53 protein-coding genes and 2 pseudogenes (1 of these 55 cut by a window edge) are annotated in these 56365 nt (G+C 71.3%); 27 read left to right on the top strand and 28 right to left on the bottom strand.

What is annotated here, in order from left to right; translation table 11 throughout:
- Positions 1-193: the 5' portion of a MerR family transcriptional regulator gene (locus tag AB0L75_RS23625; RefSeq protein WP_365183986.1), read on the bottom strand. It extends 209 nt beyond the left edge of the window; 193 of the gene's 402 nt are visible here — the first part of the coding sequence; it begins with the start codon at positions 191-193; its stop codon lies beyond the left edge, outside the window.
- Between the two features lie 148 nt (positions 194-341).
- On the opposite strand from AB0L75_RS23625, the gene AB0L75_RS23620 reads away from it, so the two are divergent.
- From AB0L75_RS23620 to AB0L75_RS23610, 3 genes and pseudogenes are all read left to right on the top strand, one after another.
- Complete coding sequence (locus AB0L75_RS23620; protein ID WP_365183983.1) at positions 342-1151, top strand: TatD family hydrolase; 810 nt, start codon at positions 342-344, stop codon at positions 1149-1151.
- A 72-nt stretch (positions 1152-1223) separates the two neighbouring features.
- On the top strand, positions 1224-2246 hold the full coding sequence (locus AB0L75_RS23615) for an iron-siderophore ABC transporter substrate-binding protein (RefSeq protein ID WP_365183981.1): 1023 nt from the start codon (positions 1224-1226) through the stop codon (positions 2244-2246).
- Positions 2247-3142, top strand: a pseudogene (locus AB0L75_RS23610) (iron ABC transporter permease).
- 1 nt (position 3143) lies between these two features.
- On the opposite strand, the gene AB0L75_RS23605 reads toward AB0L75_RS23610, so the two are convergent.
- Positions 3144-4190: an NAD(P)-dependent alcohol dehydrogenase gene (locus AB0L75_RS23605; RefSeq protein WP_365183980.1), complete on the bottom strand. Its 1047-nt coding sequence runs from the start codon at positions 4188-4190 to the stop codon at positions 3144-3146.
- Between the two features lie 169 nt (positions 4191-4359).
- On the opposite strand from AB0L75_RS23605, the gene AB0L75_RS23600 reads away from it, so the two are divergent.
- Positions 4360-5256, top strand: a complete 897-nt coding sequence (locus AB0L75_RS23600; protein ID WP_365183977.1) for a helix-turn-helix transcriptional regulator — start codon at positions 4360-4362, stop codon at positions 5254-5256.
- A 71-nt stretch (positions 5257-5327) separates the two neighbouring features.
- On the opposite strand, the gene AB0L75_RS23595 is transcribed toward AB0L75_RS23600, so the two are convergent.
- The 4 genes and pseudogenes from AB0L75_RS23595 to AB0L75_RS23580 form a co-directional block, all read right to left on the bottom strand.
- The gene (locus AB0L75_RS23595) at positions 5328-8639 is read right to left on the bottom strand and encodes a S8 family peptidase (RefSeq protein ID WP_365183975.1); all 3312 of its coding nucleotides are present in this window, start codon (positions 8637-8639) and stop codon (positions 5328-5330) included.
- Between the two features lie 253 nt (positions 8640-8892).
- Positions 8893-9075, bottom strand: a pseudogene (locus tag AB0L75_RS23590) (ABC transporter ATP-binding protein); the annotation flags it as partial.
- Between the two features lie 58 nt (positions 9076-9133).
- On the bottom strand, positions 9134-10384 hold the full coding sequence (locus AB0L75_RS23585) for an Ig-like domain-containing protein (protein WP_365183972.1): 1251 nt from the start codon (positions 10382-10384) through the stop codon (positions 9134-9136).
- A gap of 222 nt (positions 10385-10606) precedes the next feature.
- Positions 10607-10954 carry a hypothetical protein gene (locus AB0L75_RS23580; protein WP_365183971.1) on the bottom strand — a complete coding sequence of 116 codons (348 nt, stop codon included), beginning with the start codon at positions 10952-10954 and terminating at the stop codon, positions 10607-10609.
- A 109-nt stretch (positions 10955-11063) separates the two neighbouring features.
- On the opposite strand from AB0L75_RS23580, the gene AB0L75_RS23575 reads away from it, so the two are divergent.
- The gene (locus tag AB0L75_RS23575; RefSeq protein WP_365183969.1) at positions 11064-11366 is read left to right on the top strand and encodes a hypothetical protein; all 303 of its coding nucleotides are present in this window, start codon (positions 11064-11066) and stop codon (positions 11364-11366) included.
- 42 nt (positions 11367-11408) lie between these two features.
- A complete protein-coding gene (locus AB0L75_RS23570; RefSeq protein WP_365183967.1) occupies positions 11409-12173 on the top strand; it encodes a hypothetical protein in 765 nt (254 codons plus the stop codon).
- A gap of 57 nt (positions 12174-12230) precedes the next feature.
- Here the strand turns inward: AB0L75_RS23570 and hutH are convergent, their stop codons facing one another.
- From hutH to AB0L75_RS23555, 3 genes are all read right to left on the bottom strand, one after another.
- Complete coding sequence (gene hutH / locus AB0L75_RS23565) at positions 12231-13769, bottom strand: histidine ammonia-lyase (RefSeq protein ID WP_365184276.1); 1539 nt, start codon at positions 13767-13769, stop codon at positions 12231-12233.
- Positions 13770-13857: 88 nt separating this feature from the next.
- On the bottom strand, positions 13858-15003 hold the full coding sequence (locus AB0L75_RS23560; protein ID WP_365183964.1) for a GGDEF domain-containing protein: 1146 nt from the start codon (positions 15001-15003) through the stop codon (positions 13858-13860).
- A gap of 81 nt (positions 15004-15084) precedes the next feature.
- Positions 15085-15879 (bottom strand): enoyl-CoA hydratase-related protein, encoded by a 795-nt coding sequence (locus AB0L75_RS23555; RefSeq protein WP_365183961.1) that lies wholly within the window; start codon positions 15877-15879, stop codon positions 15085-15087.
- Between the two features lie 199 nt (positions 15880-16078).
- Here AB0L75_RS23555 and AB0L75_RS23550 point away from each other — a divergent pair, with 199 nt between their 5' ends.
- On the top strand, positions 16079-16666 hold the full coding sequence (locus AB0L75_RS23550; RefSeq protein ID WP_365183958.1) for a hypothetical protein: 588 nt from the start codon (positions 16079-16081) through the stop codon (positions 16664-16666).
- An 8-nt stretch (positions 16667-16674) separates the two neighbouring features.
- Here AB0L75_RS23550 and AB0L75_RS23545 read toward each other — a convergent pair whose 3' ends face one another.
- Both AB0L75_RS23545 and AB0L75_RS23540 read right to left on the bottom strand, forming a co-directional pair.
- Positions 16675-17784: an adenylate/guanylate cyclase domain-containing protein gene (locus AB0L75_RS23545; protein ID WP_365183957.1), complete on the bottom strand. Its 1110-nt coding sequence runs from the start codon at positions 17782-17784 to the stop codon at positions 16675-16677.
- A gap of 299 nt (positions 17785-18083) precedes the next feature.
- The gene (locus AB0L75_RS23540) at positions 18084-18944 is read right to left on the bottom strand and encodes a biotin--[acetyl-CoA-carboxylase] ligase (protein WP_365183954.1); all 861 of its coding nucleotides are present in this window, start codon (positions 18942-18944) and stop codon (positions 18084-18086) included.
- 110 nt (positions 18945-19054) lie between these two features.
- Here AB0L75_RS23540 and AB0L75_RS23535 point away from each other — a divergent pair, with 110 nt between their 5' ends.
- The 4 genes from AB0L75_RS23535 (at position 19055) to AB0L75_RS23520 (ending at position 21777) form a co-directional block, all read left to right on the top strand.
- On the top strand, positions 19055-20647 hold the full coding sequence (locus tag AB0L75_RS23535) for an acyl-CoA carboxylase subunit beta (RefSeq protein WP_365183952.1): 1593 nt from the start codon (positions 19055-19057) through the stop codon (positions 20645-20647).
- Between the two features lie 10 nt (positions 20648-20657).
- Positions 20658-20867: an acyl-CoA carboxylase epsilon subunit gene (locus AB0L75_RS23530; protein WP_365183949.1), complete on the top strand. Its 210-nt coding sequence runs from the start codon at positions 20658-20660 to the stop codon at positions 20865-20867.
- A gap of 112 nt (positions 20868-20979) precedes the next feature.
- Positions 20980-21108 carry a hypothetical protein gene (locus AB0L75_RS23525; RefSeq protein WP_365183948.1) on the top strand — a complete coding sequence of 43 codons (129 nt, stop codon included), beginning with the start codon at positions 20980-20982 and terminating at the stop codon, positions 21106-21108.
- A 51-nt stretch (positions 21109-21159) separates the two neighbouring features.
- On the top strand, positions 21160-21777 hold the full coding sequence (locus tag AB0L75_RS23520; RefSeq protein WP_365183945.1) for a nucleoside triphosphate pyrophosphatase: 618 nt from the start codon (positions 21160-21162) through the stop codon (positions 21775-21777).
- Here AB0L75_RS23520 and AB0L75_RS23515 read toward each other — a convergent pair.
- The gene (locus AB0L75_RS23515) at positions 21749-22339 is read right to left on the bottom strand and encodes a hypothetical protein (protein ID WP_365183943.1); all 591 of its coding nucleotides are present in this window, start codon (positions 22337-22339) and stop codon (positions 21749-21751) included. The two genes, AB0L75_RS23520 and AB0L75_RS23515, sit on opposite strands and share 29 nt — an antisense overlap.
- Positions 22340-22702: 363 nt before the next feature.
- On the opposite strand from AB0L75_RS23515, the gene AB0L75_RS23510 reads away from it, so the two are divergent.
- Positions 22703-24475 carry a biotin carboxylase N-terminal domain-containing protein gene (locus AB0L75_RS23510; protein WP_365183940.1) on the top strand — a complete coding sequence of 591 codons (1773 nt, stop codon included), beginning with the start codon at positions 22703-22705 and terminating at the stop codon, positions 24473-24475.
- Between the two features lie 483 nt (positions 24476-24958).
- On the opposite strand, the gene AB0L75_RS23505 is transcribed toward AB0L75_RS23510, so the two are convergent.
- Both AB0L75_RS23505 and AB0L75_RS23500 read right to left on the bottom strand, forming a co-directional pair.
- Complete coding sequence (locus AB0L75_RS23505) at positions 24959-25885, bottom strand: DeoR/GlpR family DNA-binding transcription regulator (RefSeq protein ID WP_365183938.1); 927 nt, start codon at positions 25883-25885, stop codon at positions 24959-24961.
- A gap of 166 nt (positions 25886-26051) precedes the next feature.
- Positions 26052-27500 carry an NAD(P)H-quinone dehydrogenase gene (locus tag AB0L75_RS23500; RefSeq protein ID WP_365183935.1) on the bottom strand — a complete coding sequence of 483 codons (1449 nt, stop codon included), beginning with the start codon at positions 27498-27500 and terminating at the stop codon, positions 26052-26054.
- A gap of 95 nt (positions 27501-27595) precedes the next feature.
- Here AB0L75_RS23500 and AB0L75_RS23495 point away from each other — a divergent pair, with 95 nt between their 5' ends.
- The 3 genes from AB0L75_RS23495 to AB0L75_RS23485 all read left to right on the top strand — a co-directional run bounded on the left by AB0L75_RS23495 (position 27596) and on the right by AB0L75_RS23485 (position 31292).
- Positions 27596-28033, top strand: coding sequence for a gamma-glutamylcyclotransferase family protein (locus tag AB0L75_RS23495; RefSeq protein WP_365183933.1), 438 nt, complete (start codon positions 27596-27598; stop codon positions 28031-28033).
- A 132-nt stretch (positions 28034-28165) separates the two neighbouring features.
- On the top strand, positions 28166-28990 hold the full coding sequence (locus AB0L75_RS23490) for a purine-nucleoside phosphorylase (protein ID WP_365183930.1): 825 nt from the start codon (positions 28166-28168) through the stop codon (positions 28988-28990).
- 670 nt (positions 28991-29660) lie between these two features.
- Positions 29661-31292: a phospho-sugar mutase gene (locus tag AB0L75_RS23485; protein ID WP_365183928.1), complete on the top strand. Its 1632-nt coding sequence runs from the start codon at positions 29661-29663 to the stop codon at positions 31290-31292.
- Positions 31293-31439: 147 nt separating this feature from the next.
- Here the strand turns inward: AB0L75_RS23485 and AB0L75_RS23480 are convergent, their stop codons facing one another.
- Positions 31440-32129, bottom strand: coding sequence for a PH domain-containing protein (locus AB0L75_RS23480; protein ID WP_365183926.1), 690 nt, complete (start codon positions 32127-32129; stop codon positions 31440-31442).
- Positions 32130-32276: 147 nt separating this feature from the next.
- Between AB0L75_RS23480 and deoC the strand changes: the two genes are divergently transcribed.
- Genes deoC through AB0L75_RS23465 form a run of 3 tightly spaced genes read left to right on the top strand, consistent with a single transcriptional unit; the run spans position 32277 to position 35555 of the window.
- On the top strand, positions 32277-33236 hold the full coding sequence (gene deoC / locus AB0L75_RS23475) for a deoxyribose-phosphate aldolase (RefSeq protein ID WP_365184273.1): 960 nt from the start codon (positions 32277-32279) through the stop codon (positions 33234-33236).
- Between the two features lie 5 nt (positions 33237-33241).
- Entirely contained in the window at positions 33242-34678 is a 1437-nt protein-coding gene (locus AB0L75_RS23470) for an aldehyde dehydrogenase family protein (protein ID WP_365183923.1), read from the top strand.
- Positions 34671-35555 carry an aldehyde dehydrogenase family protein gene (locus AB0L75_RS23465; protein ID WP_365183921.1) on the top strand — a complete coding sequence of 295 codons (885 nt, stop codon included), beginning with the start codon at positions 34671-34673 and terminating at the stop codon, positions 35553-35555. The genes AB0L75_RS23470 and AB0L75_RS23465 overlap by 8 nt, the downstream gene beginning before the upstream one ends.
- Before the next feature lie 111 nt (positions 35556-35666).
- On the opposite strand, the gene AB0L75_RS23460 is transcribed toward AB0L75_RS23465, so the two are convergent.
- Positions 35667-36050: a hypothetical protein gene (locus AB0L75_RS23460; protein WP_365183918.1), complete on the bottom strand. Its 384-nt coding sequence runs from the start codon at positions 36048-36050 to the stop codon at positions 35667-35669.
- 158 nt (positions 36051-36208) lie between these two features.
- Here AB0L75_RS23460 and AB0L75_RS23455 point away from each other — a divergent pair, with 158 nt between their 5' ends.
- Positions 36209-36811, top strand: a complete 603-nt coding sequence (locus AB0L75_RS23455) for a uridine kinase (RefSeq protein WP_365184272.1) — start codon at positions 36209-36211, stop codon at positions 36809-36811.
- A gap of 152 nt (positions 36812-36963) precedes the next feature.
- On the opposite strand, the gene AB0L75_RS23450 is transcribed toward AB0L75_RS23455, so the two are convergent.
- Positions 36964-37704, bottom strand: coding sequence for a SigE family RNA polymerase sigma factor (locus tag AB0L75_RS23450; protein ID WP_365183915.1), 741 nt, complete (start codon positions 37702-37704; stop codon positions 36964-36966).
- Positions 37705-37944: 240 nt separating this feature from the next.
- Between AB0L75_RS23450 and afsQ1 the strand changes: the two genes are divergently transcribed.
- The 5 genes from afsQ1 (at position 37945) to AB0L75_RS23425 (ending at position 41790) form a co-directional block, all read left to right on the top strand.
- Positions 37945-38622: a two-component system response regulator AfsQ1 gene (gene afsQ1 / locus AB0L75_RS23445; RefSeq protein WP_184965132.1), complete on the top strand. Its 678-nt coding sequence runs from the start codon at positions 37945-37947 to the stop codon at positions 38620-38622.
- Entirely contained in the window at positions 38619-40235 is a 1617-nt protein-coding gene (locus AB0L75_RS23440; protein ID WP_365183912.1) for a HAMP domain-containing sensor histidine kinase, read from the top strand. The genes afsQ1 and AB0L75_RS23440 overlap by 4 nt, the downstream gene beginning before the upstream one ends.
- Positions 40232-40834 (top strand): hypothetical protein, encoded by a 603-nt coding sequence (locus AB0L75_RS23435; RefSeq protein ID WP_365183909.1) that lies wholly within the window; start codon positions 40232-40234, stop codon positions 40832-40834. Before AB0L75_RS23440 ends, AB0L75_RS23435 begins: the two co-directional genes overlap by 4 nt.
- Positions 40835-40935: 101 nt before the next feature.
- A complete protein-coding gene (locus AB0L75_RS23430; RefSeq protein ID WP_365183906.1) occupies positions 40936-41496 on the top strand; it encodes a VanZ family protein in 561 nt (186 codons plus the stop codon).
- 93 nt (positions 41497-41589) lie between these two features.
- Positions 41590-41790, top strand: a complete 201-nt coding sequence (locus AB0L75_RS23425) for a PspC domain-containing protein (RefSeq protein ID WP_365183903.1) — start codon at positions 41590-41592, stop codon at positions 41788-41790.
- 105 nt (positions 41791-41895) lie between these two features.
- On the opposite strand, the gene AB0L75_RS23420 is transcribed toward AB0L75_RS23425, so the two are convergent.
- The gene (locus AB0L75_RS23420) at positions 41896-42300 is read right to left on the bottom strand and encodes an ATP-binding protein (RefSeq protein WP_365183901.1); all 405 of its coding nucleotides are present in this window, start codon (positions 42298-42300) and stop codon (positions 41896-41898) included.
- 188 nt (positions 42301-42488) lie between these two features.
- Positions 42489-43637 carry an adenosine deaminase gene (locus AB0L75_RS23415; protein WP_365183899.1) on the bottom strand — a complete coding sequence of 383 codons (1149 nt, stop codon included), beginning with the start codon at positions 43635-43637 and terminating at the stop codon, positions 42489-42491.
- A gap of 134 nt (positions 43638-43771) precedes the next feature.
- On the opposite strand from AB0L75_RS23415, the gene AB0L75_RS23410 reads away from it, so the two are divergent.
- Positions 43772-44533 (top strand): alpha/beta hydrolase, encoded by a 762-nt coding sequence (locus AB0L75_RS23410; protein WP_365183898.1) that lies wholly within the window; start codon positions 43772-43774, stop codon positions 44531-44533.
- 187 nt (positions 44534-44720) lie between these two features.
- On the opposite strand, the gene AB0L75_RS23405 is transcribed toward AB0L75_RS23410, so the two are convergent.
- A complete protein-coding gene (locus tag AB0L75_RS23405) occupies positions 44721-45683 on the bottom strand; it encodes a LysR substrate-binding domain-containing protein (protein WP_365183896.1) in 963 nt (320 codons plus the stop codon).
- Positions 45684-45745: 62 nt separating this feature from the next.
- Between AB0L75_RS23405 and AB0L75_RS23400 the strand changes: the two genes are divergently transcribed.
- Positions 45746-47029: an MFS transporter gene (locus tag AB0L75_RS23400; protein ID WP_365183895.1), complete on the top strand. Its 1284-nt coding sequence runs from the start codon at positions 45746-45748 to the stop codon at positions 47027-47029.
- Positions 47030-47154: 125 nt separating this feature from the next.
- On the top strand, positions 47155-48168 hold the full coding sequence (locus AB0L75_RS23395) for a sigma-70 family RNA polymerase sigma factor (RefSeq protein WP_365183892.1): 1014 nt from the start codon (positions 47155-47157) through the stop codon (positions 48166-48168).
- Here AB0L75_RS23395 and AB0L75_RS23390 read toward each other — a convergent pair.
- From AB0L75_RS23390 to AB0L75_RS23355, 8 genes are all read right to left on the bottom strand, one after another.
- Positions 48052-48438 (bottom strand): STAS domain-containing protein, encoded by a 387-nt coding sequence (locus AB0L75_RS23390; protein WP_365183890.1) that lies wholly within the window; start codon positions 48436-48438, stop codon positions 48052-48054. The genes AB0L75_RS23395 and AB0L75_RS23390 overlap by 117 nt on opposite strands.
- A 26-nt stretch (positions 48439-48464) precedes the next feature.
- Positions 48465-49052, bottom strand: a complete 588-nt coding sequence (locus AB0L75_RS23385) for a Uma2 family endonuclease (protein WP_365183889.1) — start codon at positions 49050-49052, stop codon at positions 48465-48467.
- Positions 49053-49126: 74 nt separating this feature from the next.
- Positions 49127-50404, bottom strand: a complete 1278-nt coding sequence (locus AB0L75_RS23380; RefSeq protein WP_365184270.1) for a thymidine phosphorylase — start codon at positions 50402-50404, stop codon at positions 49127-49129.
- A 78-nt stretch (positions 50405-50482) separates the two neighbouring features.
- Complete coding sequence (locus AB0L75_RS23375) at positions 50483-50887, bottom strand: cytidine deaminase (RefSeq protein WP_365183886.1); 405 nt, start codon at positions 50885-50887, stop codon at positions 50483-50485.
- Entirely contained in the window at positions 50884-52170 is a 1287-nt protein-coding gene (locus tag AB0L75_RS23370; protein WP_365183884.1) for an ABC transporter permease, read from the bottom strand. The genes AB0L75_RS23375 and AB0L75_RS23370 overlap by 4 nt, the downstream gene beginning before the upstream one ends.
- Positions 52170-53297: an ABC transporter permease gene (locus AB0L75_RS23365; protein WP_365183881.1), complete on the bottom strand. Its 1128-nt coding sequence runs from the start codon at positions 53295-53297 to the stop codon at positions 52170-52172. The genes AB0L75_RS23370 and AB0L75_RS23365 overlap by 1 nt, the downstream gene beginning before the upstream one ends.
- Positions 53294-54820, bottom strand: a complete 1527-nt coding sequence (locus AB0L75_RS23360; protein ID WP_365184267.1) for an ABC transporter ATP-binding protein — start codon at positions 54818-54820, stop codon at positions 53294-53296. Before AB0L75_RS23360 ends, AB0L75_RS23365 begins: the two co-directional genes overlap by 4 nt.
- A 222-nt stretch (positions 54821-55042) precedes the next feature.
- Entirely contained in the window at positions 55043-56098 is a 1056-nt protein-coding gene (locus tag AB0L75_RS23355) for a BMP family ABC transporter substrate-binding protein (protein WP_365183879.1), read from the bottom strand.
- Positions 56099-56365: the final 267 nt, after the last annotated feature.

Here is a 56365-nt window from a genome sequence, read left to right as displayed (position 1 = left end):
GGGCGGCGACCACGCGGGTCGGCAGGCCCGCCGCGAGGAGGGTGCGGATGCGCTGGACGCGGGTGACGTCCGCCTCCGTGTAGGCGCGGTAGCCGTTGGGGCGGCGGTGCGGCGTGAGAAGGCCGGTGCCTTCGTAGTGGCGCAGGAGGCGGGGGCTGGTGCCGGTGCGGGCGGACAGTTCCCCGATCAGCACGGCGCCGCCCAGGTCAGAACTTCCGTGCTCCCGCCGCTGTCCCTCAGCACGCGCCCGTCCCCTTCCGGTGTCCGCTACTTGACCTTGTCACTGTGTCAGGCTGCAACTCTCGCTCGGAGAGCGCTGTTCCCTGTCTCCGAGGAGAGTAATGATCATCGATGCCCACGCCCATGTGCACGACCCCGTCCGTCTTCATCTCGCCGCTCTGGACGCCGCCGGTGTCGACAAGGCGGTGCTGTTCCCGACCCGGCCCCATCCCGAGCGTGCCGCCGATCTCGCCGGGCTGCGCCGGGAGTTCGCCGTGCTGGACACCGCGCTCGGCGGGACGGGCGCCTCGCGTGAGGCGTTCGCCGGCGCGCTGGACGAGGTGAGCGCGGCCGTCGCCGCTCATCCGGAGCGGTTCATCGGGTTCGGGTCCGTGCCGCTGCAGTTGCCGGACGCGGAGGTGGAACGGGCCGTCGCCGAGGACGTGGTGGGGCGGGGCCTGTGCGGGATCGGGGAGTTGACGCCCGCGCCGGGGCGGGCGGACCGGCTGGAGCCGGTGCTGCGGGCGGCCGCCGACCACGGCGGGCTGCCGGTCGTCGTGCACGGGTTCGCGCCCACCACCGCCGAGGACCTGCGCACCCTCGCCGCGCTCTCGCGCCGCCACCCTCGCGTCCCGCTCGTCGTCAGCCAGCTGGGCGGTCTGCACTGGATGGAGGCCGTCGAACTGGTGCGGGACACGCCCGGCATGTACCTGGAGCTGTCCACGGCGTTCCTGGTCATCGCGGTACGGCTGGCCGTCCGCGAACTCCCCGAGCGCACCCTCTTCGGCTCCGACGCGCCCTACGGCGACCCGGTCGTGGCCCGCACGATGGTGGAGCGGGCGACGGAGTCCGCGGAGGTCCGCGAGCGTGTCCTGGGCGGCAACGCGGCCGAACTGCTGGGGGCCGTCGTCGCACCGACCCCATCAAGGTAAGGTTAGCCTCGCCTAAGTTTCCGATCGAAAGTGCGAGTCGTGCGTGCGTTGAGGTTGCGGACCGTCCTGGCCGTGTCCGTCGCGGGAGGCCTGCTGGCCGGCTGCGGCTCGACCGCCGGGGAAGGCCCCGGAGGGGGTTCCGGCAGGACCGGCACCGGCGGACGCCACGGCGTCATCGGCTCCTCCGCGGGCCCCTCCGCCGCGCCCGGCACGCTCGCCTCCGGCATGGGCTCGGACACCGGCACCGACGGCGTCTTCCCGCGCACGGTCACCCACTTCGAGGGCCGTACGACGATCGAGGCGGCGTCGCGGCGGATCGCCGTGCTCAGCACCGGCCAGCTGGACGACCTGCTCTCCCTCGGCGTCGTGCCGACCGCCGCGACCCGCGCGGCAGGCGCCGGACTCGTCCCGGACTACCTCGCCGACGCCTTCCCCCAGGACAAGCGGAAGGTCGCCGCGATGACCGACGCCGGGACCCGAACGGCACCCAACCTGGAGTCCCTGGCCGCCGCCAGGCCCGAGCTGATCCTGGTCAACGGCTCCCTCGGCGACCTCTACCCCAAGCTCTCGAAGATCGCGCCGACCGTCGTCACCGCGGGCAACGGCATCAACTGGAAGCGGGACCTGCTGCTCGTCGGCGACGCCGTCGGCAAGGGGCGGCAGGCGCGGCGGATGCTCGACGGCATCACGGCGGACGCACGGCAGAGCGGCAAGGCACTCGACGGCGCCGCCACCATCTCCATGCTGCGCTTCACACCGGGGCGCACGCGCGTGTTCGGCGTCTCGTCCTTCACCGGGTCCGTCGCCGTCGACATGGGGCTAGCCCGCCCCAAGTCCCAGCAGTTCAGGGCGATTTCGCAGGACACCAGCGCCGAACGGATCGATTCGGCCGACGGTGACCGGATCTTCTACTCCGTGCAGGGCGACCCGGCGAAGACGGATGCCGGCGGCGTCCTGGCCGGGCCGCTGTGGAAGTCCATGAAGGCGGTGCGGACCGGGCACGCGGTGCGGGTGGACGACGACCCGTGGTACCTCAACGCCGGTCCCACGGCCGCCCGTCTGGTCGTACGACAGCTCGCCGAGCACCTGCGATAAGTGCGCCGTCGTCTGCTCGCCTGGCCGGCGGCCGCCGCCCTGCTGGCCCTCGCCGTACTGCTCAGCCTCGCCATCGGCACCCGCCCGGTGGCACCGGACGCCGTGCTCGACGCCCTGCTGCACGGCGGTGGTTCACCCGACGCGCTCGTCGTGCGGTCCCTGCGGATGCCGCGCACCGCGGTCGGGCTCACGGCGGGAGCCGCGCTCTCTCTCGCCGGGGCGGCGCTCCAGACCGTCACCCGCAACCCGCTCGCCGACCCCGGGGTGCTCGGACTGGGCCAGGGCGCGGCGGCGGGAGTCGTCCTCGCGCTCGCCCTCGGCGCCGGATACGGCTTCTCGGGAACCGTCTGGTACGCCTTCGCCGGGGCCGTCGTCGCCGCGTGCCTGGTGTACGGGATCGCCTCGCGCGGGCGGGACGGGGCCACACCGGTGAAGCTGGCGCTCGCCGGGACGGCCCTGTCGGCCATGGCCGACAGGGCGACGACCGTGGTGCTGACGTCGAGTTCGGCGACGCTGGACCAGTTCCGCTTCTGGCAGGTGGGTACGCTCGGCGGGCGGGCCTCGGGGACGAGACCGCGGCCGGGCTCGGCGTGCGGGTGGGCCGGACCCGGCTCGCGCTGACCGTGCTCGGTGTCGTACTCGCCGCCACCGCGACCGGCGCGGCCGGTCCGATCGGGTTCGTCGCGCTCACCGCGCCCCAGCTGGCCCGCCGCCTCACCCGCACCCCGCACCTGCCGCTGCTGTGCTCGGCGCTGACGGGCGCGGTGGTGCTGGTGGCGGCCGACCTCGCGGCGCGCACGCTGCTGCCACCGCTGGAGATCCCGGTCGGCGCCCTGACCGCGCTGGTCGGCGGGCCGTATCCGCTGTGGCTGCTGGGCCGCGGGCAGAACCGGTGACTCAGATCGTCGCCGTGTCGATCACGAAGCGGTAGCGGACGTCGCTGTTCACGACCCGTTCGTACGCCTCGTTGATCTGGTCGGCGCGGATCAGTTCGATCTCGGCGCCCAGGTGGTGCTCGGCGCAGAAGTCGAGCATCTCCTGGGTCTCCGGGATGCCGCCGATGCCGGAGCTGCTCAGGCTGCGGCGGTGGCCGAACACGGAGGAGAGGAGGATCCGGACCGGCTCCTCGGGGATGCCGACGTTGACCATCGCGCCGTCCGTGCGCAGCAGGGACAGGTACGCGTCGAAGTCGAGCGGCGCGGAGACGGTGTTGAGGATGATGTCGAACGTGCCCTTGAGGTCCTCGAAGGTCTTCGGGTCGCTGGTGGCGTAGTAGTGCGTGGCGCCCAGCTTCAGGCCGTCGTCCTTCTTGCGGAGGGACTGGGACAGGACGGTGACCTCCGCGCCGAGGGCGGCGGCGATCTTCACTCCCATGTGCCCGAGGCCGCCCAGTCCGACGACCGCGACCTTCTTGCCCGGACCGGCGTTCCAGTGCTTCAGAGGCGAGTACGTGGTGATGCCGGCGCACAGCAGCGGGGCGGCCACGTCGAGGGAGAGGCCGTCGGGGATGCGGACGACGTAGTTCTCGTCGACGACGATCTTCTGCGCGTAGCCGCCGTGGGTGGGCCGGCCGTCCTTGCCGACGGAGTTGTACGTCCAGGTCGGGCCGCCGCCGGTGCAGTACTGCTGCAGACCGGCCTTGCAGTTGTCGCACTCGCGGCAGGAGTCGACCATGCAGCCGACGCCCACCCGGTCGCCGACGGCGTAGCGGGTGACACCGGGGCCGACTTCGGAGACGACGCCCGCGATCTCGTGACCGGGCACCATCGGGAAGATCGCCGTGCCCCAGCCCTCCCGGGCCTGGTGGATGTCGGAGTGGCAGATACCGGCGAACTCGATGTCGATCAGGACGTCGAACTCACCGACCGCGCGCCGCTCGATCGTGCTCCGCTCCAGCGGGGCCTTCGCGGCGGGCGCGGCGTAGGCAGCAACAGTGGTGGTCATGCCGGTGTTCTCCTAGCGATGTCAGCGCGCCCGGCTGCCTTCCCACCGGGCACGCCATCAGCCTCTCCCACGCCGCGACGACCACCCAGACCACGCTTCTGCGTACGTCCGCCGTGCCTACCACTGGCGGGGTCAGGTTCCTGTGCGTACGTCCGTGAATACTGGATGTATGGAGAACCAGCCCCTGCCCGCGTCCCCGCCCCTGGACCGGCGGGCCGAACTGAGCGAGTTCCTGCGCAGCCGGCGGGCCCGGCTGAAGCCGGAGGACGTGGGGCTGCCCGAGTTCGGCCGGCACCGGCGGGTGCCGGGGCTGCGCCGCGAGGAGCTGGCACAGCTGGCCGGCGTGTCGGTGGCGTACTACACCCGGCTGGAACAGGGCAACGGGCGGAATGTCTCCGCGGAGGTCCTGGACGCGATCGCCCGGGCGCTCAGGCTGACGGACGCCGAGCACGCGCACCTCACGCATCTGGCGAAGCCGAAGTCGCACAAGAAGAAGCCGGCGGCGCGGCAGCAGCAGGTCCGCCTCCCGCTGCGGCAGCTGCTGGACACGATGGAGGGCGTACCGGCGTATGTCGTCGGGCGCCGCTCGGAGATCCTCGCCTGGAACCGGATGGCGGCGGCCCTCTTCGGCGACTGGGCGGAGCTGCCGCCGGGCGAGCGCAACTGGGCGCGGCTGGTGTTCCTGCGCCCGGACTACCGCGATCTGTTCGTCGACTGGGAGCAGAAGGCGATCGACATCGTCTGTGCCCTGCGGATGGACGCGGGGTGCTATCCGGACGACCCGCGGCTGTCGGCGCTGGTGGGCGAACTCTCCGTGAAGAGCGAGGAGTTCCGCCGGCTGTGGGCGACGCACGACGTCAAGGAGAAGAACCATGGCGTCAAGCGGCTGCACCACCCGCTGGTCGGGGACCTCGCCCTGAACTTCGAGTCCTTCCGCCTGACGGACGGCTCGGACCAGTCGCTGATCACGTACCACGCCGACCCGGGCTCCCGGTCCGCCGACTCCCTGCGCCTGCTGGCCAGCTGGGGCACGGACGCGCCCCGGACGGTGCCGTCCACCCCGTAGCGCCTCCTACGACGAGGGGCACCCGGAGACTGTGTCCGGGTGCCCCTCGTCTCGTCAGCGGGCGCTACCGCTCACTTGCCGAAGTACGCGTCGTAGATCGTGATCTCCGACGTGTTGCCCTTCTTGTCGGTGATCTCGGCGCGGAGGGAGAGGGACTTGCCCTTCGCCGGGTTCTTCACCGTGATCCTGCCGCCGCGGACGTCGGCCTTCTGGAAGGTCCTGCCGTCGTAGGAGACGTACACGGCCAGCGACTTCAGGTTGCCGCCCGCCGCCGCGCCCTCGACGGTGACCGGGAAGGTGACGGTACGGCCGGCCGCGACCGTGCTGTCCAGGCCGGTCGTGATGCCGTAGTGCAGGACGGAGGCGGGCAGCCGGACGGCGGTGCCGGAGACCTTCCTGGAGCGGAAGGTCCAGGCCGCGTCGATCCGGGAGGAGGCCCGGGCGACCTCCGCCGAGCGCCTGACCGAGGTGGTCAGCCGGTACGCGGCGTCACCGGCCGGGACCTCGAAGGTCTTGTCGCCGAAGAGCGGGTCGTCGTTGGAGCCGACCTTGGCGCCGTCGCGGTACAGCGTCGTGTCCACCGAGGTGAACGCCGAGGACCCGGCGTGCTCGGCGGAGTCGGCGAACAGCGGCAGCGAACCGGAGATCTCGTTGCCGGAGCGGAAGAGGCCGAAGTCCTTGCCGAGGTGCGGGCCGAAGACCGCGGTGTTGACCGTCTTCGTGTAGCTGCGGCCGGCCTTGAAGGAGGACTCGCCGAGCGTGTACCCGCAGTCGGCGACCGGGAAGCCGTCCTGGTCGACCCCGCCGTACTGGGTGAAGCCCAGGTCCCACAGGACCCCGCCGGTCGCGGACAGATGCAGGGTGCGGGTGCCGGGCAGCTTCTGCTGGAGGTCGACGGAGGAGGCGCCCGAGCTGCCCGGCAGCCAGCCGGTGGCGCTGATCGAGCCGGTCCTGCCGCTGGTCGCCGCGCCGAGGCGGGCCTTGACGGTGGACAGCTCACTCGCCTTGTAGTGCTTGGTGTAGCCGGTGCCGAGCTGCCTGACCGGGCCGCCGGAGGTGACGTCGTACTCCTCGCTCGTGCCCTTGGCCCAGTGGCCGTCCCACTGCTGGAACAGCTGGCCGGCGGGCAGCCGCGGGCCCAGATGGGCGGTGCGGAAGTTCTTGTACGAGTCCAGGAACCAGCTGTAGCCGTACTCGTTCTGGCCGAGCGTGAGGGAGAACCCGGGCGCGGCGAACTTGGACGTCGTGCCCGAGGCGGGGACGGTGACGTCCACCGGCCTGGCCTTGCGGGCGTCGACGGTGACCGTCTGCTTCCCGGACACGGTCAGCTTCGGCTGGGCGATCCAGTCGATGCCCTTGCCGCTGTCGTTCGGGTCCACGAAGACGGAGGAGTTGAGGAGGTACGTGCCCTTGGGCGCGCGCACCTTCACCGTGCCGGACGGGTCGTACGGGCTCAGCTCGGTGCCGCCCGCCAGCCCGGACAGCCCGCTGAGGCCGGCGTTGTAGTACTTGGCCGGCTTGCCGTCGCGGCCGATGAACTTCAGCGTGACGTCGTACGACTCCACCTCGCGCTGCACCGCGGCGGCCGTGCGGACGCTCTGGCCGGCACCGGTCGCGGTGACATACGCGGAGTAGGCGCCGTCGAGGGTGCCGCCCAGCCTGGTGTCGGCGGTGAGCCCGACGGAGGCCTTGCCGTGCGCCGGGACCGTCAGCTCGCTCGCGCCGAGCCTGAAGAAGCCCGCCGGGGCCGCGTGGCCCTTGGGGTCGAGGCCGCTGCTGCTCAGGGTGAGCGTGACGTCCTTGTCGCCGAGGTTGCGGTACGTCACCTTCTTGGTGACCGGCTTGTCGTCGGTGTGCGGCCATGCCTGCGTCCCGAAGTTCACCGACACCGGGTCGGCGACCACGGACTCCCGGATGGCCCTGTCCACCGCGATACGGCCCGAACCCTGCTGATACGGCGTGTAGTTGCCGCCCTTTGCGGAGCCGGTCAGCGCGCCCTTCAGCTCGGCGTAGCCCCAGTCGGGGTGCTCCTGCTTGAGGATCGCGGCGGCGCCCGCGACATGCGGGGTGGCCATCGAGGTGCCGGAGATGGTCAGGTAGCCCTCGGGCTTCTCGCCGACCTCCTGGTCGATGACGCTGCCCTTGGCCGCGGCGGCGGTGATGTCCACGCCGGGCGCGGTGACGTCCGGCTTGATGGCGCCGTCGCCGGCGCGCGGGCCGGTGGAGGAGAAGTCGGCGAGCCTGTCCAACTTGTCGACGGCGCCGACGGTGATCGCGGCGTCCGCGCTGCCCGGCGAGCCGATCGAGTCGGGGCCGTCGTTGCCCGCGGCGATCGCGAACAGGATGCCCTTGGTGGCGGAGAGCTTGTCGACCTCGGCTTCCAGGGGGTCGACACCGGGGCTGTCGGGGCCGCCGAGGCTGAGGTTGACGACGCCGGCGCCCTGCGCGGCCGCCCACTCCATGCCGGCGAGGATGCCGGAGTCGTCACCGGAGCCGGTGTCGTCCAGGACCTTGCCGTTGAGGATCTTCGCGTCCGGGGCGACTCCCTTGTACGTGCCGCCCGACTTGGCGCCGGTGCCCGCCACGATGGAGGCGACGTGGGTGCCGTGCCCGTAGTGGTCGGTGGCGTCGGCGGCGCCGGAGAAGTTCTTCGACGCGATCACCTGGTCCTTGAGGTCCGGGTGGCCGGTGTCCACGCCGGTGTCCAGGACGGCGACCTTCACTCCCTTGCCGGTGTAGCCCGCCTTCCAGGCGACCGGGGCACCGATCTGCGGCACGGACTTGTCGAGCGAGGCCTTGCGGACGCCGTCGAGCCAGACGTGCGCGATACCGGAGGCGGCCTTGCCGTCGTCGGTGACGGCGTGCCAGAGCGCGGCGGTGTCCTGGACCGGCGCCTGCACGGCGTCGGCGTCCAGGGCGGTCAGGCTGCGGCGCAGCTTGCCCGCGCCCCGCACGTCCGCCCTGGCGGCCCGGGTGACCCTGGCGGAGCCGGTGTAGCCGACGATGACCTTCAGGCCGTTCTTCTGGGCCTGGCGGGTGGCGGCCTTGGTCAGCTCGGTGATGTCGAACAGCCTCTGGTCCAGCTTGCCGGAGGCCACCAGGCGGGCCGCGTCGACCGGGACGACCAGCGTGTGGCCGTCGGTCCTGCGGACCTGGAAGGGTATGTGCTCACGGCCCTTGGCCCGCTCCAGGCCGACGACCCGGCCCTTGGCGTCGAGGGCGACCCGGTCACCGGTGATCAGGGTGACATGGGTCCTCGCGGTGAGCGCGGAGGCGGTGGTCGGGACGCGCTCCGCGGGCTGCGCCGACGCCGGGCTGGTCATACCCACGGCGAGGGCGACGGCTGCGGCCGTGGCGACGCCGGCCGCAGCAGCTCTTTTCACTTGTCTGCGCAAGTTCTCCCCCAGGAGATGGAGTACCGGGCGAATTCCCCGTTCACCCGGCCGGAGGCGATCCCGTACGCACGTACGTCGCCTCCCGGGATCACGCAGTATGCCGGGGGGCCGTCGGACGGCTCAATAGACGAGAGGAGGGTAAGAAAGAGCGAAGGAAAACTGTTACTCCATGGGCGGGCGACCGTTACAGAACCGCGAAGTTGCCACTGTGCAAGCGGTGTTGTGCGCGCCCCGGGGTGCGTCAGGCGCCGGCGTTCTCCCTCACCGAGATCTTTCCTTTGCGGATGGTCACCAGCCGCGGGGCCTTCTTCGCGATCGAGGAGTCGTGGGTGACCATGACGAAGGTCAGCCCGTGCTCCTTCCACAGGCGTTCGCCCAGACCCACGGACTCCAGTGCCTCGGCGGCGAGTTCGCGGCGTTCCCGAAGAAACACCGATGCCGCCCCGAGGGGCGGCACCGGAGAGACAGGGAGTGAAGGGCCGTCAGACGGCCGAACCGGCCTTCCACTGGGCCCAGTCCATGTTCCAGCCGTTGAGGCCGTTGTCCGGCGCGACCGTCTTGTCGCCGGTGTTCTGGACGACCACCACGTCACCGATCAGGGTGTTGCCGTAGAACCAGGCGGCCGGGGTGTTCGGGTCGTTCGCGCCCTTGGCGTCCTGCAGGCCGACGCAGCCGTGGCTGGTGTTGGTGCTGCCGAACACGGACGGCGCGCCCCAGTAGTTGCCGTGGATGAAGGTGCCGGAGGTGGTCAGGCGCATGGCGTGCGGCACGTCCTTGATGTCGTACTCGCCCTTGCCGTCGGAGTCCTTGAAGCCGACCGTGGCGCCGTTCATCCGGGTCTGCTTGAACTTCTCCGAGATCACCATCTGGCCCTGGTAGGTCTTCTTGTCCGGGGCGCCGGCGGAGATCGGGATGGTCTTGATGACCTTGCCGTCCTGCGTGACCTTCATCTGGTGGGTCTGCGCGTCGACGTAGGAGACCTGGTTGCGGCCGATGTGGAAGGTGACCGTCTTCTGCTGGATGCCGTGGATGCCGGGCGCGCCCTCGACGCCGTCCAGCGCCAGCTTCAGCGTGACGGTGGAGCCTTCCTTCCAGTACTGCTCCGGGCGGCAGTCCATGCGGTTGGCGTCGAACCAGTGGCAGGCGACCTCCTGGCCGCTGCTGGAGCTGACCGTGACGCCCTTCTGCACGGCCGCCTTGTTGGTGATCGCCTTGTCGAAGTTGATCGAGACCGGCATGCCGACACCGACCGTGGAGCCGTCGTCCGGGGTGTAGGTGCCGATGAAGCTGTTGGCCGGGGAGACCGTGGTGAAGGAGGCGTTCTCGTGGGCTATGCGGCCCTGGGAGTCCTTGGCCTCCGCGGCGACCTTGTAGGTCGTGGAGCGGTCCAGCTGGGCGGTGGGCTTCCAGCTCAGCTTGTCGGCGGAGAGCTGGCCGGCGACGGCCTTGCCGTCCTGCGTGGTCATCGTGACGCCGGTGAGCGTGCCCTTGCTCACCGTGACGGTGGCGGAGTTGTTGATCGACGCGTTGTCGGAGCCGTCCTTCGGCGTGATCGTGATCTGCGCCTGCGAGGACTTCTTCGCCGCCGCCGCGTCGGCCTGGGCCTGTGAGGAGTCGCCGCTGCCGCTGCCGGAGGACTTGTGGCCGCCGCCGGAACACGCGGTGAGCACCAGCACACCGCCGAGCAGAGCGGACGCGGCCGTCAGGCCCTTGCGCCGCATACCGTCCGTCATCACACGCTTCTCCATCGTTGCCGAGTCGCCGAAAACCCCGAGAGTCCCCGTCAGAACCATCAACGCTACGGCCGTGCCGTCCCGTTCCACATCCACCGGATCTGTGGGGCACACCACGTCCGCGCTGCGCGGGCGGTGCGGGAGTCGGTCCGTGCGTCCCCTCAAGACGACGAAACCCCGGACGGCGGTTGCCGTCCGGGGTTCAGGAGTACCCCGGGACGCTCAGCCGATGCCGCCCTCTTCCTCGTCGTCGTCCTCCTCATCATCCTCGTCCAGGTCCCAGTCCGGCGAGTCCGGGTCGTAGTCGATCCGCTCGCTCGACCAGGACGCCTGCTGCAGCTCCACCCCGGGCACCTCGCTGACCAGGTCGAACGGGTCCACGAGATAGGCGAGGGCCTCCGCGGTGTCCTCCGTCACAGCCCCCTCGGCCTGGCCCCGCTCGGACTGCGGCAGCTCCCGGTCGGCGGCGAGCCGGCGCAGCGCGGCCTTGGTCACCTCGCCCTCGTCCTGCACCTCAAGGACCAGCTCCACACGAAGCCGTACAAAACATGATGTCTCTTCAGCACTCATGGCGCGAGGGTACGACCGAAACCTGCTGTGACTTTCCTGTGACCCGCGATTTTCACTAACATCGCTCCACACGGCCAATTCGCCAGCGTCACAAGGGGATCGATATTCCGTGTCATCCGCTCGCCGTCCGCTGCTGACCGCCACCGCCGCGGCCACCCTGCTGTGCGCCCTGTGGTTCGTCCCGTCCGCGAACGCCTCGCAGGACTCGTCCAGAGCGGACACGGAAGCCTCCGCCGCGCATATGACCCAGCAGGCCAGGGCGGTGTCGTCGGAGGCCGTCGGGGAGAGCACCGAACTCGCCGACACGGGAAGCCCCGACACCACGCCGTATGTCGTCGGCGGCACCCTCTTCCTCGGTGTGGGCGCCGGTTTCGTGCTGTATTCGGTACGCCGCGAGCGCATGGGGTTTTAATTTCCCTTGACGATCCTTTGACGGCCCGCACATAGTTCGCCCATGAAGAGATCATCGGGCGTGCGGCTGTGCGCCACCGCGGTCGCGGGTGCGCTGTCGTTCGCCCTTGTCACGGGCTGTTCCGACGGGGATGCGAAGCATTCCGCTCCGGCCGCGAAAGCGCTGAGCGCCGCGGAGTTGAAGAAACTGGTCATCGCCGGCGGCGAGGTGCCCGGGTACGAGGTGGGGCCGGTGCCCGCCACCCGTGCCAAGCCGATCACGACCGACAGCGCGCGGTGCCGCCCGCTGGCCCGGGTGATGAGCGGGCTCCCGCCCCTGGACGCGGCGGCGAAGACGGACCGGCTGGCCACGGAGAACCCGAAGACGTCCCCCAGCGACAAGCCGACCTCCCTGGACGACCTCGCCAAGGGGAAGTTCGAGAAGGCGATACACAAGTCCCTGGACCGGGACGTCACCACGGTCACCCTGGCCTCGTACGACGGGAACGGCACCGAGAAGGCCCTCGCGTCGGTCTCCACGGCTGTCAAGGCCTGCGCCGGCGGCTTCCCCGCCCAGCAAGCGGGGACGAAGATGAGGTTCACCGGGATCGCCGAGGAGAAGGCGACGGGCACCGGGGACGGGGCGGTGGCGTTCAGCGCGACCATGGACTCGGGCGAGGGGGACGCGGCGCCCGTCCACACCGAGGTCGTCCGGCAGGGCGGCACCCTGTCGGTCTACTTCACGACGAACCTGGGCGCGATGATGGACAAGAAGGCGTACACGGTGTCGCCGGAGGTCGTCAAAGCCCAGCAGGCCAAGCTGAAGTGACGTGACAGCAGCAGGGGCCCGGTCCGGCGGACAGGGCCCCTTTTCCCTCTGCGGGGGTTACTGCAGCGGGCCGGTGACCGACTCCGCCGCGGCGACGAGGTGGCCGCCGCGCACGAACGCGTCGGCCGCGGCCAGGTCGGGCGCGAGGAACCGGTCCGGGCCGGGGCCCTGCACACCGGCGGCGCGCGCGGCCTCGATGACGGCCCGGGAGGCGGGCGCCGGGGTGAGGCCCTCGCGCAGCTCGATGGCGCGGGTGGCCGCGTACAGCTCGACGGCGACGATCCGGGTGAGGTTGCCGACGGCGGTGCGCAGCTTGCGCGCGGCCGACCAGCCCATGGACACATGGTCCTCCTGCATGGCGGAGGACGGGATGGAGTCCGCGGAGGCGGGCACGGCGAGCCGCTTCATCTCACTCACCAGCGCGGCCTGCGTGTACTGGGCGATCATGAGCCCGGAGTCGACACCCGCGTCGTCGGCGAGGAACGGCGGCAGGCCGTGGCTGCGGTTCTTGTCCAGCAGCCGGTCGGTGCGGCGCTCGGCGATGGAGCCGAGGTCGGCGGCGGCGATGGCGAGGAAGTCCAGGACGTAGGCCACGGGCGCGCCGTGGAAGTTGCCGTTGGACTCCACGCGGCCGTCGGGCAGCACGACGGGGTTGTCGACGGCGGAGGCGAGTTCCCGCTCGGCGACCAGCCGGGCGTACGCCACGGTGTCCCGCCCGGCGCCGGCGACCTGCGGGGCGCAGCGCACCGAGTAGGCGTCCTGGACGCGGGGGGCGTCGTCCTGGTGGTGTCCGGTGAGGCCGGAACCCTTCAGCACGGCGAGCATGTTGGCGGCGGAGGCGCCCTGGCCCGGGTGCGGGCGGATCGCGTGCAGCTCGGGCGCCAGCACCCGGTCGGTGCCGAGCAGCCCCTCCAGGCTCAACGCGGCCGTCACATCGGCGGACTTGTAGAGCATGTCGAGGTCGGCGAGGGCCATGATCAGCATGCCGAGCATGCCGTCGGTGCCGTTGAGGAGGGCGAGGCCCTCCTTCTCGCGCAGCTCGACCGGCTCGATCCCGTGCGCGGCGAGCAGCTCGCCGGCGGGCCGCACGACCCCGTCGGGTCCCTCGGCGTCGCCCTCGCCCATCAGCGTGAGGGCGCAGTGGGACAGCGGGGCCAGGTCGCCGGAGCAGCCGAGGGAGCCGTACTCGTGCACGACCGGGGTGATCCCGGCGTTGAGCACATCCGCCATGGTCTGCGCGACCTCGGGCCGCACGCCGGTGTGCCCGGAGCAGACGGTCTTCAGCCGCAGGAACATCAGGGCCCGTACGACTTCCCGCTCCACCCGCGGGCCCATGCCGGCGGCGTGCGAGCGGACGATGTTGCGCTGCAGCTGGGCACGGAGTTCCTGGCTGATGTGCCGGGTCGCCAGCGCTCCGAAGCCGGTGGAGACGCCGTAGACCGGGTCCGGCTTGGCCGCCAGCGCGTCCACGATCTCCCGGGCCGCCGCGAGGGCCGCCACCGCCTCCGCCGACAGCTCGATGCGGGCACCGCCGCGCGCCACGGCGAGAACGTCGGACGCCGTGACACCGGACGTCCCCACCACCACAGTGTGCATATCCATATTCAGGAGCGTACGCATTGAATGCGGAGATGTCACTAGTGGGGAACGGGGGCGACCCTTACCGATCGATGTGGGCTTCGCCTCACGGCCGGCGCCCGCGGAACCGGCGCCGTTCGGCGGGCGCCAGATGCGGCGGCTCGTCGGCCAGCCGTACGACCGGATCCTCCGGCCCCTCCCGGCCCGCGACCACCGGCCGGCCGGCGCGCAGGGCCTTGGCCCGGTACTGGGCGGCGTCGGCGAGCCGGAACAGCCGCCGGGCGTCCCGCACCTCCCCGATCGGATCCTCGGTCGAGGCGACCCCGCACGCCACGCCCTCCCCCAGCTCCAACTCGGCCGCCCGGCGGCACAGTTCATCGGCGGCCTTGACGACGTCATCGGCGGGCGGCCCGACCGCCAGCAGACAGAACTCGTCCCCGCCGAGCCGCGCCGCCAGCGCACCCGGCACCATCGCCCCGCACAGCGAGAGCACTGAGCCGAAACGTTCCAGCAGCCGATCGCCGACGGCGTGCCCCAGGGTGTCGTTGACCCGCTTCAGCCCGTTCAGATCACAGACGACAAGGCTGACGACCACAGCCTCGGTCCGGTGCCGCTCGACGGCCTCCTCCAGGCACACGTCCACGGCGCGGCGGTTGGCGAGCCCGGTGAGCGCGTCGGTGTACGCGAGCCTGCGGGCCTCCTCCAGCCGCTCGGCCTGCGCGAGCCCGGCGGCCACGACGGCGGCCAGCACGGTGGCGAAGTCGGCGGCGGACCGGTCGAACACGGGGGCCCTGACGGCACGGGCGACATACAACTCACCCCAGGCCCTGCCGTGCAGCACCACCGGCGCGACCACACAGCACCCCCGCCCCCGGCGGCGCAGCGCGGCGACCCGGTGATGGAAATAGCCCGGGGTGCCGGCGGCGGTCCCCTCGGCCGTCTCCACCCACGCGTTGGGACCGCCCCCGCCGGCCCACCGCTCGTGCAGGAACTCGGTGATCTCCGGGAACTGGTGCACCGGGTAGGCCTCGGCCGCCGGGAACTCCTCCTCGTCCGGACGCCGATCCCCCACGTTCACGAGGACCCGCAGCCGGCCCAGCTCCCGCTCCCACACCGACAGCGCGGCGAAGCTGCCGTCCAGCGCCCGGCAGGCACCGAGCGCGGCGGCCTGCCACGAGTCCCTCGGGGTGCGTGCCGCCGCCATCCCCTGGGCCAGCGCCACAACGGCGGCGAGCCGCTTGTCCTCAGCCATTACTCCAGGTTATGGAGGATTTGGCGCATTAGGGACATTGGTGCGGCGAACAGGTGGGATGCGCCGCGCGCCGCAGCCCTTCTACTCTCCCGGCCACTCCGGCTTGCGCTTCTCGTTGAACGCGGCGACCCCCTCGGCACGGTCCCCGGAGAACGCCACCGACCGCCAGGCCGCGTCCTCGACCTCCAGCCCCGCCCGCAGATCCAGCCCCTGCCCCAGCCGCAGCGCCCGCTTGGCGGCCCGCAGCCCGACCGGCGAGTTCCCGGCGATCCGGGCGGCCAGCTCCAGCGCCTCCTCCCGGTCGCGCCCCTCGTCCACGACCTGGTCGACCAGCCCCAGCCCGGCCGCCTCCGCCGCCGCCACCCGCCGCGCCGAGAAGATCAGCTCGGCCGCGCGCGCCGCCCCGACCCGCCGCGGCAGCAGCTGGGTGCCGCCACCCCCGGGGATCACGCCGACGGACACCTCCGGCAACCCCACCACCGCCGTACGGTCGGCCACGATCAGGTCGCAGGACAGGGCCAGTTCGAAGCCGCCGCCCAGCGCGAACCCGTGCACCGCCGCGATCGTCGGCATGGGCAGCTCCAGCACCGCGGTGTACGCGCCGCGCGTCACGGGCCGCTGCCGCAGCAGATCCGCGTCACTGAAGGAGTTCCGCTCCTTCAGGTCCGCTCCCACACAGAACGCCCGTTCGTGCGACGAGGTCAGCACCACCACCCGCGCCTCCGGGTCACCGGCGAGCGCCGCGCACGCCCCCGCGACGGAGCGGGCCATCTCCGTCGAGACGGCGTTCATGGCCTTGGGCCGGTCCAGCACCAGCTCCGCGACCCGCCCGTGCCGCCGCACCAGCACGAACTCCCCGAACCGCTCCTCGCTCATGACACCCTCCGGCTCACGTGTTAACGCGGGTTAACGCACTGTCGGCCCGATCATCGCAGCCCCACCCGATCTCCGGAAACCCCGGGAGGCTACGCCCGTTCGAGTGACATCCCGCCCGTCTCACCCCACATCACCCACAGGACCGCATAGCGTGCGTCCGCCACGGCGCACCCCAGGGCACGCGGCGGGGAGGGGAACCATGTCACCGATACCTGCACAGTCCCGTACGGGAGAGGAGCCGGAAGAGCGCGACGCGACCGGCGTACGGCGCGGGCGGCACCGCAAGCCGCGCCCGCGCAAGATGCTGTTCGCCGTCGGCGGTCTCGCCCTGGCCGCGGGTGCGCTCAGCCTGGTCCGGGTCACACCGGATCCGGGAGCCGGCACCCCCGGCACAGCGGAGGCGGAGCCCCGCCTCGGCACGAACGACGGCGCCACCAACACCGCCGCCACGGTCACCACCACCCCCACCGCACTACCGTCGGCGACCTCCGCCATGGGCGGCAGAAGCCCCGCACCGACGACCACCACCCCCGCGGGACCCACCACGGCCCCGGCCGCACCTACCACCCCGCCCGGCGGAACCGCCCTCCCGACCGCTCCGGCCTCCACACCCTCGCACCCCTCGACGACGGCAGCCACCCCGGCCCCCGCCCCGACAACCGCACACCCCGCGCCGACCACTCCGGCCCCCGGCCACAGCGAGGCGCCCTCCGGCCCGGGCGGTGTGTGCGTGCCGGTCCTCGGCGTGTGCGTACACCTGCTGGGCGCCCCGAGCCACCACCGGTGACCAGGGCGCTACGGCTGCTGCCCGTCCCGGCGGGCCAGCAGCCAGGGCTCGACCACGCCGAGCCCGCGCACCGGGCGCTGCCACATCGGCTGGAGCGCGAAGCGGTACACCGGAGGCTCCTCGCCCTCCTTCTCGGCGGCCGCCGCGGCCTCGGCCGCATCCGCCTCGGAGACGGGCGCCTCACCGGTGCGGATCAGCTCCTCGGCGAAGGCGCTGTCCACCAGCACGGCGTCCCGCGGCGCTATGGACGTCAGCCGGGAGGCCAGGTTCACCGTCGTACCGAACACATCACCCATACGAGTGGTGACCGTGCCGAACGCCATGCCGACCCGCAGCTCCGGCATCGTCTCGTCGTTCGACAGCGTCTCCACCAGCCGCAGCGCGATGTCCGCGGCCGTACCCGCGTCGTCCGCCGCGTACAGCACCTCGTCACCGAGCGTCTTGATGAGCCGGCCACCGCGCGCGGCCACCAGGTCGGCAGCCGTCGTCTCGAAGGCTTCGACCAGCTCACCCAGCTCCTCTTCCTCCATCCGGCGGGTGAGCCGGGTGAACCCCACCAGGTCGGCGAAGCCGACGGCGAGCCGCCGGTCGACCATCTCCTCGTCGTCCGCCGACTGCACGACCCGCCCGGCCGAGGCGGCGAGCTGGCGGCGCCACACATAGACCAGGAACTCCTCCAGCTCGGGCAGGAGCAGCTCGACGATCGGGTACGTCACCTCGGTGCGGGTCATTCCGGGCTCGGGCGGCTCGGTCAGGCCCTCCAGGAAGGAATCCATCTGCCACTCGGCCAACCGGGCGGTGGTCTGCCCGGTGGACCGGGCCACCTGTACCGCCATCGCCTCGCTCAACAGCCCCGCCTCGACCAGACCGGCAAGGCGGCGCAGAGCCAGCACATCGGCCTCCGTCAACGCCTTGGCCTGCCCGATGTCGGCGAACCCCATGGCCCGCCAGAACCGCGACGCCAGCTCCATGGAGACCCCGGCACTGCGGGCCGCCTGGAACGGGGTGTAGCGGCGCTCGGCGCCCAGGATGAGCTGTTCGAGGCGCAGGGCCAGCGGGTCCTCGCCGGGGTCGGCGGCGTCCGCGCCCTCGCCGGAGCCCGTGTCGTCGACGGTCACGCCTGCTGCCCTTCCGATCTCCCGCGGTCAGGTACCGACCGGCCTCAACTCTACGGCAGGTGTGCGCCAGCTCACTCCGTTGGGTTTGGCCGACGGTTCACGTCCCGGTACCGGTTGCGCTGACCGGTGTTGTTGCCGGCCACCCCGGGGGCTGCGCCCCGGACCCCGCATCGGGGCATGTCCGGGGACTCCTCCGCCATTGCCGGGGTGCCGGTGCGTTGTGGCTGGTCGCGCAGTTCCCCGCGCCCCTCACGGGGCGCTGCAGTACCAGCGCCTCCAGAGCACCGGCGCCGTGCCTCCTACGCGGGCCGCAGATGCACGATGTCCCCGGCCCCCACGGGCTCCTGCACACCCGCCTCCGTGGCGATGACAAGGCGCCCGTCCCCGTCGACCGCCACCGCCTCGCCCACGATCGAACGCTCGCCCGGCAGCTCGGCCCGCACGGCGCGCCCCAGCGTCGCGCACCCCGCCGCATACGTCTCCTGCAGCCCGCTCGCCGCCGGATCGCCCTGCGCCGCCCGCCACCGCCCGTACCAGTCCTCCAGCGACCGCAGCACCGCCCGCAGCAGCGGATCACGGTCCGTGCCGACCGCCCCGGCCAGCGCCAGCGACCCCGCCTGCGGCACCGGCAGCTCATCGGCCCGCAGCGTGACGTTGATCCCGACGCCGATGACCACGCCCTCGTCCCCGGCCCGCTCCGCGAGGATCCCGCCCGCCTTGCGCTCCTCGCCACCCACGGTCACCAGCAGGTCGTTCGGCCACTTCAGGGCCATGTCCACGCCCGCCGCCCGGGACAGCCCGGTCGCCACGGCGACCCCCGTGAGCAGCGGCAGCCAGCCCCACCGGGCCACCGGAACCCCGGCGGGCCGCAGCAGCACGGAGAAGAACAGACCCGAGCGCGGCGGCGCCGTCCACCGCCGGTCCAGGCGCCCCTTGCCCTCCGTCTGCTCCTCCGCCACCAGCACGGTCCCCTCACGGGCCGTCCCGGCGACAGCCCGTGCGACGAGGTCGGAGTTGGTGGAGCCGGTGCGCTGCACCACGTCCACCTCGCGGTACAGGCTTTCCTCCCGGACCAGCGCGTGCCGCAGTGCCGCGGCGTTCAGGGGCGGGCGGTCCAGGTCGGACCAGCGGCTGTCATCTGATGCATTGTGCGGCGTCATGCAAGTCACCCTAGGTGTGGGAAACGCCGCACTGCCGACCCACAGGCCCGCCACTACTCTACGGATGAGTAACCGTCCCCCCTTTTGAGCAGGCAGGGAGCCGCATCCCGATGTCGGAGCCGGAAGAGATCGACATTCACACGACCGCGGGGAAGCTCGCGGATCTGCAGCGCCGTATCCACGAAGCGACGCACGCCGGCTCGGAACGCGCCGTCGAAAAGCAGCACGCCAAGGGCAAGCTGACGGCCCGTGAGCGCATCGAGCTGCTGCTCGACGAGGGCTCCTTCGTCGAGCTGGACGAGTTCGCCCGGCACCGGTCCACGAACTTCGGGCTGGAGAAGAACCGGCCGTACGGAGACGGCGTGGTCACCGGCTACGGCACCGTCGACGGCCGCCCCGTCGCCGTCTTCTCCCAGGACTTCACCGTCTTCGGCGGCGCCCTCGGCGAGGTCTACGGCCAGAAGATCGTCAAGGTGATGGACTTCGCGCTGAAGACCGGCTGCCCGGTCATCGGCATCAACGACTCCGGCGGCGCCCGCATCCAGGAGGGCGTCGCCTCCCTCGGCGCGTACGGCGAGATCTTCCGCCGCAACACCCACGCCTCGGGTGTGATCCCGCAGATCAGCCTGGTCGTCGGCCCGTGCGCGGGCGGCGCGGTCTACTCCCCCGCGATCACCGACTTCACGGTCATGGTCGACCAGACCTCGCACATGTTCATCACCGGCCCGGACGTCATCAAGACCGTCACCGGCGAGGACGTCGGCTTCGAGGAACTGGGCGGCGCCCGCACGCACAACGCGACCTCCGGTGTCGCCCACCACATGGCGGGGGACGAGAAGGACGCCATCGAGTACGTCAAGCAGCTGCTGTCGTACCTGCCGTCCAACAACCTCTCCGAGGCCCCGGTCTTCCCCGAGGAGGCGGACCTCGCCGTCAGCGACGAGGACCGCGAGCTGGACACCCTCGTCCCGGACAGCGCGAACCAGCCGTACGACATCCGCACGGTGCTCGAACACGTCCTGGACGACGCCGAGTTCTTCGAGACGCAGGCCCTGTTCGCGCCGAACATCGTCACCGGCTTCGGCCGGGTCGAGGGCCATCCGGTCGGCATCGTCGCCAACCAGCCGATGCAGTTCGCGGGCTGCCTGGACATCGACGCGTCCGAGAAGGGCGCCCGCTTCGTGCGCACCTGCGACGCCTTCAACATCCCGGTGCTGACCTTCGTGGACGTGCCGGGCTTCCTGCCGGGCGTCGACCAGGAGCACACCGGCATCATCCGCCGCGGCGCGAAGCTGATCTACGCCTACGCCGAGGCCACCGTCCCGCTCATCACGGTCATCACCCGCAAGGCCTTCGGCGGCGCCTACGACGTCATGGGCTCCAAGCACCTGGGCGCCGACCTGAACCTGGCCTGGCCGACCGCCCAGATCGCCGTCATGGGCGCCCAGGGCGCGGTCAACATCCTGCACCGCCGCACGATCAGCGAGGCGGAGTCCACCGGAGACGGCGAGGCCACCCGGGCCCGGCTGATCCAGGAGTACGAGGACGCCCTCCTCAACCCCTACGTCGCGGCCGAGCGCGGCTACATCGACGCGGTGATCATGCCGTCGGACACCCGCGCGCACATCGTCCGCGGCCTGCGTCAGCTGCGTACGAAGCGGGAATCCCTGCCTCCGAAGAAGCACGGCAACATCCCCCTCTAAGGAGCCCGCTGTGACGATCAGAGTCGTACGGGGCAACCCCACCCCGGAGGAGCTGGCCGCCGCCCTGGCGGTGGTCCGCGCACGCGCCGCGGCGGCAGCAGCCCAGCCGCCCGGCGCGGAGGGCCCGCGGGACGCGTGGTCCGACCCGGGCAGGATCGCCTCGGCCCACCTGCCCAAGCCGGGCCGGGCCTCCTGGACCCGCACCTATTGGCCGAGCTGAGGGAAACCAACCTCAGGGGCGCGGGGAACCGCGCACGGGAGAACAACACCGGGCGCCGTTTTGAGTACGACTACTCAGGCGCCCTCACCCGGCCTGGCCCCACGCTGGTGGCATGCTGTGGTCAGACCCCGAAGACGAGCCGCCGAAGGAACTGCGCGACGCGCAGGACATGCTTCGGCGGCTCGGCTTCTTCATGGCCGTGGCCATGATCCTGGCGATGCTGGTCATCGGCATGAGGTGAGCGAGAAGCACCTGAGGTGAGCGAGAAGCACCCCGCGACTAACCTGACCGCATGACCGCTAAGCGCCGCAGGCGACTCGTGCTCGCCTCCCAGTCCCCCGCCCGGCTCGGCCTCCTCCGCCAGGCCGGTCTCGCCCCCGAGGTGATCGTGAGCGGGGTCGACGAGGACGCCGTCACCGCGCCCACCCCGGCGGAGCTGGCGCTCGCGCTCGCCGAGGCGAAGGCCTCGGTCGTGGCGGCTAAGCCGGAGGTGCAGGGTGCCCTGGTGATCGGCTGCGACTCGGTGCTGGAGCTGGACGGGCAGGCCCTCGGCAAGCCCGCTGACGCCGAGGAGGCGACCGCCCGCTGGAAGGCCATGCGCGGGCGGGCCGGCACCCTGCAGACGGGGCACTGCATCTGGGACACGGAGGCCAAGCGGTACGTGTCCGGCACGGCCTCCACCGTCGTCCGTTTCGGTGAGCCGAGCGACGAGGAGATCGCGGCGTACGTGGCCTCCGGCGAACCGCTCTACGTCGCCGGGGCCTTCACCCTGGACGGCCGTTCGGCGCCGTTCATCGAGGGCATCGACGGGGACCACGGCAATGTGATCGGCATCAGCCTGCCCCTGATCCGCAAGCTGCTGGCCGAACTGGGCATCAGTATCACGGAGTTGTGGGCGCCGGCCGAGTGACGGACCGGGCGGACACGGAGGCCCGCAGCTCCGTGTCCCCGCTCCGCGGCTCGTCCGCACGGGGCGCCGGCACGACGGCCGTCGCCCCCGGGGCCGCCACCGGTCCGGGTTCCGCCTCGCCCTTCGGGTCGCCACCCTGCCCCGCCCCGCCGCCGGCGGCCTGCGGGCCGCCCTCGCTGTCGTACGTCATCAGGAGCAGGACGACGAGGCCGAGCACCACCATCAGGAACAGGAACGACGTCCAGCCGACCATGCTCCAGGCGAACGCGCCGAGCAGGCCGTGGACGACCGCCACGCTGATCAGCAGGACACGGCCGAAGCCCGCGGGGGCGCGGTTGCGTATCGCGACCAGGACGGCCACCAGGGCGCACAGCACGAAGTAGAGGCCGAAGACGATGCCGCCGATCTTCGACGACGTCGCCATCACGGACGGGTCGAGGCCGGCCAGGGACATCTTCTGCCGGTCCACGACCATGCCGAGGAACCAGTTCAGCGCGGCGATGAAGACCGCCTCCGCGAGGAGGACGACCGCCACGACCCATGCCACCGGTCTGCGCACCACCGGTCCCCACCCACTCTCAAGCCAGCGTCGTGTTACTCCAGGTACGTTCGAGTCATCGTGAACGCTACTAACGGGTAAACCCGGGGACAAGGGTTCGCGCACCAGCAAAGAATCATTGGGCCATTCGTAGGGACTCGACAAAGAAACCGAGTGGGCCGCAGCACGCTCTCACAGAGACCTTGGCCACATGACAGGGCTAGGGTTTCCGGGAGGAGCCCTGCGCACCGCGGTGCGACAAGGCTTTTCGCGGGCGAGCGAGCCTCGAATCACGCTCCGTGTGGGCAAGCTCACCATTGGGGACGGGTCGAAGTGCCGTGTCGGCAGTCCCTAAACTCGGCTTGTTTCAAGGAGGGAGCCTCAATCGTGCGCAAGGTGCTCATCGCCAACCGTGGCGAAATCGCTGTCCGCGTGGCCCGGGCCTGCCGGGACTCCGGGATCGCGAGCGTGGCCGTCTACGCGGACCCGGACCGGGACGCTCTGCATGTCCGCGCCGCTGATGAGGCGTTCGCCCTGGGCGGTGACACCCCGGCCACCAGCTACCTGGACATCGAGAAGGTCCTGAACGCCGCCCGCGAGTCGGGCGCGGACGCCATCCACCCCGGCTACGGCTTCCTTTCCGAGAACGCCGACTTCGCCCAGGCCGTCCTCGACGCGGGCCTGATCTGGATCGGCCCGCCCCCGCAGGCCATCCGCGACCTCGGCGACAAGGTCGCCGCCCGGCACATCGCCCAGCGCGCCGGCGCCCCCCTGGTCGCCGGCACCCCTGACCCGGTCTCCGGCGCCGAAGAGGTCGTCGCCTTCGCCGAGCAGCACGGTCTGCCCATCGCCATCAAGGCCGCCTTCGGTGGCGGCGGCCGCGGCCTCAAGGTCGCCCGCACCCTCGAAGAGGTCCCCGAGCTGTACGAGTCGGCGGTCCGCGAGGCCGTCGCCGCCTTCGGCCGCGGCGAGTGCTTCGTCGAGCGCTACCTCGACCGCCCCCGCCACGTCGAGACCCAGTGCCTGGCCGACCGGCACGGCAACGTCGTCGTCGTGTCGACGCGTGACTGCTCGCTGCAGCGCCGCCACCAGAAGCTGGTCGAGGAGGCCCCCGCGCCCTTCCTCTCCGACGCACAGGTCGCCGAGCTGTACCGCGCCTCCAAGGCCATCCTCAAGGAGGCCGGCTACGTCGGCGCGGGCACCTGCGAGTTCCTGGTCGGCCAGGACGGCACGATCTCCTTCCTGGAGGTCAACACCCGCCTCCAGGTGGAGCACCCGGTGACCGAGGAGGTCGCCGGCATCGACCTGGTACGCGAGATGTTCCGCATCGCCGACGGCGAGGAACTGGGCTACGACGACCCGCAGCTGCGCGGCCACTCCTTCGAGTTCCGCATCAACGGCGAGGACCCCGGCCGCAACTTCCTCCCCGCCCCCGGCACCGTCACCAGGTTCGACGCGCCGGCCGGCCCCGGTGTCCGGCTCGACGCCGGCGTCGAGTCCGGCAGCGTCATCGGCCCGGCCTGGGACTCCCTGCTCGCCAAGCTGATCGTCACCGGCCGCACCCGCAAGGAGGCCCTGGAGCGGGCCTCACGCGCCCTGGACGAGTTCCAGGTCGAGGGCATGGCCACCGCGATCCCCTTCCACCGCGCGGTGGTCAAGGACCCGGCCTTCGCCCCCGAACTCACCGGCAGCGAGGACCCGTTCACGGTCCACACCCGCTGGATCGAGACCGAGTTCGTCAACGAGATCAAGCCCTTCGCCGCGCCGGCCGACGCCGAGGCGGAGGAGGAGACGGGCCGTGAGACCGTCGTCGTCGAGGTCGGCGGCAAGCGTCTGGAGGTCTCCCTCCCCTCCTCCCTCGGTATGTCCCTGGCCCGCACCGGTCTCGCGGCCGGCGCCAAGCCGAAGCGCCGCGCGGCCAAGAAGTCCGGCCCCGTCGCCTCCGGCGACACCCTCGCCTCCCCGATGCAGGGCACGATCGTCAAGGTCGCCGTCGAGGAAGGCCAGGAGGTCAAGGAGGGCGACCTGGTCGTCGTCCTGGAGGCCATGAAGATGGAACAGCCCCTGAACGCCCACAAGGCGGGCACCATCAAGGGCCTGAACGCCGAGGTCGGCGCCTCCATCACCTCGGGCGCGGCGATCTGCGAGATCAAGGACTGACCGCAGAAGCCAGAGAGACGCCCGGCAGACCGCTACGGTCTGCCGGGCGTTCCGTTTTCGGTACGGGCGAGTGCGACAACGCGGCTGGGGCCCCCACGCCCTTGAGGCAGCGGGGGAGTGCGTACCAGACGCCGCGGGGCTGGGGGCACCTCCCACGCCCTTAAGGCAGTGGGGGAGGGAATGTGACGACGGGGCCCAGGTCCTGTCGTCAAACTCCCGTCGTCCGCCCGGAGGGCGGGCTCGGCGGCGTTTGGTGCGTGCGATCGCAAGGCGCCGGAGCGCCCTCGTGGCGGCGCCACGTGGGCGGTTCGGCAACGCGGCGTGGGGGTCCCCCCCGCGCGAGCGAAGCCGAGCGTGGGGGAGTGCGTACCAGACGCCGCGGGGCTGGGGGCATCTCCCACGCCCTTAAGGCAGTGGGGGAGGGAGTTTGACGACAGGGCCTAGGGGCGCCGGGCGGTATCCGGCGTGCGGCTCCGCCCGCTCTCAGCGCCGCCGTAGATCAGCGACGCGCCCCCGCTCCACTCCTGTCGGCTCCATCCCCGCCCCCGAGCGGAGCGACATGCCCCGCCTAGGCCCCGGCAGGGACGCACGCCGCGCCGGGGCCTGCTCACCCCCCGAAGGGGCCCCGTTCGCCCCGGCCACGGCGATCTGCACGCCCTGGTCGGCGAGGGCCTGCAACTCGGTGGCGGCGCGGTCGTCGTGGCCCGGGGGCTCGTCGGTGACCAGGCGGGTGATGACGTCCGTCGGCACGGTCTGGAACATCGTGTCCGTGCCGAGCTTGGTGTGGTCGGCGAGGACGACGACCTCGGCGGCGGCCTGGACGAGGGCCCGGTCGACGGAGGCCGAGAGCATGTTGGACGTGGACAGCCCGCGCTCGGCGGTGAGCCCACTCCCGGACAGGAAGGCCTTGGACACCCGCAGCCCCTGCAGGGACTGCTCCGCGCCGGAGCCGACGAGGGCGTAGTTGGAGCCGCGCAGGGTGCCGCCGGTCATCACGACCTCCACCCGGTTGGCATGGGCCAACGCCTGGGCGACCAGGAGGGAGTTGGTGACGACGGTCAGGCCGGGCACCCGCGCGAGCCGGCGGGCCAGCTCCTGCGTGGTGGTACCCGCGCCGACCACGATGGCCTCGCCCTCTTCGACGAGACCCGCGGCGAGATCGGCGATGGCCGTCTTCTCGGCGGTCGCGAGATGGGACTTCTGCGGGAAGCCCGACTCGCGCGTGAAACCGCCCGGCAGTACGGCACCGCCGTGACGGCGGTCGAGGAGTCCTTCTGCCTCCAGTGCCCGCACGTCCCGCCGTACGGTCACTTCGGAGGTCTGGACGACGCGGGCGAGTTCACGGAGCGACACGGCACCGTTCGCTCGCACCATTTCGAGGATCAATTGGCGACGTTCAGCAGCGAACACGAAACTGACAGTAACCCCAGCGACCGTCTGCTTTCAGCAGTTTGCGCCGAATAACAGAAGTTGTTCGCATGGCGGGGCGGGAAGTGGTATAGGGCTTACCCGCCCCGACTATGCCGTGTGCACACGCCGGAATCCCCCATGACCAGCGGGAAGTCGGAACCGGCCGTCAGACCTCGACGCCCGCCTTGCGGGTGTGCAGCTGCCGGGCCACCTCGGCGATCGACCCCGAAAGGGAGGGGTACACCGTGAACGCGTTCGCGATCTGTTCGACCGTCAGATTGTTGTCGACGGCGATCGAGATGGGGTGGATCAGTTCCGAGGCGCGCGGCGCCACGACCACACCGCCGACGACGATGCCCGTACCCGGCCGGCAGAAGATCTTGACGAAGCCGTCGCGGATGCCCTGCATCTTGGCGCGCGGGTTGCGGAGCAGGGGGAGCTTGACGACCCTCGCGTCGATCTTGCCCGCGTCGACGTCGGCCTGCGTGTAGCCGACCGTCGCGATCTCGGGGTCGGTGAAGACGTTCGAGGAGACCGTCTTCAGGTTCAGCGGGGCCACCGCGTCGCCGAGGAAGTGGTACATGGCGATACGTCCCTGCATGGCGGCGACGGAGGCCAGCGCGAAGACGCCGGTCACGTCACCGGCCGCGTACACGCCCGGAGCGGTCGTACGCGAGACCTTGTCGGTCCAGATGTGACCCGAGTCGCGCAGCTTGACGCCGGCCTCCTCCAGGCCGAGCCCCGCGCTGTTCGGGATGGCGCCGACGGCCATGAGGCAGTGCGAGCCGGTGATGACCCGGCCGTCGGCCAGCGTCACCTCGACCCGGTCGCCGACGCGCTTGGCGGACTGCGCACGGGAGCGGGCCATGACGTTCATGCCGCGGCGCCGGAAGACGTCCTCCAGGACGGCGGCGGCGTCGGGGTCCTCGCCCGGCAGCACGCGGTCCCGCGACGACACGAGCGTGACCTTGGACCCCAGCGCCTGATAGGCACCGGCGAACTCGGCACCGGTCACACCGGAGCCGACCACGATCAGCTCTTCCGGTAGCTCGGTGAGGTCGTAGACCTGGGTCCAGTTGAGGATGCGCTCGCCGTCGGGCTGGGCGTCCGGCAGCTCACGCGGGTGACCACCGGTCGCGATGAGGACGGCGTCGGCGGTGAGGGTCTCCTCGGTGCCGTCGGCGGCGGTGACGACGACCTTCCGGGACCCGTCGAGGCCCTGCATGCCCTCCAGCCGGCCGCGGCCGCGCATGACCCGGGCGCCGGCACGCGTGACGGAGGCGGTGATGTCGTGCGACTGGGCGAGCGCGAGCCGCTTCACACGGCGGTTCACCTTCCCCAGATCCACGCCGACCACCCGGGCGGCCTGCTCCAGCGGCGGGGTGTCGTCGGCCACGATGATGCCCAGCTCCTCGTAGGAGGAGTCGAAGGTGGTCATCACCTCGGCCGTGGCGATCAGGGTCTTCGACGGCACGCAGTCGGTCAGCACCGACGCTCCGCCCAGACCGTCGCAGTCGACGACGGTCACCTCCGCCCCGAGCTGGGCGGCCACCAGGGCCGCTTCATATCCGCCGGGTCCGCCACCGATGATCACGATCCGAGTCACGTACTCCATTGTCCCGCACGCTTCAAGGTGCTACTGCCCGGGGGCGCGCGCGAGTGTCTGCGGGGGCGCGAGTGACGGGACTTTCCCTGCCGTACCCTCTGTGCATGTCGCTCTATGCCGCGTACGCCGGGAATCTCGACGCGCGCCTGATGTCCCACCGCGCCCCGCACTCCCCGCTGCGCGCAACGGGCTGGCTGAACGGCTGGCGGCTGACGTTCGGCGGTGAGCAGCTGGGCTGGGAGGGCGCGCTGGCGACCATCGTCGAGGATCCGCTCGCGCAGGTCTTCGTCGGCCTGTACGACATCGCACCGATGGACGAGGAGTCCCTCGACCGGTGGGAGGGCGTGGGCCTGGATGTCTACCGCCGGGTACGCGTGCGCGTGCACACCCTCGACGGCGAGGAGGCGGCATGGACGTACGCGCTCAACGGCTATGAGGGCGGTCTGCCCTCGGCGCGCTATCTGGGCGAGATCGCCGACGCGGCGGAGTCCGCCGGAGCGCCCCACGACTATGTGATGGAACTCCGCAAGCGCCCCTGCTGAGCACAGCCGATCGACAGGAGACGCAAAGACCTCCTGCGTCACGGGTTTCGTCGGAAACAACAAGACAACGAAAGCGATCCCGTGACGTCTGTCATCTACGCGCGTAGGCGAAGACGAGCTACTCTCGTCGACGTGAACGCATCTCTCCTTCCGGACGACATCCAGGGCGACCCGTACGCCGCCGCCGACGCCGCCGCCGCGCGCCTGCGCGAACTCACCGGCGCCGAGACCCACGACGTCGCCCTCGTGATGGGCTCCGGCTGGGCTCCGGCCGTCGACGCCCTGGGCGCACCCGACGCCGAGTTCCAGGTCACCGAGCTGCCCGGCTTCCCGCCGCCGGCCGTCGCGGGGCACGGCGGCAAGATCCGCTCGTACTCCTTCGGTGACAAGCGCGCCCTGGTCTTCCTGGGCCGCACGCACTACTACGAGGGCCGTGGCGTCGCCGCCGTCGCGCACGGCGTCCGTACGGCCGTGGCCGCCGGCTGCAAGACCATCGTGCTCACCAACGGCTGCGGCGGTCTGCGCGAGGGCATGCGCCCCGGCCAGCCGGTCCTGATCAGCGACCACATCAACCTCACCGCCACCTCCCCGATCGTCGGCGCCAACTTCGTCGACCTGACGGACCTCTACTCCCCCCGCCTGCGCGCCCTGTGCAAGGACATCGACCCCTCCCTGGAGGAGGGTGTCTACGCGCAGTTCCCCGGCCCGCACTACGAGACCCCGGCCGAGATCCGCATGGCCCGTGTCATCGGCGCGGACCTGGTCGGCATGTCCACGGTCCTGGAGGCCATCGCCGCGCGTGAGGCGGGCGCCGAGGTGCTGGGCATCTCCCTGGTCACCAACCTGGCGGCCGGCATGACCGGCGAGCCCCTCAACCACGAGGAGGTCCTCCAGGCCGGCCGCGACTCCGCCTCCCGAATGGGCCAGCTGCTGACCCAGGTACTGGGCAAGCTGTAGAAGAACAACAGCCACCACACACCGACCACGACCGAACCGCCGGACACGCCGGAAACACCGGCGGACGCAAGTGGACCGCTGGGTACGGGGGCCGCGAGCAGGCCACCGGGAACGGGGGTGTCGCGAGCGGGCCACCGGGAACCGGGGTAACGCGAGCGGGCCACCGGGTACATCGGCGGCGCAGCGGAGCGCCGGTCATGGCGGTGGACGCAGGCGGACGCCGGGAACGGGCCCGCGAGCAGGCCACCGGGAACGAGGTCGCGAGCAGGCCACCGGGAACGAGGGTCGTCGGCAGGCCGTCGCATACGGCGGTGGACGCAAGCGGGCCACCGAACATGGGGACCGCAAGCAGGCCGCCAGGTACACCAGTGGACGCAAGCGGACCTCCGGGTACAAAGGCAGACGCGAGCAAGCCACCGGGAACGGGGGCCGCGCGCAAGCCGCCGGGTACGGCGGTGGACACGAGCAAGCCACCGGGTACGGCGGTGGCGCGGGTGGGCTGCCAGGTACAGCGGTGGCGCGGGCGGGCCGCCGGTGTTGCGGTGGTGGTGGTGCGAACCTGCTCGCCCGCTTCTCAGCCGACCGAGTCGGTTGGGCGGGTGGGCAAAACGGGGGTCTGGGGGCGGAGCCCCCAGTGGCCAAGGCAAACACAGGAGAGGTTGATCCCAAGGTGCACGACGATCTCATCGCCCGGGCCAAGGCATGGCTCGCCGAGGACCCCGACGCGGAGACCCGTGACGAACTCGCCGAGCTGATCGACGCCGGCGACACGCAGGAGCTGTCGGCCCGCTTCAGCGGCACGCTCCAGTTCGGCACCGCCGGCCTGCGAGGCGAACTCGGCGCCGGCCCCATGCGCATGAACCGCAGCGTCGTCATCCGCGCCGCCGCCGGCCTCGCCGCGTACCTGAAGAAGAACGGCCAGAGGGGCGGACTCGTCGTCGTCGGCTACGACGCCCGCCACAAGTCCGCCGACTTCGCCCGCGACACCGCCGCCGTGATGACCGGCGCCGGCCTGCGTGCCGCCGTACTCCCCCGCCCGCTGCCCACCCCGGTCCTGGCGTACGCCATACGGCACCTCGGCGCGGTCGCGGGCGTGGAGGTCACCGCCAGCCACAACCCGCCCCGGGACAACGGCTACAAGGTCTACCTCGGCGACGGCTCCCAGATCGTGCCGCCCGCCGACGCGGAGATCGCCGCCGAGATCGACGCGATCGCCTCCCTGAACGACGTACCCCGCCCGGACGCCGGCTGGGAGACCCTGGACGACCGCGTCCTGGACGCCTACCTCGCCCGTACGGACGCCGTACTGGCCCCCGGCTCCCCCCGCACCGCCCGCACGGTCTACACGGCGATGCACGGCGTCGGCAAGGACGTCCTCCTCGCCGCGTTCGCCCGCGCCGGCTTCCCCGAGCCGGTGCTGGTCGCCGAGCAGGCCGAACCGGACCCGGACTTCCCGACGGTCGCCTTCCCCAACCCGGAGGAGCCGGGCGCGATGGACCTCGCCTTCGCCCAGGCCCACGCGACCGACCCCGACCTGGTGATCGCCAACGACCCGGACGCCGACCGCTGCGCGGTGGCCGTGCGCGACGGCGGGGCCTGGCGCATGCTGCGCGGCGACGAGGTGGGCGCCCTGCTCGCCGCCCACCTGGTCCGCCGGGGCGCGACCGGTGTGTTCGCCGAGTCGATCGTCTCCTCCTCCCTCCTCGGCCGTATCGCCGAGAAGGCGGGCCTGCCGTACGAGGAGACCCTCACCGGCTTCAAGTGGATCGCCCGCGTGGAGGGCCTGCGCTACGGCTACGAGGAGGCCCTCGGCTACTGCGTGGACCCCGAGGGCGTGCGCGACAAGGACGGCATCACCGCCGCGCTCCTGATCACCGAGCTGGCCTCCCAGCTCAAGGAGGAGGGCCGTACCCTCCTGGACCTCCTCGACGACCTCGCCGTGGAGCACGGCCTGCACGCCACCGACCAGCTGTCGGTCCGCGTCCAGGACCTGTCCGTCATCACGGACGCGATGCGCCGCCTGCGCGAGCAGCCGCCGACCGAGCTGGCCGGCCTCGCCGTCACCAAGGCCGAGGACCTCACCCGGGGCACGGACAGGCTGCCGCCCACCGACGGCCTGCGCTACACCCTCGACGGCGCCCGGGTGATCGTCCGCCCGAGCGGCACCGAGCCGAAGCTGAAGTGCTACCTGGAGGTCGTCGTACCGGTCGCGGCCCACGCCAAGCTGCCGGCCGCCCACGCGCACGCGGCGAAGCTGCTGAGCGCGCTGAAGCGCGACCTGTCGGCGGCCGCGGGCCTCTGAGCCGTACGCATGTCGAAGGGGTGCCCTCGCCGGGGCACCCCTTCGTGCTCACGTACGCCCCGACGGCGCCCCGCCGCCACCAGACCCGGCGGCGGACGGCTGTGTCATCGAAGTCATCGAAGCATGCGGCCCGCAGTAACGGTTCGCTCAGCCGGTCGCCAGCAGGATCGCGAGAAGCACCGCACCGGCCGCCGCGGGCGCGATCACCTCGTACGCCCAGCGCACGGTGACCTCCCCCTGCGCCGACTCCGCCGTGCCGCGCCGCTCCAGCGTCTCCCGCAGTTCGTCCATGACCTGGTCGGTGTCTGCGCGGGTCGGTCCGCTCTGGACGGCGGAGCCGGCGGCGCTGCCGAAGCTGCCCAGGCCGCCGAGCCCCCTGGGCGCGGCCCCGCCGCGCGCCGCATCGGCCGCCGCCCGCGACTTGCGGACCTCCGCCCGCTTGCGGGCCCGCAGCGAGACCGGAATGGACCACAGCTGGTACTTGCGGCCGGACTTGGCGACGACCTCGTTGGAGTAGCCGGAGCGCAGCGAGGCGACCTCGCCCCAGGGCAGGCCGATGACCCGGAACGGGTTGCGGACGCGCAGCCGGTCCTCGCCGGCGAAGACCGCCGGGCGGAGCGTGAAGGCGATCACCAGCGGCACGACCATGATCATCCCGGCGAGCGCCAGCCAGGGGGCGCGGCCATGGCCCTGGAACAGCGCGTCGAAGCCGAGCCAGCCGACGACGAGCAGCAACAGCACGCCGCCCGCGAGCGCCAGGGGCGAGCGGTAGATCCGGTCCTTGGCGTCGGGCACCGGGGGCTGTGACGCGGGTGACTGGTGGTCCGGGGTCGTCATGCTGCCGATTCTCCATGACACCGGCGCGAATGCTCCACGTACCCCGGCACCGCCGCTCATCCGTGACCCCCGGATGTGAGATGAGCAGCCGGAGGCGTCCCGGGGCTATACATCCGCTACGCGCGTAGATATGCTCGTCTGGTGACCATGCCCATCACCGCACCCCCAGCACCGGCTCTCGCCGACGTCACCGCGTCCGACAGCACGCTGCGCCGCTTCCTGTACGGGCTGCCCGGCGTCGACGCGGTCGGCCTGGAGGCGCGCGCCGCGTCTCTCGGCACCCGTTCCATCAAGACCACCGCGAAGGCGTACGCCATCGACCTCGCCATCTCGATGGTCGACCTGACGACGCTGGAAGGCGCGGACACCCCGGGCAAGGTCCGGGCGCTCGGCGCCAAGGCGGTCCACCCGGACTCGACGGACCGGACGACCCCGACCACGGCGGCCGTCTGCGTCTACCCCGACATGGTGGCCGCCGCCAAGGAGGCCGTCGCCGGCTCCGGCGTCAAGGTCGCCTCGGTCGCCACCGCCTTCCCGGCCGGCCGCGCCGCCCTCGACGTGAAACTGGCCGACGTCCGTGACGCCGTCGCCGCGGGCGCCGACGAGATCGACATGGTCATCGACCGGGGCGCGTTCCTCGCCGGCAAGTACCTGAAGGTGTACGACGAGATCGTCGCCGTGAAGCAGGCCTGCGGCGACAGCGCCCGACTGAAGGTCATCTTCGAGACCGGCGAGCTGTCGACGTACGACAACATCCGCCGCGCCTCCTGGCTCGGCATGCTCGCCGGCGCCGACTTCATCAAGACCTCGACCGGCAAGGTGGCGGTGAACGCGACCCCCGCCAACACCCTCCTCATGCTGGAGGCCGTGCGGGACTTCCGCGCCCAGACCGGCATCCAGGTCGGCGTGAAGCCGGCCGGCGGCATCCGCACCACCAAGGACGCCATCAAGTTCCTGGTCCTGGTCAACGAGACCGCGGGCGAGGACTGGCTGGACAACCACTGGTTCCGCTTCGGCGCCTCCTCGCTGCTGAACGATCTGCTGATGCAGCGTCAGAGGCTGGCCACCGGCCGCTACTCCGGCCCCGACTACGTGACGGTGGACTGATCACCATGGCATCCGCATTCGAGTACGCCCCGGCGCCCGAGTCCCGCTCGGTCGTCGACATCGCCCCCTCCTACGGCCTCTTCATCGACGGCGAGTTCGTGGACGCGGCCGACGGCAAGGTCTTCAAGACCGTCAGCCCGAGCACGGAAGAAGTGCTCTCCGAGGTCGCCCAGGCCGGTGCCGAGGACGTCGAGCGTGCCGTCAGGGCCGCCCGCAAGGCCTTCGAGAAGTGGTCGGCGCTGCCCGGCTCCGAGCGCGCCAAGTACCTGTTCCGCATCGCCCGGATCATCCAGGAGCGCAGCCGCGAGCTGGCCGTCCTGGAGACGCTGGACAACGGCAAGCCGATCAAGGAGACCCGCGACGCGGACCTCCCGCTGGTCGCCGCGCACTTCTTCTACTACGCGGGCTGGGCCGACAAGCTCGACCACGCCGGCTTCGGCGCCGGCCCGCGCCCGCTGGGCGTGGCGGGCCAGGTCATCCCCTGGAACTTCCCGCTGCTGATGCTGGCGTGGAAGATCGCACCGGCCCTCGCGACCGGCAACACGGTCGTGCTCAAGCCCGCCGAGACGACCCCCCTCTCCGCGCTCTTCTTCGCGGACATCTGCCGCCAGGCCGGCCTGCCGAAGGGTGTCGTCAACATCCTTCCGGGCTACGGCGACGCGGGCGCCGCGCTCGTGGCCCACCCGGACGTCGACAAGGTCGCCTTCACCGGCTCCACGGCCGTGGGCAAGGAGATCGCCCGCACCGTCGCGGGCACGAAGAAGAAGCTCACCCTCGAACTGGGCGGCAAGGGCGCCAACATCGTCTTCGACGACGCCCCGATCGACCAGGCCGTCGAGGGCATCGTCACCGGCATCTTCTTCAACCAGGGCCAGGTCTGCTGCGCGGGCAGCCGTCTGCTGGTCCAGGAGTCGATCCAGGACGAGCTGCTGGAGTCGCTGAAGCGCCGTCTGTCGACGCTCCGCCTCGGTGACCCGCTGGACAAGAACACCGACATCGGCGCGATCAACTCCGCCGAGCAGCTGGCCCGGATCACCGCGCTGACCGAGCAGGGCGAGGCGGAGGGCGCCGAGCGCTGGTCCCCGGCCTGCGAGCTGCCGGCCTCCGGCTACTGGTTCGCGCCGACGCTGTTCACGAACGTCACCCAGGCGCACACCATCGCCCGCGACGAGATCTTCGGCCCGGTGCTGTCGGTCCTCACCTTCCGCACGCCGGACGAGGCGGTCGCCAAGGCGAACAACACGCAGTACGGCCTGTCGGCGGGCATCTGGACCGAGAAGGGCTCGCGGATCCTGGCGGTGGCGAGCAAGCTCCGCGCGGGCGTGATCTGGTCCAACACGTTCAACAAGTTCGACCCGACCTCGCCGTTCGGCGGCTACAAGGAGTCGGGCTTCGGCCGCGAGGGCGGCCGCCACGGCCTGGAGGCGTACCTCGATGTCTGACCGTTTGAACGTCTTCAAGACCTACAAGCTGTACGTCGGCGGGAAGTTCCCGCGTTCCGAGAGCGGCCGGGTGTACGAGGTGACGGACTCGAAGGGCAAGTGGCTGGCCAACGCTCCCCTCTCCTCCCGCAAGGACGCCCGGGACGCGGTCGTGGCCGCGCGCAAGGCGTTCGGCGGCTGGTCCGGCGCGACGGCGTACAACCGCGGCCAGGTCCTCTACCGCGTCGCGGAGATGCTGGAGGGCCGCCGCGAGCAGTTCGTGCGCGAAGTGGCCGACGCGGAGGGCCTGTCCAAGGCGAAGGCGGCCGCGATCGTGGACGCCGCGATCGACCGCTGGGTCTGGTACGCGGGCTGGACCGACAAGATCGCCCAGGTGACCGGCGGCGCCAACCCGGTCGCGGGCCCGTTCTTCAACCTCTCCTCCCCGGAGCCGACCGGCGTCGTCGCCGTACTGGCCCCGCAGGAGTCGTCCTTCCTGGGCCTGGTCTCGGTCGTCGCCCCCGTGATCGCCACCGGCAACACCGCGGTCGTGATCGCGAGCGAGAAGGCCCCGCTCCCGGCCCTCTCCCTGGCAGAGGTGCTGGCCACCTCCGACGTCCCCGGCGGCGTGGTCAACGTCCTGTCCGGCCGTACGGCGGAGATCGCGGCGCCGCTCGCCGCGCACCAGGACGTCAACGCGATCGACCTCGCGGGCGCCGACGAGGCGCTGGCGAAGGAGCTGGAGATCGCGGCGGCGGACAACCTGAAGCGGGCACTTCGTCCACAGGCTGTGGATTACTTCGAGACGCCGGGCATCGACCGGATGACGGCGTTCCTGGAGACCAAGACGGTCTGGCACCCGACGGGTTCGCTGGGCGCGTCCGGCTCGTCGTACTGAGCCGGGCACCCGCCGCACCGCGCCGGTCCTCACGACCGAGAGCCGTGTCTTCCCTCCGTCCGGGGAAGGCGCGGCTCTCTCGTGTGGTCGGCCACCGGCGTCCGCGGTCGGCTACTCCATTCCGGCCATGCCGCCCAGCACCCCGCTGAGCCCCTCCGTCACCGGAACGATGCCGACCGGACCGGTCCGGGCGATCGGGCCGGTCAGGCTGCCGAGGTCGCCTTCGTCGACCGGGAGGACACGGGTGTGGGCGACCGGGGTGTACTGGAGGGCCTCCAGGGGGACGGCGGCGTAGTCGGTCAGCCCCGGCACCTGGGTCCCGGCCTGCGGGGACATCGCCTCGAGCGAGGCGGCCCGCAGGGGCACCTCCGCGGCGCGAGGGGCGTCCGCCGCGGAGGCCGTCGCCACGCCCGCGCCCAGCGCCGCCGTGGCGGTCGCGAGGACGATGAGGGCGCGCTGCGCGGTGTGGTTGAGGGGGGACGCGTGTCGTGCCATGCGGGGCCACCTTCTGATACGCAGGGTAAAGAGGTCGACACGTAGGGTAGTTGAGGCGGGAGTCACGCTCAAAAGCCGACCCGCGGGGTCGGCAGGCGGCCCACCATGCGTCAAACTGGTGTTCCGTGAGCATTCATCCTCCGTCCCCCGCCCGAGTCGTGCTGCTGTGCGGTCCCTCGGGCTCGGGCAAGTCACTCGTCGCCGCCCGTTCCGGGCTCCCCGTACTGCGCCTCGACGACTTCTACAAGGAGGGCGACGACCCGACTCTGCCCCTGGTGGAGGGGAGTTCGGACATCGACTGGGACCACCCGGAGTCATGGGACGCGGCCGTCGCCGTCGAGGCGATCAGCCGGCTGTGCGCCACCGGGTCGACACCGGTACCGGTGTACGACATCGCGCTGAGCGCCCGCACCGGCGAGGAGACGCTGCACATAGGCCGTACCCCACTGTTCGTCGCGGAGGGCATCTTCGCCGCGGAGATCGTCGGGCGCCTGCGCGAACTGGGTGTACTCGCGGACGCGCTGTGTCTGACCCGGGGCGCCGTCACCACCTTCCGCCGCCGCTTCCTGCGCGATCTGAAGGAGGGGCGCAAGTCGGTGCCGTTCCTGCTGCGCCGCGGCTGGCGGCTGATGCGCACGGAGCGGTCGATCGTGGCCCGCCAGGTGTCCCTGGGCGCGCATCCGTGCGGCCGGGACGAGGCGCTGGGCCGGCTGGCGGCAGCGGCGGCGGGGCGGCACGCACGCCAGCAGACGGCGGCGTAGCGGTCGTACACCCGCCTGGACGGGTGCCCCCGCCCGCACACACGAGAAGCGGGACTGGACAGGCCCCCCGGCCCTCCAGTCCCGCTTCCTGTGTCCCCCCGTTTTCCGTTCCCCCGTGTCCCCCCGGGTCACCCCCCAGTGACCCCTGACCTTCAGGCGACCAGCTCGCCGAAGGCGTTCTCCTCGTCACGGCCGAAGCTGAGGACCTCGTCCTCGCGCAGCCGGCGGAGCGACCGCCAGATGCTGGACTTCACCGTGCCGACACTGATGTCGAGGATCTCCGCGATCTCCGGGTCCGTGCGGCCCTCGTAGTAGCGCAGGACCAGCATGGTGCGCTGCAGCTCGGGCAGCCGCGCCAGCGCCTGCCACAGGACCGCGCGCAGTTCGGTGCCGCGCATCGCGTCCGTGTCGGAGGGCGTCTCCGGCAGTTCCTCGGTCGGGTACTCGTTGAGCTTGCGGCGCCGCCAGGCGCTGATGTGCAGGTTGGTCATGGTGCGGCGGAGGTATCCGCCGACCGCCGCCTTGTCACTGATCCGGTCCCACGCCTTGTACGTCGAGAACAGCGCGCTCTGCAGCAGGTCCTCGGCCTCGAAGCGGTCGCCGGTCAGGTGGTAGGCGGTGGCGTACAGGGAGGCGCGGCGCTCCTGGACGTAGGCGGTGAACTCCGCCTCCGTCAGGGAACGGCGCTGCTCCCCCGAGTCCCCCCTGTACGCGTTCCCCCCGTGCGTTTCCCCCGTGTGGCCGTCAACCACCGTCATGTACGCGGTGTGCTGACGCCCGGTGCCGCGAGCGCACCCCCGCCCGCTCACGGCACCGGACTTCTCGGCACCCCGGTGCACATCGTGCAGACGCGTGACTACGGCGCTGGTGCTGATGCTGTGCAGCGTGTTCATCTCGCGCTCCCCGTGGTGGACTTCCGGTGGTTCGGTCTTGCCGGGCCGTCTCCGGCTGACCGTCCGGCCCGTGTCCAAAAGACTGCCGGGGTGACTTCATCGGCGTGTCCGTCGACTGTCACAGACCTGTCACAGGGGTCCCGCCCAGGCCCGTCACAGGAAGTGCACAGAGGGTGGCAGTAGGAAAGGCCTGGTGCGCGCAGGTCGTACGACACCCCGTCCATGGGCCAGAATGAGCCCGTGCCTTCCCTGTTGCTGATCGAGGACGACGACGCCATCCGGACGGCCCTGGAGCTCTCCCTGACGCGCCAGGGTCACCGGGTGGCCACCGCTGCCAGCGGTGAGGACGGTCTGAAGCTGCTGCGCGAGCAGCGGCCCGACCTGATCGTGCTGGACGTCATGCTGCCCGGTATCGACGGCTTCGAGGTGTGCCGGCGCATCCGGCGCACCGACCAGCTGCCGATCATCCTGCTGACCGCGCGCAACGACGACATCGACGTCGTGGTCGGGCTGGAGTCGGGAGCCGACGACTACGTCGTCAAACCCGTCCAGGGCCGGGTGCTGGACGCCCGGATCCGGGCCGTGCTGCGGCGCGGGGAACGCGAGTCCAGCGACTCGGCGACCTTCGGCAACCTCGTCATCGACCGCTCGGCGATGACCGTGACGAAGAACGGCGAGGATCTGCAGCTGACCCCGACCGAGCTGAGGCTGCTGCTGGAGCTGAGCCGGCGGCCCGGTCAGGCGCTGTCCCGCCAGCAGCTGCTGCGGCTGGTGTGGGAGCACGACTATCTGGGTGACTCGCGCCTGGTGGACGCGTGTGTGCAGCGGCTGCGCGCCAAGGTGGAGGACGTGCCGTCGTCCCCGACCCTGATCCGCACCGTCCGTGGTGTCGGCTACCGCCTGGACAGCCCTCAGTGACCGACACGCAAGGGGGGCTGCGCGGCTGGGCCGCGGGACGCAAGGGACATCTGTCGCGGCTCAGGTTCACCAGCCTCAGGCTGCGCCTGGTCGTCGTCTTCGGGCTGGTGGCCCTGACGGCCGCCGTGTCGGCGTCGGGCATCGCCTACTGGCTGAACCGGGAGGCGGTGCTCACCCGCGCCCAGGACGCGGTGCTGCGCGACTTCCGGCAGGAGATGCAGAACCGCGCGGGCGCGCTGCCGGAGCATCCCTCACAGGACCAACTCCAGCGTGCGGCGGGCCAGATGGCGGCCAGCAGCCAGCGCTTCAGCGTGCTCCTGGTCGCCCAGGACGCCGACGGCAAGGCGGTGTACGGCAACTCGGGCGGCATCAACGGCTTCTCGCTGGAGGACGTGCCGAAGACGCTGCGCACGGCCGTGCACAAGCAGCAGAAGGTGACCGACGCCAACAAGGAGCCGTACCACCTGTACTGGCAGCGGGTCGTGCAGCACGGCACGCCGTATCTGGTGGCCGGTACCCAGGTGATCGGCGGCGGCCCCACGGGCTATATGGCCAAGTCCCTGGAGCCGGAGGCGAAGGACCTCAACTCGCTGGCCTGGTCACTGGGCATCGCCACCGGGCTCGCCCTGATCGGCGCCGCGCTGCTCGCGCAGGCCGCCGCCACGACCGTACTGAAACCGGTGCACCGGCTGGGCGTCGCCGCCCGGCGGCTCGGCGAGGGCAGACTGGACACCCGGCTGCAGGTGTCCGGCACGGACGAACTCGCCGACCTCTCGCGGACGTTCAACAACGCGGCCGAGGCGCTGGAGCAGCGGGTCGCGGAGATGGCCGCGCGGGACGAGGCGTCCCGCCGTTTCGTGGCGGACATGTCGCACGAGCTGCGTACGCCGCTGACCGCGATCACCGCCGTCACGGAGGTGCTGGAGGAGGAGCTGGAGTCGGAGGCCGGCGGCATCGATCCGATGATCGAGCCCGCGGTCCGGCTGGTGGTCAGCGAGACCCGGCGGCTGAACAACCTGGTCGAGAACCTGATGGAGGTCACCCGCTTCGACGCGGGCACCGCCCGGCTGGTCCTCGACGACGTCGACATCGCCGACCAGATCACCGCCTGCATCGACGCCCGAGCCTGGCTGGACGCGGTCGAGCTGGACGCCGAACGCGGCATCCATGCCCGCCTCGATCCGCGCCGACTGGACGTCATCCTCGCCAACCTGATCGGCAACGCGCTCAAACACGGCGGGTCGCCGGTGCGGGTGTCGGTGCGCATAGACGGCGAGGATCTGGTCGTCGCGGTGCGCGACCACGGGCCCGGCATCCCCGAGGACGTCCTGCCGCATGTCTTCGACCGCTTCTACAAGGCGAGCGCCTCCCGGCCGCGCTCCGAGGGAAGCGGCCTGGGCCTGTCCATCGCCATGGAGAACGCCCACATCCACGGCGGCGAGATCACCGCCGCCAACTCGCCCGACGGCGGCGCGGTGTTCACCCTACGGCTGCCGCGGGACGCCTCCCGGCTGACGGAGGAACCCGACGAGGGCGAGAAGAACGGCAAGAACACCGCAGGAAATCCGGGAAGCGCCGAAAGCGCGGAAAGATCAGGAGAGGAGGGGTCATGACCGTACGACGCTTGCTGGCGCTGCCCCTCCTGGGCCTGCTGCTCAGCGGCTGCGGCATCCGGGCCACGCAGGTCCCGACCGACTTCGGCGCGGCGCCCTCGCGGGTGCCGTGCACGCTGGCCGGAGCGGACCTGTCCACGCAGTCCGCGCACGGCGTGCCCGTGCAGGTCTTCCTGCTCTGCGGGGCGTCCCTGGTGGCCGTCGACCGGACGGTGCGCGTCCCGGAGGGCACCCCGGACGCGCGGCGCCGGGTGATCGTGGCGCAGGGACTGCTGGACCAGCTCGCGGCGTCCCCGTCGGCGGCCGAGCGCTCCGCGGGCTATACGACGTATGTGCCGGGCGGGCTCAGCGTGAGCGGGCCCGGTCCGAAGGACCCCGAGGACGCGCTCCGGCTGAGCGCGCCGCCGTCGCGGCTGACCTCCTACGCCCTGGCCCAGCTGGTGTGCACCCTGTCCGACTCGGCGGCGACGGAGGGCGACGGCTCGGTCATCCTGGGCGGCCCGGACACCGGCCGCCTCCGCCGCTACGCGTGCACCGCCGACGTCCGCGACCGCCCGGGCAACGCCGAGCCACCGTCCAGCGAGGTCCGGGGCCGCTAGCGGGGCCGCCCCCAGGGGTGCCGCGGCCGCCTTACTCGCACAGGCTCCCGAAAAAGTTGCGGCCCGGAACCGTTCGGGCCCGGCGGTGCGTCTAGGGGGTCGTGCAGCGTCAAGGCTCCATCGGCGGCAGCGCCGCGATCCGCATCCGGGCGACAGGCGGTGTCCTCCTCGTCGTCCACCTCACCCTCGTCGCCTGGCTGATGCTGCGACCCCTGGACGTGCCCTGGGTGACACCCCCCAATCTGCACCCCCTCGCCGGCATCCGTGCCGACCTCGCGCTGGGCTGGCCGCAGGCCGCCAAGCCCCTCGGCGAGGGCCTGGCCCTGCTCGCCCCGCTGGGCGTGCTGCTGCCGATGGCACACGGCAGGCTCGCCGTCTCCCCGCTCGCCTCGCTGATCCGCACGGCCGCCGCGGGCGCCCTGATCTCCCTCGGCATCGCCCTGCTGCAGACCGGCGTTCCCGGCAGGGTGGTGGACATCGACTCGCTGCTGCTCAACACCGCCGGCGTGATCCTGGCCCACCTGCTCGTCGTGCCCGCGGGCCGCGCCCGGCTGCGCAGGCGGCAGGTGCACGACGACGCCGAGGCCCGGCCCGTCACCGTCCAGGAGGAGCTGTCTCAGGGGCGCACCCCGACGATTCCCAGGGTCGGAATGGCTCCTTAGAGCGATGCTTCGCCCGGTTCGTCTCCGTATCGTCGAGAACAGCTGAAGGACAGCGAGATCGACGACCACGTCGACAACCACGGAGGAGCCGTCATGACCGCCCTTGCCCGTCCCACCCACGGCCGCATGATCGGCGGAGTGTGCGCAGCGCTGGCGAGGCGCTTCGGCACCTCCGCGACGACGATGCGGGTGATCTTCCTGCTGTCCTGCCTGCTGCCCGGCCCGCAGTTCCTGCTCTACATAGCGCTGTGGATCCTGCTGCCCGCCGAGGACAAGTCGCACACCGCCTGGTGATCGCCTGGTGATCGCCTGGTGCGACCGACCGACCGGCGCCCGGACGCCGTCGGGGCGCCCCAGGACCGGACCGGGGCGCCCCGACGGCGTCGCATGGAGTCGGCGTCAGCCGAGCGTGACCCCCTTCATCGGCAGGTTCTGCGTGGGCAGGCTCTGGGTGTTCAGACCCTGCGTCGGCAGACTCGGCGCGGACAGCCCGCCGATGCGGCTGTGCAGCGGGGCGGTCGGCCCGCCCTGCAGCGCGTTCTCTACGGCCGGCCGCGTGGCGGCCACCCCGGCACCCAGGGCGTCCTGCCCCCGGCTGAGGGCGTCCTGCCCGCGGGTGAGGGCGTCGGCGGTGCCCGGCTGCGCCGTGCCGACGTTCTCGGCCGGCAGCGTCCGGCTGACGGAGTCGAGCGCCGGGGTCGCGTCCGGGGCGGCCGGGGCCGCGTTGGCCGCGCCCGCGCCGAGGGCGGCGAAGGCCGCACCGAGAGCTGCGACACCGAAGGTCCTGGCGGCGGAGTGCTTCATGATAAATGCGTCCTTGAAACGAGGGGACGGGGGAACAAAAACGATGAATGGTCCTCGACCGTAAACACGCCCGATCACCTGCCGCAAACACCGAAATGCGGACGGGTTGTGAACGCACTGTTCACAACCCGGAACCCGTCGACCTGCCGCTATCCCGCGGATCCGTCAGAAGCCCTGGTGGCGGCCACCTACTGAAACAGCCATTCGGATTTCAGCTCCGCATATCCGGGCTTGACGACGTCATTAATCATCGCCAGCCTTTCATCGAAAGGAATGAACGCCGATTTCATTGCATTGACGGAGAACCATTGCAGATCATCGAGGGTGTAGCCGAACGCCTCGACGAGATGCTCGAATTCCTGGCTCATGCTCGTGTGCGACATCAGCCGGTTGTCGGTGTTCACCGTGGCCCGGAAGTGCAGCCGGCGCAGCAGCCCGATCGGATGCTCGGAGTAGGAGGGCGCGGCCCCGGTCTGCAGGTTCGAGCTGGGGCACAGCTCCAGCGGGATCCGCTTGTCGCGGACGTACGACGCGAGCCGGCCGAGCAGCACGGAGCCGTCCTCGCGGACCTCGATGTCGTCGATGATCCGCACGCCGTGCCCGAGCCGGTCGGCGCCGCACCACTGGAGGGCCTGCCAGATGGACGGCAGCCCGAAGGCCTCGCCGGCGTGGATGGTGAAGTGGTTGTTCTCGCGCTTGAGGTACTCGAAGGCGTCCAGGTGCCGGGTGGGCGGGTGGCCGGCCTCGGCGCCCGCGATGTCGAAGCCGACGACGCCGAAGTCCCGGTGGCGGTTGGCGAGTTCGGCGATCTCCAGGGAGCGGGCCGCGTGCCGCATGGCGGTCAGCAGGGCGCCGACCCGGATCCGCCGGCCGGTCTCCCGGGCGAGCCGCTCGCCCTCGCGGAACCCCTCGTTGACGGCCTGGACGACCTCTTCCAGGGTCAGCCCGCCCTCCAGGTGCTGCTCGGGGGCGTAGCGCACCTCGGCGTAGACGACGCCGTCCTCGGCGAGGTCCTCGGCGCACTCCCGGGCGACGCGGACGAGCGCCTCGCGGGTCTGCAGCACGCCTACGGTGTGCTTGAAGGTCTCCAGATACCGTTCCAGCGAGCCGGAGTCGGCGGCCTCGCGGAACCAGATGCCCAGCTTGTCCGGATCGGTCTCGGGAAGCTCCGAGTAGCCGCCCTCCCGGGCGAGTTCGACGACGGTGCCGGGGCGCAGCCCGCCGTCGAGATGATCGTGCAGCAGAACCTTCGGCGCCCGGCGGATCTGGTCCGGCGTCGGAACGTGCACCGGGACGCTCGCCGAGACGGTCCCGGTCGGTGCGGTCTCGCTCGTCATTTCCGCACTGTAACGCCTACGCGCGTAGAGGGCCCGGTGAACGCGGCAACACTTTCCGGGCAGCTTTCCGTCGATACCCAACGGTGACCGCATGTACGGGTTTCGTCCACCGCCCCTTCTGACACTGTTCTGTCATGGGACAGCAAGCGACACCGGTCCGAACGGCCGGGCTGGGGAAGGCGGTCGGCCCGGTGCCGACGGCGGTGAGCGGAGCGGTGCTGCTGCTCCCCGGCGGGGAGGAAGTCTCCGCCCGCAGGCCGTCCTCCGTATGGGCGACGGCCTCCGTCCGCTCCCTGCGCCGCACGATCGCCCGCGCGGGCCGGGCCGAGGGGCTGGCTGTCCATACCGTCCACTACCGGTACCGGGGCTGGAACGGCAGCGAGGCCCACCTCGCCGCGGACGCGGAATGGGCCGCCGACGAGGTCGTACGACGGTACGGGGATGTCCCCGTGTGCCTGGTCGGGGTGGACATGGGCGGACGGGCCGCACTGCGGGCGGGCGGCCACGAAGCCGTCAACTCCGTGGTGGCGCTGGCCCCTTGGCTGCCGGAGGAGGATGTGGCCGCGCCCGCCGAGCCGGTGCGTCAGCTGACGGGGCGCCGGGTGCTGATCGTGCACGGCACGAACGACGAACGGACCGATCCCGAGCTGTCGTTCCGGTTCGCGGCGCGGGCGAAGAAGGCGAACCGGGAGGTGTGCCGGTTCGAAGTGCACTCCGACGGGCACGGGTTGCATGGCCACCGGGACGAAGTGGCCTGCCTGGCCGCCGACTTCATGATGGGTGCGCTGTTCGGGCACCATGTGTCGCGGCCTGTCGCGGACGCGCTGGCCGCTCCGCCGCCGATCGGGCTTCGGATGCCGTTGGCCGTGGGGTTCGGCCGGTCGCTGAAGCGGTAGGGCTCGGGCGGGGGTCCAGTGCCCCGGCAGGCAACGTCTGCCCTTGAGGAGCGGCGTCCGGTGCGTGCTCTGGGGTCCCCCAGCCGTCGGCCGGAAGCCCTCGTACTGGGCGTACGGAAGCTTTCGGCCGGTGCGGCGAGAGGGCGTGCCGGGCGTCGCGACGGGGCGAACGCCGCGTGCCGGGGCACTAGGCCGGCAGCAGATTCCCTCTTCTTGAGAGCAGGAACTTCTTGAAGGCCGCCACCGGCGGGGTGTCCGGGCGGTCGGCCAGCCATGCCACGCCGACCTCCCGTACGGCTCTCGGGGCCGTGACCGACAGTTCGACCACCCCGGGTCTCGGGACCGTCGGCGGCGGCAGGAGGGCGACCCCGAGCCCGGCCGCCACCAAGCCCCGCAGGGTTTCGGCCTCCTCGCCCTCGAAGGCGACCTTCGGGCGGAAGCCGGCCTCGTGGCAGAGGCTGTCGAAGATGCGGCGGAGGCCGTAGCCGGGCTCCAGGGTGACGAAGGTTTCCTCGGCCGCCTCGGCCAGGCGGATACGGCGGCGGACGGCCAGCCGGTGGTCGGCGGGGACGACCAGGCGGAGTTTCTGCTCGTCCAGGCGGCGGGCGACCAGATCGGGGGCGTCCGGCACCGGAGAGGTCAGACAGAGGTCCAGTTCGCCGGCGCGCAGGCGCTCCAGCATGGCCTCGCCGTAGTTCTGGACCAGGCTGAAGCGGACGCGCGGATGGTCGGCGCGGAAGGCGTGCAGCAGTCCGGGCACGGTCTCGGCGCCCATGGTGTGCAGAAAGCCGAAGGCGACCTTGCCGGTCGCCGGGTCGGCGTCGGCGCGCACCTCCTCGGCGGCCCGCTCGATCTCGGTGAGGGCGCGTTCGACGGAGGCGAGGAAGGTGCGGCCGGCGGGGGTCAGCGAGACCGTACGACCGTGCCGGGCGAAGAGGTCGACGCCCAGGTCCTGCTCCAGGCGGGCCATCGCCCGGGAGAGCGTGGACTGCGGGACGTTCATCTCGTGGGCGGCCCGGGTGACGTGCTCGGTGCGGGCCACACCGGCGAAGTGGGCGAGGCGGGGCGCGAGCACCCTCGACATCTCAGACATGTCTTCTGTGTCACTGTTCAATGACAGGCGATCCCGTGAGCTTTGCTGATGCACCATGGGAACGATTATGACCATTCCATGCATTGGACGGATGAGAGGAGCGTCCCTACGGTCGAAGCATGTCTCCCGCCAGTACCGGGGCGTCCACCACCGTGGGCGCCGCACTGCCCGTCCCGTCCGTCGACTCCACCGACTCCGACTCCCGTATGACCCCGGGCGGCCCCGGCTACCGCCGGATGAGCCTCGCCCTCTTCCTCGCCGGAGTCGCCACCTTCGCCCTCCTGTACTCCACCCAGGCCCTGCTCCCGCTGATCTCCGGCGAGTTCGGGGTCACGGCGAGCGAGGCGAGCTGGACCGTGGCGGCCGCGACCGGCGGACTGGCCCTGTTCGTGCTGCCGATGAGCGCCCTGTCGGAGCGCTTCGGCCGCCGTACGGTGATGACGGCCTCGCTGGCCGTCGCGGTCACCGTCGGACTGCTGGTGCCGTTCGCGCCGTCGATCGGCGCCCTGGTGGTGCTGCGGGCGGTGCAGGGCGCGGCGCTGGCCGGCCTGCCGGCCTCGGCGCAGGCCTATCTGGCCGAGGAGGTCCGGCCCAAGGCGCTGATCACGGCGATCGGCCTGTTCGTCGCGGGCAACAGCGTCGGCGGTATGAGCGGCCGGGTGATCACCGGCTGGGTGGCCCAGGAGTGGGGCTGGCGGGTCGCGGTCGCGGTGATCGGCGTGGTCGCGGTCGGCTGCGCGGTGGCGTTCCGGCTGCTGCTGCCGGCTCCGAAGCACTTCAGGGCGGGCTCGCTACGGCCCCGCGTGCTGCTCGACACGGTCCGCGACCACCTCGCGAACCCGCTGCTGCGGCGCCTGTACGCGATCGGCGCGCTGTTCATGACGGTGTTCGGCGGCGTGTACACGGTGATCGGCTACCGGCTGACCGGCGCCCCGTTCGGACTGCCGCAGGGCATCATCGGCTCGATCTTCCTGGTCTACCTGGTCGGTACGGTGTCGGCGTCCACGGCGGGCCGGCTGGTGGGCCGGTTCGGCCGCCGGGGGGCGCTGTACCTGGCGGGCGGTACGACGGCCGCGGGTCTGCTGCTGTCGCTGGCGCCCGCGCTGCCGCTGGTCCTGCTGGGCCTGGTGCTGATCACGGCGGGCTTCTTCGCGGGCCACGCGGTCGCCTCCTCGGCGGTCAGCAAGACGGCCACCCACGGCCGCGCCCAGGCCTCGGCCCTGTACCAGTCCATGTACTACGTCGGCTCCAGCGCCGGCAGCACGATCGGCGCGCTGGCGTTCCACGCGGACGGCTGGGGCGGCACGGTGGGGGTCGGCCTGCTCGCGGTGCTGGGCGTGGTGACGATCACGGTCCTCGGTTCCGTGGCGGCCCGGCGCACCCTCGTGGCACCCGCGCACTGACGCGCCCCGCCCCCGGACCTGCACTTTCACATGCTCCGGGGGCCGTTGTCAGTGCCCTGCTGTAGCTTCCAAAGTGCTGGGGCGCGAAAGAGCGCCACAGGGACGGCCACAGGGGTGGGTGGACGATGGGCGACAGCACGGCGACGGCGGACCTCGACGTCGCACTGGAGAAGCACCGGACCGAGCTGACCGGGTACTGCTATCGGATGCTCGGTTCCTCCTTCGAGGCCGAGGACGCGGTGCAGGACACCCTGGTGCGGGCCTGGCGGAGCTACGACAAGTTCGAGGGCCGCTCCTCGCTGCGCTCGTGGCTGTACCGGATCGCGACGAACGTGTGCCTGGACATGCTGACGGCGGGCAACAAGCGGGCGAGACCGATGGATCTCACCGAGTCGACGCCGCTCGCCCAGGTGGCCCTGTCCCCCCGCCCGGACAGCACCTGGCTGGAGCCGATGCCGGACGCGCGCGTGCTTCCGACAACCGACGACCCGGCGGAGGCGGCGGTCGCCAAGGAGTCGGTCCGGCTGGCCTTCATGGCGGCCCTGCAGCAGCTGCCGCCCAGACAGCGGGCGGTGCTGATCCTGCGCGAGGTGCTGGCCTGGAAGGCGAGCGAGGTCGCCGAGCTGCTGGACACCACCGTCGCCTCGGTCAACAGTGCGCTGCAGCGGGCGCGGGCCACGCTCGCCGAGCGCGGGGATGCGGGGGCCGAGGGCGCGGTGTCCGACCCGCTGGACGAGCAGCAGCAAAGACTCCTGGAGCGCTATGTGAAGGCGTTCGAGGGGTACGACATGACGGCGCTGACCGCGTTGCTCCACGAGGACGCCGTCATGACGATGCCGCCGTTCGACCTGTGGCTGCGCGGCCCGGTCGACATCACCGGTTTCATGACCACCCTCGGTGCCTCCTGCGCCGGCTCCCGTCTGCTGCCGGTCCAGGTCAACGGCCTGCCGGGGTTCGCGCACTACAAGCCGGACGAGGAGCAGGGCGGCTTCAGTCCTTGGGCCGTGCAGGTGCTGGAGCTGTCAGCCGGCCGGATCACCGGTTTCCACTGCTTCCTCGACACCAAGCGCTGGTTCCCGCTCTTCGACCTGCCCCTCCATCTGGAAGCGGAGCCCGACGAGGTCGAGAAGGGCGGGTAGCGCGGGGTCGGGGTCCCGCAGCCGGATCCGGCCGCCGGCCCGGCGGGCGGTCAGCTCCAGCCGCGCCAGCAGGTCCACGACGGCCAGCCCCGGGGGCCCGAGCCCGCCCACGTCACACACGACGACGCGGGCCCCGTCGCCCGCCAGCAGCGTCCGCACCCGCTCGCACAGCCCCGCCACCTCGTCCCGGGCGACGGGGCCGGGCAGCACGAGCACGGCGGGTGTCCTGGCATCCACGTACGGTAGACCGCCGGGGCCCGCCGAACTCATCGCCCCGGTAAGCGCCAAGCCGAGGTTCAGTCGACGGGGAACTCACCGGTGTCGATCGTGACGTCGAACGGCGCCGGCAGCTTGATGGGATCGCCGAACTTCACCGCGCTGAGGACCCGGTAGACGTCGCCCTTCGGCTCGCCGTAGAGCGTCGCGGTGGGGCCTCCGGGGGCCCAGCGGTCGATGAGGAGGTAGAGCGGGATCCCGGCGGTGGCGTAGGCCGCGGCCTTGCTGACGCGGTCGTGGCGGGCGTTGGACTTCGAGGTGACCTCGACGACGAGTTCGGCGAGGGCTGCGGGGAGGTAGGAGTCCGACTCCGGGTGCTCCTGCACCGGCATCACCAGCAGGTCCGGGACGAGCATACCCAGCCGTGCCGGTACGGCGATGGACTGAGTTTGGAAGATGCCCCAGTCGTCGGGGATCACGGAGTAGAGGCGCCGCTGCACGGGCGCGGAGTAGCGGTGGTGAGCCACGGCGGAGTACGGGGCCACGGTGATGAGCCCTTCAATGATCTCCACCTTGCACCCCTTGGGGGCATCGGTCCGCTTCCACACCCACACGAGTTCGTCCCACTCGTTGTCGGTCAGGAGGTAGTCACCCTCGAACTCGTCCATGGGCTCATCCAACACGCCGAAGGGGACCGGCACAGGTCCACCGATCCCCTTCACCCGAACGATAAATCCCCTGGTCAGGCGATACGTTCCAGCACCACCGGCGTGGCCGAGAACTCCGTCCCCGCCGCCGCGATGTCGTACGAGCCCTGGACCGCCTGCAGCGCGTACTCGAAGCGCTCCGGGGTGTCCGTGTGCAGGGTGAGGAGCGGCTGGCCCTCGGTCACCCTGTCGCCCGGCTTGGCGTGCATCTCGACGCCCGCCGCCGCCTGCACCGGGTCCTCCTTGCGGGCGCGGCCGGCGCCCAGGCGCCAGGCGGCGATGCCGATGTCGTAGGCGTCGAGGCGGGTGAGGACACCGGAGGACGGGGCCTTCACCACGTGCTGCTCACGCGACGTGGGCAGCACGGCGTCCGGGTCGCCGCCCTGCGCCGCGATCATCCGGCGCCAGACGTCCATCGCCGAGCCGTCGGCCAGGGCCTTCGCCGGGTCGGCGTCCTTGATGCCGGCCGCGTCCAGCATTTCGCGGGCCAGGGCGACGGTCAGCTCCACGACGTCCGCGGGGCCGCCGCCGGCCAGGACCTCGACCGACTCGCGGACCTCCAGGGCGTTGCCCGCCGTGAGGCCGAGCGGGGTCGACATGTCCGTCAGGAGCGCGACCGTCTTCACGCCGTGGTCGGTGCCGAGGCCGACCATCGTGGACGCCAGCTCACGCGCGTCCTCGATCGTCTTCATGAAGGCGCCGGTGCCGACCTTCACGTCCAGCACCAGCGAGCCCGTGCCCTCGGCGATCTTCTTCGACATGATCGAGGAGGCGATCAGCGGGATCGCCTCCACCGTGCCGGTCACGTCCCGCAGCGCGTACAGCTTCTTGTCCGCGGGGGCCAGGCCGTCGCCCGCCGCGCAGATCACCGCGCCCGTGGTGTCGAGGACGTGCAGCATCTCCTCGTTCGAGAGCAGGGCACGCCAGCCGGGGATCGACTCCAGCTTGTCCAGGGTGCCGCCGGTGTGGCCGAGGCCCCGGCCCGAGAGCTGCGGGACCGCGGCACCGCAGGCGGCGACGAGGGGGGCCAGCGGCAGGGTGATCTTGTCGCCCACGCCGCCCGTGGAGTGCTTGTCGGCGGTCGGGCGGGACAGGGCCGAGAAGTCCATGCGCTCGCCGGAGGCGATCATGGCCGCCGTCCAGCGGGCGATCTCGCGGCGGTTCATGCCGTTGAGCAGGATCGCCATGGCGAGCGACGACATCTGCTCGTCGGCGACCTCGCCGCGGGTGTACGCGTCGATGACCCAGTCGATCTGCTCGTCGGTCAGCTCGCCGCGGTCTCGCTTGGTGCGGATGACGGAGATGGCGTCCATGGCCATGGCTGGGGCTTCCTTCCGGGAGGTGCGAAGCGCACGGCCCCCCTGCGAGCGGGGCAGGGGGGCCGTACGGCGTTACTTGGTGAGATGGTCCGGGCCGAAGGCCTGGGGCAGCATCTCGGAGAGGGGCAGGACGCCCGCGGGGGTGTCCAGGAGAAGGTCCGGTCCGCCGAACTCGTACAGCAGCTGGCGGCAGCGGCCGCACGGCACGAGCAGGGCGCCCGTGCCGTCCACGCAGGTGAAGTGCGTGAGCCGGCCGCCACCCGAGCGCTGCAGGTCGGAGACGAGGCCGCACTCGGCGCACAGCCCGAGGCCGTAGGAGGCGTTCTCCACATTGCAGCCGGTGACCGTGCGGCCGTCGTCGACCCGGGCCGCCACGCCGACCGGGAAGCCGGAGTAGGGGGCGTACGCGTGGGACATCGCCTCGCGCGCCACCTCCCGCAGCGCCTCCCAGTCGAACTCGGCGACTTGCTGTGTCACTTGCCCTGGCCCTTCCGGTAGCGCATGCCGTCCGCCTTCGGCATCCGCAGGCGCTGCGCCGACAGGGACAGCACCAGCAGGGTGACGACGTACGGCGTGGCGCCCACGAAGTCGCTCGGGACCGTGTCGGTGAGCAGGTACCAGACCAGGATCACGGCGGCCATGGCGAGACTGATCACGCCCTGCAGCATTGCCTTGCGGTACAGCTTCCAGCCTGCCAGGGCCACGAGCAGGACCACCAGCAGGAGCAGCAGCGCGTGGACGGTCGTACCGCCGTTGCGCAGCTGGAGCGCGTCGGAGTAGCCGAACAGGCCGGCGCCCATCGCCAGGCCGCCCGGACGCCAGTTACCGAAGATCATCGCCGCGAGGCCGATGTAGCCGCGGCCGCCGGTCTGGCCCTCCAGGTAGGTGTGCGAGGTGACCAGGGCCAGGAAGGCGCCGCCGAGTCCGGCGAGGCCGCCGGAGACGGCGACGGCCGCGTACTTGTACGAGTACACGTTGACGCCGAGCGACTCCGCGGCGGTCGGGTTCTCGCCGCAGGAGCGCAGCCGCAGACCGAACGGCGTGCGCCACAGCAGCCACCAGCTGGCGACGAACAGCACCGCGGCCAGGACCGTGACCACGGACAGGTGGGTGACCAGGCCGCCGAGGATGCCGGCGAGGTCGGAGACCAGGAACCAGTGGTGGTTCTCGATCGAGTGCAGGCCGCTGGAGAGGCCGGGCACGGTGACGTCGGGCAGCGGGCCCACCGGCGGGGACTGCTTGGGGTTGCCGCCCGCGTTGGCGGCCGCGCCGCTGGTGAAGAACAGCTTGGCGAGGTACTGGGTGGCGCCGAGCGCGAGCAGGTTGACCGCGACACCGGAGACGATGTGGTCGACGCCGAAGGTGACGGTGGCGACCGCGTGCACCAGGCCGCCGAGGACGCCGAAGGCGATGCCCATCAGCAGGCCGAGCCAGGGGTTGGACTGCCAGCCGATCCAGCCGGCGCCGAAGGTGCCGAGGATCATCATGCCCTCGAGGCCGATGTTGACCACACCGGCCCGCTCGGACCACAGGCCGGCGAGGCCGGCGAGGCCGATCGGCACGGCGAGGCCGAGAGCGGCGCTGACCTGGCCGGCGGAGTCGAGGTCCTGCGAACCGGTGATCATGCGGACCGCGGCCAGCAGCAGCAGCGCACCCGCGACGATCATCAGGATCTGGCCGAGCGAGCGGCCCGAGCGCTGCGGCGCGCCCGCCGCCTTGGGCGCCGCGGGCGGCGGCGTGTCGGTCATCGTGGCAGTCATCACGCCACCTCCTGCTTCTTCGACTGGGCGGCGGCCTGGGCGGCGAGTTCGGCGCCGACCTTCTGCTGCTGGCGCTTGAGGCCGTAGCGGCGTACGACCTCGTAGGCGATGACGACGCACAGGACGATGACGCCCTGGATGACGCCGAGGATCTCCTTGTCGTAGCCCTGGAACTCCAGGTGGTTGGTGGTGCGCTCCAGGAAGCCCCACAGCAGGGCGCCGAGCGCGATGCCGATCGGGTTGTTGCGGCCGAGCAGCGCGATGGCGATGCCGGTGAAGCCGATGCCCGTCGGGAAGTCGCTGCTGAACTGGTAGCTGTCGTTGAGGAGGGTCGGCATGCCGATCAGACCGGCCACCGCACCCGAGATGATCATGCTGGTGGCGATCATCTTCTTCACCGACACACCGCTCGCGGAGGCCGCGCTCTCGGACTGGCCGACGGTGCGCAGGTCGTAGCCGAACCGGGTGCGGCCGAGCACGAACCAGTACGCGAGGCCGACGGCCACGGCGACGAAGATGAAGCCCCACAGGTCACCGGCCGGGCCGGTGTTGATGCTGAAGAAGTGCGAGCCCGACGGCAGCGGCTTGGTGGCGACGACGGTGCCGCCCTGCTGGAGCTGGGCCAGCTTTCCGGGCTGGAGCAGATAGGCGATGATCGCGGTGGCGATCGAGTTCAGCATGATCGTCGAGATGACCTCGCTGACGCCGCGGGTCACCTTGAGGATGCCGGCGATGGCCGCCCACACGGCGCCGGTCGCCATGGCGCAGATCAGGATCAGCGGGATGGCGAGCCAGCCGGGCACGGTCAGCGCGCCGCCGAGGACGGCGGCGAAGAACGCGGCGAGCCGGTACTGGCCGTCGACACCGATGTTGAACAGGTTCATCCGGAAGCCGATGGCCACCGAGACACCGGCCAGGTAGTACGTGGTCGCCTTGTTGAGGATGTAGACCTGGCTGTCGCTGGCGAAGCCGTAGGTCAGCATGTCGTTGAAGGCGGGACCGGGGTTCTTGCCGGTCGAGAGGATCACCAGGGCGGTGACGACGAGCGCGGCGACGATCGCCAGCACCGGTGCGGCGATGCCGAGGAGCAGCCGCTCCTTGTCGATCCGTGAGGTCAGCTTGTTCATCGCTCGTCGTCCTCTGTGTGCTCCAGGTGGCCGGTGGCCGCACCCGTCATGGCGGAGCCCAGCTCTTCGGGGGTGATGGTGGCGGGGTCGGCGTCGGCGACCAGGCGGCCGCGGTACATCACCCGCAGGGTGTCGGAGAGCCCGATCAGCTCGTCCAGGTCGGCGGAGATCAGCAGCACGGCCAGGCCCTCGCGGCGGGCCTCGCGGATGTAGTCCCAGATCGCGGCCTGCGCGCCGACGTCCACACCGCGGGTGGGGTGGGCGGCGATGAGCAGCTTGGGGTTGTGGCTCATCTCGCGGCCGACGATCAGCTTCTGCTGGTTGCCGCCGGAGAGCGAGGCCGCGGTGACCTCGATACCGGGGGTGCGGACGTCGTACTCCTGGACGATCCGCTCGGTGTCGGCGCGGGCGGCCTTGATGTCGAGCAGTCCGCCGCGCGAGTTCGGCTTCTCGGTGACGTGGCCGAGGATGCGGTTCTCCCACAGCGGGGCCTCGAGGAGCAGGCCGTGGCGGTGGCGGTCCTCGGGGATGTAGCCGATGCCGGCCTCGCGGCGGTGGCGGGTCGGGGTGTGGGAGATGTTGGTGCCGTCGAGCGTGATGGTGCCGGTGTCGGGGTGGCGCATGCCCATGATCGCCTCGACCAGCTCGGACTGGCCGTTGCCCTCCACACCGGCGATGCCGAGGACCTCGCCCTTGTGGATCGTGAAGGTGATCTGGTCGAGGATGATGCGCTCGATGCCGTCGAGGTCGGTCTGCGCGAGGTGCAGCCCGGTCACGTTCAGCATCGGGACGTCCGTGACCGTGGACTCCTCGGTCTCCGGGGAGGGCAGCTCGCTGCCGACCATCAGCTCGGCGAGCTGCTTGGGGGTGGTGGTGGACGGCTCGGCCGTGCCGACCGTCGTACCGCGCCGGATGACGGTGATCTCGTCGGCGACCGACAGCACCTCGCCCAGCTTGTGGGAGATGAAGATGACGGTGAGGCCCTCGGCCTTCAGCTCGCGCAGGTTGTCGAAGAGGGCGTCGACCTCCTGCGGGACGAGCACGGCGGTCGGCTCGTCCAGGATGAGGGTCTTGGCGCCGCGGTAGAGGACCTTGAGGATCTCCACGCGCTGGCGGTCGGCGACACCCAGCTCCTCGACGAGGACGTCGGGGCGGACGTTCAGGCCGTACGCGTCGGAGATCTCCTTGATCTTGGCGCGGGCCTTGTTGCCGATGCCGTACAGCTTCTCCGCGCCGAGGACGACGTTCTCCAGCACGGTGAGGTTGTCGGCGAGCATGAAGTGCTGGTGCACCATGCCGATGCCGCGGGCGATGGCGTCGCCGGGGTTGTTCAGGACGACCTGCTCGCCGCCCACGGTGATGGTGCCCTCGTCCGGCTGCTGCATGCCGTAGAGGATCTTCATCAGGGTCGACTTGCCGGCACCGTTCTCACCGCACAGGGCGTGGACGGTCCCGGTGCGGACGGTGATGTCGATGTCCTTGTTGGCAACGACACCGGGGAAACGCTTGGTGATGCCGCGCAGTTCGACGGCAGCGGGAGGGCTGGACGCGTTGATGGCGCACTCTCCTCGGGGAAAGGGGCTGCATAGGGGAGGTGGCAGGCGTCGGCGACGCTAGCGCGGCAACTCCGCGCTACACGCGTAGAGTTGACACATTGTTATGGCTCGGCGAGGGGCGTCGGGACGACGTTTCCTCGCCGAGCCGGGGTCAGGCGGGCCAGCTGGACCGACCGGGACCCATCAGGGTCACGGGGTGGTCTTGACCTTGATCTGACCGTCGACGATCTTCTTCTTCGCAGCGTCCAGCTTGGGCTGGATGTCGTTGATGAAGCCACCGCTCGTGGCGAGCGAGACACCGCCCTTGGCGAGCGAGTAGACGTTGTTGCCGGTGAGCGGCTTGCCGTCGTGGACGGACTTGATGAAGTCGTACACGCCGACGTCGACGTTCTTGACCATGGAGGTCAGGATCGCGCTCTTGTACTGGGCGAGACCCGGGATGTTGTACTGGTCGGAGTCCACGCCGATGGCCCAGGCGCCCTTGGCGCCGTGCACGGCCTCGATCGCGCCGTTGCCGGAGGAGCCGGCGGCGGTGTAGATGACGTCGGCGCCGTTGTCCAGCATGCCCTGCGCGGCCTGCTGGCCCTTGTCGGGGCTGGAGAAGCCGGAGAAGTCCTGGCCGTGGGACAGGTACTGGACGTCGACCTTGACCTTGGGGTTGGTGTCGTGGACGCCCTGGACGTAACCCGCCTCGAACTTCTTGATCAGCGGGTTGTCGACACCGCCGATGAAGCCGACGTGGTCCTTCTTGGTCTTCAGCGCGGCGGCGACACCGGCCAGGTAGGAGCCCTGCTCCTCGGTGAAGGTGATGCTGTTGACGTTCTTGGCGGCGACGACCGAGTCGACGATGCCGAAGTTGGTCTTCGGGAACTTCGCGGAGATCTTGGTGACGGCGGGGGCGTACGAGAAGCCGACGGCGACGATCGGGTTGTAACCCGCCTGGGCCAGGTCCGACAGCCGCTGCTCGCGGTCGGCCTCGGTGTCGGAGGTCTTGGCGGTCAGCTCCTTGATGGAACCGCCGAACTCCTTCTCGGCCTTGTCGGCACCGCGCGCGGCGGAGTCGTTGAAGGAACGGTCACCACGGCCGCCGACGTCGTAGGCGAGACCGATCTTGATGCCCTTGCCGCCGCCCGAGGAGGAGGACGAGGCGTTGTTGTCGGAGGACGTGCTGCCACACGCGGTGGCAGTCACGGCGAGTGCCGCGGTCGCGATACACGCAGCAGAAAGCTTGGCTACCCGGCGCACGGGAGGCTCCTTCACCTGACCTGAGCGCCATGTCGGCGCTTGATGTGAGCACCATGCCAGTGCTCGGGCCGGAACGCCCCGTCGGCGTCGGCTTCGCGGCATCGTAACGCGCGTAGATGTCGCAAAAAACCCCCTCCCGAAGCCGTTATCGATTCGAGGCAAACGGCATCTGAACTCGCGGTCTTGCCCCTCTTACGATGCTCTTGCGCACCGTTTGCACATGGCTTGCGACCGGGTTGCGCCGGTCAGGGGAATGGCCCCCGAGGG

Source organism: Streptomyces sp. NPDC052101 (assembly GCF_040680235.1).
GTDB lineage: Bacteria > Actinomycetota > Actinomycetes > Streptomycetales > Streptomycetaceae > Streptomyces.
This window is presented reverse-complemented; position numbering and strand designations above follow the sequence as displayed.

What these genes read in the sequence shown, in the direction of transcription:
- AB0L75_RS23465 (WP_365183921.1), top strand. Translation starts at nt 34,671, where the DNA reads ATGTCTGACCGTTTGAACGTCTTCAAGACCTACAAGCTGTACGTCGGC.
- AB0L75_RS23425 (WP_365183903.1), top strand. Translation starts at nt 41,590, where the DNA reads ATGACCGCCCTTGCCCGTCCCACCCACGGCCGCATGATCGGCGGAGTG.
- AB0L75_RS23365 (WP_365183881.1), bottom strand. Translation starts at nt 53,297, where the DNA reads ATGAACAAGCTGACCTCACGGATCGACAAGGAGCGGCTGCTCCTCGGC.
- deoC (WP_365184273.1), top strand. Translation starts at nt 32,277, where the DNA reads ATGCCCATCACCGCACCCCCAGCACCGGCTCTCGCCGACGTCACCGCG.
- hutH (WP_365184276.1), bottom strand. Translation starts at nt 13,769, where the DNA reads ATGCACACTGTGGTGGTGGGGACGTCCGGTGTCACGGCGTCCGACGTT.
- AB0L75_RS23410 (WP_365183898.1), top strand. Translation starts at nt 43,772, where the DNA reads ATGGGACAGCAAGCGACACCGGTCCGAACGGCCGGGCTGGGGAAGGCG.
- AB0L75_RS23600 (WP_365183977.1), top strand. Translation starts at nt 4,360, where the DNA reads ATGGAGAACCAGCCCCTGCCCGCGTCCCCGCCCCTGGACCGGCGGGCC.
- AB0L75_RS23540 (WP_365183954.1), bottom strand. Translation starts at nt 18,944, where the DNA reads ATGACGCCGCACAATGCATCAGATGACAGCCGCTGGTCCGACCTGGAC.
- AB0L75_RS23370 (WP_365183884.1), bottom strand. Translation starts at nt 52,170, where the DNA reads ATGACTGCCACGATGACCGACACGCCGCCGCCCGCGGCGCCCAAGGCG.
- AB0L75_RS23585 (WP_365183972.1), bottom strand. Translation starts at nt 10,384, where the DNA reads ATGACGGACGGTATGCGGCGCAAGGGCCTGACGGCCGCGTCCGCTCTG.
- AB0L75_RS23570 (WP_365183967.1), top strand. Translation starts at nt 11,409, where the DNA reads ATGAAGAGATCATCGGGCGTGCGGCTGTGCGCCACCGCGGTCGCGGGT.
- AB0L75_RS23535 (WP_365183952.1), top strand. Translation starts at nt 19,055, where the DNA reads ATGTCGGAGCCGGAAGAGATCGACATTCACACGACCGCGGGGAAGCTC.
- AB0L75_RS23605 (WP_365183980.1), bottom strand. Translation starts at nt 4,190, where the DNA reads ATGACCACCACTGTTGCTGCCTACGCCGCGCCCGCCGCGAAGGCCCCG.
- AB0L75_RS23480 (WP_365183926.1), bottom strand. Translation starts at nt 32,129, where the DNA reads ATGACGACCCCGGACCACCAGTCACCCGCGTCACAGCCCCCGGTGCCC.
- AB0L75_RS23385 (WP_365183889.1), bottom strand. Translation starts at nt 49,052, where the DNA reads ATGGACGAGTTCGAGGGTGACTACCTCCTGACCGACAACGAGTGGGAC.
- AB0L75_RS23460 (WP_365183918.1), bottom strand. Translation starts at nt 36,050, where the DNA reads ATGGCACGACACGCGTCCCCCCTCAACCACACCGCGCAGCGCGCCCTC.
- AB0L75_RS23620 (WP_365183983.1), top strand. Translation starts at nt 342, where the DNA reads ATGATCATCGATGCCCACGCCCATGTGCACGACCCCGTCCGTCTTCAT.
- AB0L75_RS23470 (WP_365183923.1), top strand. Translation starts at nt 33,242, where the DNA reads ATGGCATCCGCATTCGAGTACGCCCCGGCGCCCGAGTCCCGCTCGGTC.
- AB0L75_RS23550 (WP_365183958.1), top strand. Translation starts at nt 16,079, where the DNA reads ATGTCACCGATACCTGCACAGTCCCGTACGGGAGAGGAGCCGGAAGAG.
- AB0L75_RS23405 (WP_365183896.1), bottom strand. Translation starts at nt 45,683, where the DNA reads ATGGTGCATCAGCAAAGCTCACGGGATCGCCTGTCATTGAACAGTGAC.
- AB0L75_RS23395 (WP_365183892.1), top strand. Translation starts at nt 47,155, where the DNA reads ATGGGCGACAGCACGGCGACGGCGGACCTCGACGTCGCACTGGAGAAG.
- AB0L75_RS23390 (WP_365183890.1), bottom strand. Translation starts at nt 48,438, where the DNA reads ATGAGTTCGGCGGGCCCCGGCGGTCTACCGTACGTGGATGCCAGGACA.
- AB0L75_RS23560 (WP_365183964.1), bottom strand. Translation starts at nt 15,003, where the DNA reads ATGGCTGAGGACAAGCGGCTCGCCGCCGTTGTGGCGCTGGCCCAGGGG.
- AB0L75_RS23495 (WP_365183933.1), top strand. Translation starts at nt 27,596, where the DNA reads ATGTCGCTCTATGCCGCGTACGCCGGGAATCTCGACGCGCGCCTGATG.
- AB0L75_RS23400 (WP_365183895.1), top strand. Translation starts at nt 45,746, where the DNA reads ATGTCTCCCGCCAGTACCGGGGCGTCCACCACCGTGGGCGCCGCACTG.
- AB0L75_RS23525 (WP_365183948.1), top strand. Translation starts at nt 20,980, where the DNA reads ATGCTGTGGTCAGACCCCGAAGACGAGCCGCCGAAGGAACTGCGCGAC.
- AB0L75_RS23420 (WP_365183901.1), bottom strand. Translation starts at nt 42,300, where the DNA reads ATGAAGCACTCCGCCGCCAGGACCTTCGGTGTCGCAGCTCTCGGTGCG.
- AB0L75_RS23380 (WP_365184270.1), bottom strand. Translation starts at nt 50,404, where the DNA reads ATGGACGCCATCTCCGTCATCCGCACCAAGCGAGACCGCGGCGAGCTG.
- AB0L75_RS23450 (WP_365183915.1), bottom strand. Translation starts at nt 37,704, where the DNA reads ATGAACACGCTGCACAGCATCAGCACCAGCGCCGTAGTCACGCGTCTG.
- AB0L75_RS23415 (WP_365183899.1), bottom strand. Translation starts at nt 43,637, where the DNA reads ATGACGAGCGAGACCGCACCGACCGGGACCGTCTCGGCGAGCGTCCCG.
- AB0L75_RS23580 (WP_365183971.1), bottom strand. Translation starts at nt 10,954, where the DNA reads ATGAGTGCTGAAGAGACATCATGTTTTGTACGGCTTCGTGTGGAGCTG.
- AB0L75_RS23500 (WP_365183935.1), bottom strand. Translation starts at nt 27,500, where the DNA reads ATGGAGTACGTGACTCGGATCGTGATCATCGGTGGCGGACCCGGCGGA.
- AB0L75_RS23555 (WP_365183961.1), bottom strand. Translation starts at nt 15,879, where the DNA reads ATGAGCGAGGAGCGGTTCGGGGAGTTCGTGCTGGTGCGGCGGCACGGG.
- AB0L75_RS23520 (WP_365183945.1), top strand. Translation starts at nt 21,160, where the DNA reads ATGACCGCTAAGCGCCGCAGGCGACTCGTGCTCGCCTCCCAGTCCCCC.
- AB0L75_RS23435 (WP_365183909.1), top strand. Translation starts at nt 40,232, where the DNA reads ATGACCGTACGACGCTTGCTGGCGCTGCCCCTCCTGGGCCTGCTGCTC.